38 protein-coding genes, 2 pseudogenes, 1 riboswitch and 1 other annotated feature (1 of these 42 cut by a window edge) are annotated in these 57,671 nt (G+C 39.0%); of the genes and pseudogenes, 20 read left to right on the top strand and 20 right to left on the bottom strand.

What is annotated here, in order from left to right:
* The first annotated feature begins 457 nt into the window (after positions 1-457).
* The 3 genes from BQ2683_RS06745 to BQ2683_RS06735 are packed head-to-tail and all read left to right on the top strand — an operon-like array spanning position 458 to position 3,376.
* Positions 458-1,078, top strand: coding sequence for a hypothetical protein (locus tag BQ2683_RS06745; RefSeq protein WP_069988255.1), 621 nt, complete (start codon positions 458-460; stop codon positions 1,076-1,078).
* Positions 1,079-2,491: a type IV secretory system conjugative DNA transfer family protein gene (locus BQ2683_RS06740; protein ID WP_069988254.1), complete on the top strand. Its 1,413-nt coding sequence runs from the start codon at positions 1,079-1,081 to the stop codon at positions 2,489-2,491. It begins immediately after the preceding gene.
* Positions 2,492-2,506: 15 nt separating this feature from the next.
* Positions 2,507-3,376, top strand: coding sequence for a M48 family metalloprotease (locus BQ2683_RS06735; RefSeq protein ID WP_069988253.1), 870 nt, complete (start codon positions 2,507-2,509; stop codon positions 3,374-3,376).
* 369 nt (positions 3,377-3,745) lie between these two features.
* Here BQ2683_RS06735 and BQ2683_RS06730 read toward each other — a convergent pair.
* The 12 genes and pseudogenes from BQ2683_RS06730 to BQ2683_RS06675 form a co-directional block, all read right to left on the bottom strand.
* A pseudogene (locus BQ2683_RS06730) lies at positions 3,746-4,153 on the bottom strand (manganese catalase family protein); the annotation flags it as partial.
* A gap of 3 nt (positions 4,154-4,156) precedes the next feature.
* Positions 4,157-4,417, bottom strand: a complete 261-nt coding sequence (locus tag BQ2683_RS06725; protein WP_069988252.1) for a spore coat protein CotJB — start codon at positions 4,415-4,417, stop codon at positions 4,157-4,159.
* The gene (locus tag BQ2683_RS06720; protein WP_235843896.1) at positions 4,418-4,654 is read right to left on the bottom strand and encodes a spore coat associated protein CotJA; all 237 of its coding nucleotides are present in this window, start codon (positions 4,652-4,654) and stop codon (positions 4,418-4,420) included.
* A 652-nt stretch (positions 4,655-5,306) separates the two neighbouring features.
* Complete coding sequence (locus BQ2683_RS06715) at positions 5,307-5,885, bottom strand: folate family ECF transporter S component (protein ID WP_069988251.1); 579 nt, start codon at positions 5,883-5,885, stop codon at positions 5,307-5,309.
* Positions 5,886-5,960: 75 nt separating this feature from the next.
* Positions 5,961-6,056, bottom strand: a riboswitch (THF riboswitch).
* 136 nt (positions 6,057-6,192) lie between these two features.
* Positions 6,193-12,978 carry a chitobiase/beta-hexosaminidase C-terminal domain-containing protein gene (locus BQ2683_RS06710; protein WP_069988250.1) on the bottom strand — a complete coding sequence of 2,262 codons (6,786 nt, stop codon included), beginning with the start codon at positions 12,976-12,978 and terminating at the stop codon, positions 6,193-6,195.
* A gap of 716 nt (positions 12,979-13,694) precedes the next feature.
* On the bottom strand, positions 13,695-15,725 hold the full coding sequence (locus BQ2683_RS06705) for a bifunctional 4-hydroxy-3-methylbut-2-enyl diphosphate reductase/30S ribosomal protein S1 (RefSeq protein ID WP_069988249.1): 2,031 nt from the start codon (positions 15,723-15,725) through the stop codon (positions 13,695-13,697).
* An 11-nt stretch (positions 15,726-15,736) separates the two neighbouring features.
* Positions 15,737-16,333 (bottom strand): lysophospholipid acyltransferase family protein, encoded by a 597-nt coding sequence (locus BQ2683_RS06700; protein ID WP_069988248.1) that lies wholly within the window; start codon positions 16,331-16,333, stop codon positions 15,737-15,739.
* A 15-nt stretch (positions 16,334-16,348) separates the two neighbouring features.
* A complete protein-coding gene (gene cmk / locus BQ2683_RS06695; RefSeq protein ID WP_069988247.1) occupies positions 16,349-17,014 on the bottom strand; it encodes a (d)CMP kinase in 666 nt (221 codons plus the stop codon).
* A 16-nt stretch (positions 17,015-17,030) separates the two neighbouring features.
* A complete protein-coding gene (locus BQ2683_RS06690; RefSeq protein ID WP_338061272.1) occupies positions 17,031-18,269 on the bottom strand; it encodes a BaiN/RdsA family NAD(P)/FAD-dependent oxidoreductase in 1,239 nt (412 codons plus the stop codon).
* An 8-nt stretch (positions 18,270-18,277) separates the two neighbouring features.
* Positions 18,278-19,162: a MurR/RpiR family transcriptional regulator gene (locus tag BQ2683_RS06685; protein WP_069988245.1), complete on the bottom strand. Its 885-nt coding sequence runs from the start codon at positions 19,160-19,162 to the stop codon at positions 18,278-18,280.
* A 682-nt stretch (positions 19,163-19,844) separates the two neighbouring features.
* Positions 19,845-20,375 (bottom strand): FumA C-terminus/TtdB family hydratase beta subunit, encoded by a 531-nt coding sequence (locus tag BQ2683_RS06680; RefSeq protein WP_069988244.1) that lies wholly within the window; start codon positions 20,373-20,375, stop codon positions 19,845-19,847.
* Positions 20,376-20,384: 9 nt separating this feature from the next.
* Positions 20,385-21,356: a hypothetical protein gene (locus BQ2683_RS06675; protein WP_069988243.1), complete on the bottom strand. Its 972-nt coding sequence runs from the start codon at positions 21,354-21,356 to the stop codon at positions 20,385-20,387.
* A 262-nt stretch (positions 21,357-21,618) separates the two neighbouring features.
* On the opposite strand from BQ2683_RS06675, the gene aroB reads away from it, so the two are divergent.
* From aroB to ilvD, 4 genes are all read left to right on the top strand, one after another.
* Positions 21,619-22,683, top strand: coding sequence for a 3-dehydroquinate synthase (aroB, locus tag BQ2683_RS06670; RefSeq protein WP_069988242.1), 1,065 nt, complete (start codon positions 21,619-21,621; stop codon positions 22,681-22,683).
* Complete coding sequence (aroA, locus tag BQ2683_RS06665; RefSeq protein WP_069988241.1) at positions 22,674-23,951, top strand: 3-phosphoshikimate 1-carboxyvinyltransferase; 1,278 nt, start codon at positions 22,674-22,676, stop codon at positions 23,949-23,951. The genes aroB and aroA overlap by 10 nt, the downstream gene beginning before the upstream one ends.
* Positions 23,923-25,029 carry a chorismate synthase gene (gene aroC, locus BQ2683_RS06660; RefSeq protein ID WP_069988240.1) on the top strand — a complete coding sequence of 369 codons (1,107 nt, stop codon included), beginning with the start codon at positions 23,923-23,925 and terminating at the stop codon, positions 25,027-25,029. Before aroA ends, aroC begins: the two co-directional genes overlap by 29 nt.
* Positions 25,030-25,127: 98 nt before the next feature.
* A complete protein-coding gene (gene ilvD, locus BQ2683_RS06655; RefSeq protein WP_069988239.1) occupies positions 25,128-26,792 on the top strand; it encodes a dihydroxy-acid dehydratase in 1,665 nt (554 codons plus the stop codon).
* A 556-nt stretch (positions 26,793-27,348) separates the two neighbouring features.
* Here ilvD and BQ2683_RS06650 read toward each other — a convergent pair.
* Positions 27,349-27,630 (bottom strand): helix-hairpin-helix domain-containing protein, encoded by a 282-nt coding sequence (locus BQ2683_RS06650; RefSeq protein WP_069988238.1) that lies wholly within the window; start codon positions 27,628-27,630, stop codon positions 27,349-27,351.
* Positions 27,631-27,844: 214 nt separating this feature from the next.
* Positions 27,845-29,515: a 2-isopropylmalate synthase gene (locus BQ2683_RS06645; RefSeq protein WP_069988237.1), complete on the bottom strand. Its 1,671-nt coding sequence runs from the start codon at positions 29,513-29,515 to the stop codon at positions 27,845-27,847.
* A 111-nt stretch (positions 29,516-29,626) separates the two neighbouring features.
* Positions 29,627-29,889 (bottom strand) — a binding site (T-box leader).
* Between the two features lie 166 nt (positions 29,890-30,055).
* On the opposite strand from BQ2683_RS06645, the gene BQ2683_RS06640 reads away from it, so the two are divergent.
* The 3 genes from BQ2683_RS06640 (at position 30,056) to BQ2683_RS06630 (ending at position 34,453) form a co-directional block, all read left to right on the top strand.
* A complete protein-coding gene (locus BQ2683_RS06640; RefSeq protein WP_069988236.1) occupies positions 30,056-30,253 on the top strand; it encodes a DUF1858 domain-containing protein in 198 nt (65 codons plus the stop codon).
* 601 nt (positions 30,254-30,854) lie between these two features.
* A complete protein-coding gene (locus tag BQ2683_RS06635; protein WP_069988235.1) occupies positions 30,855-32,690 on the top strand; it encodes an NAD(P)-binding protein in 1,836 nt (611 codons plus the stop codon).
* Positions 32,684-34,453, top strand: coding sequence for an NADH-dependent [FeFe] hydrogenase, group A6 (locus tag BQ2683_RS06630; RefSeq protein ID WP_069988234.1), 1,770 nt, complete (start codon positions 32,684-32,686; stop codon positions 34,451-34,453). Before BQ2683_RS06635 ends, BQ2683_RS06630 begins: the two co-directional genes overlap by 7 nt.
* A gap of 321 nt (positions 34,454-34,774) precedes the next feature.
* Here BQ2683_RS06630 and tnpA read toward each other — a convergent pair.
* The 5 genes and pseudogenes from tnpA to BQ2683_RS06605 form a co-directional block, all read right to left on the bottom strand.
* Positions 34,775-35,182, bottom strand: a pseudogene (gene tnpA / locus BQ2683_RS06625) (IS200/IS605 family transposase).
* A gap of 191 nt (positions 35,183-35,373) precedes the next feature.
* Positions 35,374-37,389 carry a ferrous iron transport protein B gene (gene feoB / locus BQ2683_RS06620; RefSeq protein ID WP_069988233.1) on the bottom strand — a complete coding sequence of 672 codons (2,016 nt, stop codon included), beginning with the start codon at positions 37,387-37,389 and terminating at the stop codon, positions 35,374-35,376.
* Complete coding sequence (locus tag BQ2683_RS06615; RefSeq protein ID WP_069988232.1) at positions 37,386-37,619, bottom strand: FeoA family protein; 234 nt, start codon at positions 37,617-37,619, stop codon at positions 37,386-37,388. Before BQ2683_RS06615 ends, feoB begins: the two co-directional genes overlap by 4 nt.
* A gap of 205 nt (positions 37,620-37,824) precedes the next feature.
* Complete coding sequence (locus tag BQ2683_RS06610; protein ID WP_069988231.1) at positions 37,825-38,247, bottom strand: potassium channel family protein; 423 nt, start codon at positions 38,245-38,247, stop codon at positions 37,825-37,827.
* 202 nt (positions 38,248-38,449) lie between these two features.
* The gene (locus BQ2683_RS06605) at positions 38,450-41,461 is read right to left on the bottom strand and encodes an ABC transporter ATP-binding protein/permease (protein ID WP_069988230.1); all 3,012 of its coding nucleotides are present in this window, start codon (positions 41,459-41,461) and stop codon (positions 38,450-38,452) included.
* Positions 41,462-42,200: 739 nt separating this feature from the next.
* Between BQ2683_RS06605 and speD the strand changes: the two genes are divergently transcribed.
* From speD to BQ2683_RS06555, 9 genes are all read left to right on the top strand, one after another.
* The gene (gene speD, locus BQ2683_RS06595) at positions 42,201-42,980 is read left to right on the top strand and encodes an adenosylmethionine decarboxylase (protein ID WP_069988228.1); all 780 of its coding nucleotides are present in this window, start codon (positions 42,201-42,203) and stop codon (positions 42,978-42,980) included.
* Positions 42,977-44,428, top strand: coding sequence for an aminotransferase class I/II-fold pyridoxal phosphate-dependent enzyme (locus BQ2683_RS06590; protein ID WP_069988227.1), 1,452 nt, complete (start codon positions 42,977-42,979; stop codon positions 44,426-44,428). Before speD ends, BQ2683_RS06590 begins: the two co-directional genes overlap by 4 nt.
* Positions 44,429-44,430: 2 nt before the next feature.
* On the top strand, positions 44,431-45,291 hold the full coding sequence (gene speE, locus BQ2683_RS06585) for a polyamine aminopropyltransferase (protein ID WP_069988226.1): 861 nt from the start codon (positions 44,431-44,433) through the stop codon (positions 45,289-45,291).
* On the top strand, positions 45,272-46,126 hold the full coding sequence (gene speB, locus BQ2683_RS06580; RefSeq protein ID WP_069988225.1) for an agmatinase: 855 nt from the start codon (positions 45,272-45,274) through the stop codon (positions 46,124-46,126). Before speE ends, speB begins: the two co-directional genes overlap by 20 nt.
* Positions 46,127-46,145: 19 nt before the next feature.
* On the top strand, positions 46,146-47,348 hold the full coding sequence (locus BQ2683_RS06575) for a saccharopine dehydrogenase family protein (protein ID WP_069988224.1): 1,203 nt from the start codon (positions 46,146-46,148) through the stop codon (positions 47,346-47,348).
* Positions 47,348-48,484 carry a carboxynorspermidine decarboxylase gene (nspC, locus tag BQ2683_RS06570; RefSeq protein WP_069988223.1) on the top strand — a complete coding sequence of 379 codons (1,137 nt, stop codon included), beginning with the start codon at positions 47,348-47,350 and terminating at the stop codon, positions 48,482-48,484. The genes BQ2683_RS06575 and nspC overlap by 1 nt, the downstream gene beginning before the upstream one ends.
* A 140-nt stretch (positions 48,485-48,624) precedes the next feature.
* Complete coding sequence (locus BQ2683_RS06565) at positions 48,625-50,391, top strand: bifunctional metallophosphatase/5'-nucleotidase (RefSeq protein ID WP_069988222.1); 1,767 nt, start codon at positions 48,625-48,627, stop codon at positions 50,389-50,391.
* Between the two features lie 322 nt (positions 50,392-50,713).
* A complete protein-coding gene (locus tag BQ2683_RS06560; protein WP_069988221.1) occupies positions 50,714-51,406 on the top strand; it encodes an ATP-binding protein in 693 nt (230 codons plus the stop codon).
* Positions 51,407-51,748: 342 nt separating this feature from the next.
* Entirely contained in the window at positions 51,749-52,738 is a 990-nt protein-coding gene (locus tag BQ2683_RS06555) for a diaminopimelate dehydrogenase (RefSeq protein WP_069988220.1), read from the top strand.
* Between the two features lie 605 nt (positions 52,739-53,343).
* Here BQ2683_RS06555 and BQ2683_RS06550 read toward each other — a convergent pair.
* Positions 53,344-56,616: a glycosyl hydrolase gene (locus tag BQ2683_RS06550; RefSeq protein ID WP_069988219.1), complete on the bottom strand. Its 3,273-nt coding sequence runs from the start codon at positions 56,614-56,616 to the stop codon at positions 53,344-53,346.
* Positions 56,617-56,818: 202 nt separating this feature from the next.
* Here BQ2683_RS06550 and BQ2683_RS06545 point away from each other — a divergent pair, with 202 nt between their 5' ends.
* A protein-coding gene (locus tag BQ2683_RS06545) for an AraC family transcriptional regulator (RefSeq protein WP_069988218.1) crosses the window boundary here: on the top strand, positions 56,819-57,671 show its 5' portion. It continues 179 nt past the right edge of the window; only the first 853 of its 1,032 coding nucleotides appear in the window; the start codon lies at positions 56,819-56,821; its stop codon lies off the right edge, out of view.

Below are 57,671 nucleotides of genomic sequence, written 5' to 3'. Positions count from 1 at the left end.
TATTTTTTTCTTTTTAAAAGCCCGTAACTGCCTTGTTCGCCTGGGTTTGCCGTACATGATATAAGCGAGGGGTCTCGGAAATTTCTCCGAGACCCCTCGCTTACATCATGTACTTAAAATTTATAGTACAAGCTCAGGCGAACGCAGTTACTAATCATATAATCAATATAATAATTTAATTATATAAATGAATAGATATTATATATAAATAAAATAAATGGGTTGGGTATGTACTAGGGGGATTAGAGCAAGTCAAGGAGCAAGCTGGGGTATTCCCAAGGAGACGAGTGCCGGAACGGCACTATAAGAACGGGGGGCTCCCCCCTTCTTATTATCTTCCCCCCTCTTCTGAAAAAACAAATTTTTTTGTTTTTTCACTTGAGCAGCTAAAAATTTGTCATTTTTAGCTGCCATTTTTCATATAATATCATACAAGCATTTGCTGTGCGGTGATGATATGAAAAATATAAGGTTAGTCCAAAGGGACTATATTATTTTTAATGAAATTTTCCGTTGGAAAATTATCACAGGAAAACATATCTGTAATTTAACCGGATTTACAGGTCAAAGAGCCTGTAACCAAAGGTTATACAAGCTCAAAAATGCTGGCTTTATCACCAGGCAGAAAGTTTTATACGGCTTCCCAGGTATCTATAAACTGACTTCTAAGGCGAAAAAATTGATTGCTGTCCCTAACTATAAAGAACAAATCCGATTGGAACAGGTATTCCACGACAGCAAAGTTTTAGATACCGCTATCTATTTCCACCATAAATATCATATCCCTTTTTCTGATATAGCTACAGAAAAACAGCTGCACAGCAAAGATGGTTTTTCTAACCGTAAACACAGACCGGATTTTATTTTTTCATTAGATAGAAAAACAAATTGTGTTGAAGTGGAATTGACACCAAAATCCAAACAACGTTTGGAAAAGAATGTTCTGGAGAATTTCCAAAACTATCATCTCCAATACTGGATTATCCCAGATTTTAAAACAAAAATTTACACCAATTTATCAGAATTACAAAGGGGGTATCCCAATATTGAAATAATTGAGTTAGGAGAAATAAACTAAATGGATGTACCTCAATTTTTACAGGAATTTGATAAATACAGGACTGTTATTTTTATTTCCGTTATCACATTACCTTTGATTTTTATTGTTTTAGAGGTGAGAAAAAGCGTTATGATAAGCAGGTTTTTCAATTTTTGGAAATCTTTAAAACAGGCTTCCTCTACCCCTAAAATACCGCCGGAAGTGACAAAAACACAAGACGGTACACTAATAGGGTTTAAAAATAATAAGCCTGTTTTTATTGCCGATAATTGCAGGCATGTATTTGTTTGTGGGACAACTGGTTCTGGTAAAACCGTCGCACTTTCCAATTTTATCAAACGTGGGATTGATAAAAATTATCCAATGTTAATTGTTGATGGAAAAGGAGATACCGGAAACGGTTCTATTCTGGAAATTACAAAACAGCTTTGTAAAAAACAGAACTTATATATTGTATCCCTTTCCAATCCTGATACTTCTACCAGATACAACCCATTTAAAAACGCAAGTCCTACCATGTGCAAGGACATGTTAATTAATATGACCGATTGGAGCGAGGAACACTATAAACTAAATACGGAACGATATTTGCAAAGGCTTATTATTTTATTACAACAAAATCAAATCCCCCTATCATTCCAAACTATCATTCAACATATGTCAATTGATAATTTCAAGGATTTAAGCAGTACCCTGCTAAAACAGGAAATTATCAGCAAACAGGAACATTTGCTAAATTTGGAAACAGCGAAAACAAGCGGAGATATTGCGCAAAGCGCAGCCGCCAGATTTAGCACAATACTGGAAAGCGATTTTGGTTCTATCTTTGACGAGAACGGGATTGACATCTACACAGCGATACAGGAAAACGCAGTGATACTATTTATCTTAAACCCTTTGTTATATCCTGAAATTTCCCCCTTGTTTGGTCGTTTATTATTAATAGACGCAAAACAAGCAATAAATAAATGTTTTAAAAACAGGATAGAGAGGGCTTTCTATCTCTTTGATGAGATTAACAGCTACGCAAGCCCTACTTTAATTGATTTAGTAAATAAATCAAGGAGCGCCAATATAACTTCTATCCTTGCCACACAAAGCCTTTCTGATTTAGATTTTGCCGTCAATCAGGCATTTAAAGAACAAATTATTGAAAACACCAACAACTATATTGTGTTACGCCAAAACAGCGCAGTCAACGCTGAAAACTGGGCGAATATATTGGGGACAAAATCAACGCTTGATGTTACATACCAGTTAAAACAGAATAGTTCTTTTTCCAGTTCTGAAACAGGTTTAGGAAGCGCAAGGAGAGTTAGAACGTATTACTACCACCCTGATGATATTAAGACATTACCAACAGGAAAAGCAGTATTTCTTTCCAAAGACAAAAATTTTCATACCCTTATCAATGTAAACAAACCGTTTTAAAGGAGTGATAAGACTATGAAACAAATATCAAAGCTATTAAAATATAACTGGGCTTATCTGTTATGGTTTGGAGTTTATCTATTTATTGGTACAATTGTAATCCATTTATTTGTTGAAAGTGCTGGGCTTAGTTTTCTCTATGCCATTATCATTTATGGGATATCTATCGCAATCGCCCTTTCCCCCATTGGTGAAATGATTTTAAGGGCAATAGAAGGAGCTACCCCAGTCTTAACACAGGAAGAAAAAGAATATTTACTACCATTATTCTATGAAGTATATGAACAGGCAAAAGAGAAAACCCCTGAAATATCACCCGAAATCAATTTATACATAGCGGAGAGTATGACTGTAAACGCTTTCGCAGCAGGGCGGAAAACAATAGCGGTAACACGTGGAGCGATTGAAGCATTAGACAGGGAACAGCTAAAAGGAATATTAGCCCATGAATTTGGACATATGGCTCATAATGATACGAAAGCCCTTTTAATCACTTTAGTTGGGAATGGTTTCTTTTCCCTAATAATCTTTGTTTTAAAATTCTTTATGGATTTATTACAAACGATATTTGTAGCAATCCAAGGGAGAAATATTATATTAGTATTCCTTTCTATTTTAACATGGCTTTCAAGATTATTGATTGATATAGCGACTATTGTATTTGTACTGTTTGGAAACATATTACTTTCCTTTAACAGTATACTAAACGAGTGTCGGGCGGACAGTTACGCATATACCATTGGATATGGCGAACAGTTAATCAGTTCACTATACTTATTAAGAAAAATTTCCTTACCCTCTAAAATGACTTTATTAGAAAGGCTTACAGCCACCCACCCACATATTGATATCAGGATAGAACGGCTGGAACAGATGGAAAAATAAACTGTTCTATGGTTATGTATGGATAACATAGATATGGAATATCTCCTTAATAAATGAATTGTAAAAAAATAGCGGTTGTGACATTACCTTGTCATGACCGCTAGTTTTTTACATATGCTAAAAATTGGAGATAAGAAAAATATTTTATTTTGTTTTTTAATTCTAAAGGGATTTTATGTATTATGTAAAGTGTATATAAATTCGTTTTCACTCACACTTGATACAATACATAAAATCCCTTTTTGAGCTATTTAGGAAATAAAAACCATCTATTTGTCAGATTGACTGACTTTCTTTTTAATTTTATAGTGGGATTGTTTCTTTTTCATATTTTTTATTCTTATTACGTTGGTCTTAACTAAAAGCTCCATCCGCAGACAAATCTTCAGTTAAGTCTGTAATAACGTCGCCGGTAGAGGAAAATGTTGCTGCTGTAAAAGGTGTACCAGAAGCAAACTGGGGATATACTCCTGTTGTATGGTCAGTATAATAAGCATCAAATCCGGATTTTTTGATTTCATCAATCGAAAGATTTCTTGTTAGTTGGTGAACAATAGCGGAAACCATCTCTAAATGTGCCAGTTCTTCTGTACCAATATCGGTCAATGTTGCTTTGGCTTCTTTATACGGCATACTATAACGTTGAGAGAGGTATCTCATAGATGCGCCTAATTCGCCGTGGGGACCGCCAAACTGACTAATTACTACTTTAGCAAGCGCTGGGTTTGGCTGAGAAATCTTTACAGGATATTGTAAACGTTTATCGTAACTCCACATGGGCTAATCCTCCATTTCCCAAGGCCATGGATCTTCTATCCAGTTCCATTTACGTTCCCCACTGGATTGTTCTACTCGAACAGGACCGTATTTGGCTGCATATTCTTCCATCGCCTTTTGTTTTGCTTGACGTTGCTGGTCAAAATATCTTAAAGCAGCTTGGTCAGTAGGATGAGTATCCAAATAAAGCTGAACATCATAAACAGCGAAAGCTGCTTCCTGCAACTTTTTCATTAACTGTTCCCGTTCATTTAATTTCATCATTTATGATTCCTCCTCCCCTACAAATGGCAAATCCAGTTCTGGAAAAATGGTTCCTCGTTCCAATGCTACATCGGTATCATAGGTACGTTTCCATTTTTGGATTGGAACATAGGCAATTGCTAAAGGAAGGCTATCAATATCTCTACACTCTGGCTGATTGGGTTTTATACAACGCAAACCAGAAGACATTGGCATAACTTCACTCATATATTCTTCAAATTTATAATTATTATCCAATGAACACAAACTCCTTTCTGTTTCAATTCAGTTTTATCCTATGAAAAAAAACATAAATAAGTTCACTTTCTCTCAATATTTCAAAAACACTTTCAATAAAACTAGACCATTTTCTAGTTTAAACTATATATAAAAAGTTGTTTTTATTCAAAAAAGCAATGTTTTTATTTTTTTTAAGCCACAGCCTCTAAGCCTAACCGAAGGCTCAATAAAGTACTACAAAACTATTTTAGCAATGTACTAATTCGTTAATTGGTGATACCTTGCCACCGTTTTTGATATCTAAAGTTTTTGCTGACAATTCACTTTTCTCGATTTTGAAAGTAAAAACTGATGTATTGACAACAGCATCAGTTTCTAAAACGACAAAAACGGGAGGTAGCAGAATTGCTATCCTCCCGTTTGAGGGGGTAAGATGAGATAAAAAGCATTATCAATATAAAACGAAAATTACAAAATTGCTTTTTATAGAAATATTATCCGCAATTAGAATATCACACTATTGATTTTCATACAAGTTCAAATAATGCTTTTTTACTATCAAATTTTGTTATATTTTATTTTATTTGTATATAACGCACAAATAAATAACTCTTTTCTTGTATAAATCGAAAATCATATTCTTATATAAAATGTAATGAGATTATTCTATTTACATCTGTTGTTTTGTAGGAACAGATACTAAATTTAACTTTCTACAAGCAATGCTAAGTGGGTTTGACAGTGCAAAGAATAGAATCGTATTTACTGGTATGGAGATCGCATTTTTCACAATTCGCTGTGGTAACAATGTCCAAAATGGAGTTCCATACATAATTGACAGCCAATAGGTATTGAGCAGTATATGTAGAAAAACTCCAATAAATAACATTGTTAATAAAACACGGATCAAACCAAGTTTTCTACGATAAAACGCTATTCCATAAACCATTCCAGCCAATACAGCTGTTATCGTCATTCCAATAAAAAAGGAACCATTATTAGTAGGAACCAAAACAATCCGCAATAGATCACTCACACAGGCACAAAGACCAGATACGACTGGGCCATACAAATATCCAATCATACCAATAGCGATAAAATCAAACCGGATATACAACATTTGACCAATTGGAATTTGAAAAAAGCCAATTACAATACTCAACGCTGTTAGCATCGCTGCTATAGTCAAACATTTTAAATGACGTAACTCATTGGCAGAATCTCGAAAATCTTTTATAAAATCAGACATAAAAAAACCTCCTTATTATTTTGCATTTCCACGCTCTATAACAAGGGGTTATCTAGAATCACTCTTTATTATAGCAGCAACGGGATGCAACATATGTACCGCGGATTTTCCTTCGTTCTGGTGACAACTCCCCGTTCACCAAACACTTAACGCACATATGTTTACTTTGCCTAATTTCGTTTACTATTATAGCACATAAAAACCCTGATTGCAATAGAAAAAACGCTCTGATTAAATCAGAGCGTTTTTCATCATTTTTAATTTAATTATACTTTCAGTATGCTATCATTTAAAAAGTACAAAATAATTATTTTTTCTTTTTCAGGACTATTACTGTTCCAGCTGCAATTATTAATGCTACAGCACCAGCAATTGGAGCAACATCGCCTGTTTTCGCTGCGTTTGCTTTTGTGGTTGTACTTTCTTGCCCTGTTTGTGTACCGTCCATATCGTTATCTACTGGGGTTTCAGTAGTTGGTGTTTCTACTGCTACCAATCCTTTCATTGCTTCTTGTACATTTGCTACTGCTGCTTCTACTTCTTCCTGGGTTGCGTTTTCATTTGCCATTACTGCGTTTGCTTCTGCTACTGCTGCTTCCAGTACTACGTAGCTTTCTACTGTGTATGCATTAGAATCAACTTCATTCGCTTCTGCAATCACTTTTTCCAGGATGGATTTATCCGCTTTGTATCTCAGGTTCAGCATCGCGTTCAACAGATTGCTTTCTGCTGTTTCGATTTCTGCTTGCATTGCATTGTCTTTATCTGCTAACAATTCTTGCGCTGCTTTCAATGCTTCCTGGAATTCTGCTTGGCCTGCTTCTACAAAGTCATTCATGTCGTAGGTTTCCGCCAATGCTACCAGGGATTCTAAGGAAGTAATATCTCCTTTGACAAAGCCTAGTTTATGAATTTCTGTCATTAATGCTTTCCATGCTGCATCTATTGCATCCTGAGTTGCTGCTGGATCTGCCGCAATTTCTTTTGCTGCATCCAATGTTGCGTTGAAGGATTCCTGTACATCTGCAATTACATTGTTAAAGCCTTCAGAAGCTTTCTGTTCTTCCGCATAGGTAATTACTTTGTTCAGGATATCTTTATTTACCTCGGTTGGTTCTACTGGTTTTCCTGGAACAAGTACTTTTCTTACAGCAATAGCTGTTTCTCCATCTTTGGATACAGTATAAGTGAGTTCTACTTCGGTATCCACAGTTGGATGAGTCACCTTTCCATCCAGGCTAATAATTTCTAGACGGCTACTGTTTGTCAATTCTACTGTAAATCCATCTGGAACTTCTGGTAAGGCAATTTGAGTAGTATCTTTTGTAATCACTGGTGTTGGGATTGCATCTGCTACTTCCTGTACCGTCCATTCTGGTTCCGATTGATTTTTTACAGTGATTTGAATAGAAGCTGTTAAACCGTCAAAGTTATTGACACCCTGTGTATCAGATAATGTACCAATTAAGGTATAATTTCCTGCTACAGTTGGGTTATAATTTGTACCATCCCACTGTACGGATAATTCTCTTGTTGTTTGATTATTTAATGTGACAGAAACTGTTTCAGGCAGGGAGAGTTCTTCAAATGGGATTCCATAGTCCACTGTAATTGTATCTAATGTTTCTACTGAAACAACAGTTGGCATTGGTTTGAACTGGAACCAGTTAACATTCATACCGCTTACCGTAAACGCAATTCTCAATGTATGGGTTCCTTCTGTCAATGGAACCGTTGCTGGATCACGTGTTACCCAGTTTTGCCATCCTCCTGTTGCGGATTGGTTGGAAAACTCAGCAACTTTATTCCCATCTACCAATACATCAAACCCAGCGCCTGCTGCGTTGACAGATACACGTGGAGTAAATTGATACCAGCCTGTTTTTGCTACGTCAAACTGATATTCCAGCCAGGTACCACCATCAGTATAAATTGGATTTTGTCCACCATCTTCATCTTGACAATTTTCTGCTCCAATTCCAGGGCTCGTTGCAGAATGGGAAGTAGCTTTGATTTTTGTAATATCTGTGGAAGAGATAATATGGGTTAATTGTGTTACTTTACTGTTTTCAAACTGATTGATTGCCTGTTGTAAATCTAAAATTGCATATTCAATATCAGTTGCGGTTAATTCTGGGTTTGCAGCTGCCTGTTTTGCCTGGTCGATAGCTGCCTGGAATTTGTTTAACACAGATGGAACATAATTTCCTACCGTTCCATCTGCTATCGCATTGTCTTTTAAGATTTGCGCTGTTTCAATCAAAGCATTCAAACGGTCCAAATCTGGGGTATCTGGGACCTGTTTGAATGTAACAGATACAGTTGTATTCTGGGTAATATTGTTCACAGATAATACATTATCCTTCAAATGATAGGATGTAGATGGGTCAATTACAATTTGTTCCGGAACAAAGCCATCGTTTGGCTGTAATTGGAATACCGCATTGGACCCTTTTTCTACCTGCATGGTAGATGGAGATACTATTCCATGATCATCTGTATGGATAGTAACTGTCCTCATAAGAGGTTCTAATGTAAAGTAATTTACGTTAATACCGTTGTTGGTAAATACAAATTTAATGGTATGGACTCCTGCTGTTAAATTTACTTTAACAGGGTCACTGGTAGCCCAATTCTGCCAACCGCCAGTTTTCTGTTCCTGCAACATACTGCCTTGCAGTACATCATCTACATAAACCTCATAGCCACAGTTGTCTTCATTGGTAGAAATTCTTCCGTACAAATGATAAACATTATCCTGATCTACATCTACAGTATATTCCAGATATGTACCTTTATAAGTTCCTGTTGTATTCTGACCGCCATCCGAATCGCTACAAGCTTCTGAACCTACCACTGGGCTTGCGTCAGAATAATCAATTGCCTTTATTTTAGAGGTAGCATCCGATGTTAATTCATGAGTTATTTGGGTTATCTGTTGGCTTTCAAATTTTGCAATAGCTTCTTTTAAAAGGCGAATTGCATCTTCTACTTCCATAACAGTAGCCTGGTTATTTTCTGCTACAACTTTTGCCACATCAATTTCAGCCTGGAACTCTTTTGCAGTTGTATGCAAATAGTTTCCTGGCTGCCCACCAATGGTTGCTTGATCCAGTTTATCTTGTGCAGATTGAATCAGCTGGTTTAATCCATCAAAATCAGCTGATTCAGGGATGGCTTTAAAGGTAACTTGAATGTCAGTTTGCCCTTTTACCTTTTGCACGGTTAACTGATTGTCATCTAATGTATAAGCAGTTACTGGAGTAATCATAACATCATCTACCATATAATTGGCATCCGGTGTTACTGTAAAGGTAGCATCTGTTGCAATTATAACTTCTTGTTGAGTTGGAGATACAGAACCATTTTCTCCTACTGTAACAGTTACGGTTGCTTGTTTCGCTTCTTTAGAAGTTGTAATCCAGGTTTCCTCTGGAACTTGATATTGGTAAGTTTGTGGTTGGCCAATTAATCTAGAAAATGCGTTTGTTTTGGACATTAAGTCAAAGATATTAACAACATTACGTTGCAACATTGCTTTTGTAGTTGGTTTTGTATAGTTTGGATCACTGGTGTTCACCTGATCTGGTTTTAAAACGGAATTTTTAATGACTTCCGCACTGCCAGAAGGCATTACCAAATCGTTACCAGCATACATCATCATACCATTGTCTGCGTAGCAACCCCAGTCGGTCATGATTACGTTTTCAAATCCCCATTCCCCACGTGGAATAGCAGTACAAAGTTCAAAATTAGTTGCGGTGGAAATACGGTTAACATCACAATAGGTTGTCATCAATCCCCAAGGCTGTGATGTTTTTACAATGATTTCAAATGCTTTCAAATAAATTTCCCGCAGAGCACGTTCGGATACAATAGCGTTAGCACATTGTTTTCTATGAGTTTCCTGGTCATTTCCCACAAAGTGTTTTACTACGCATCCAACACCATGTTTTTGTACATTCTGTATTACAGTAGAAGCTAACACACCGGTTAAAACAGGATCTTCTGCATAGTATTCTGAGTTTCTTCCCGAACGGGGGTCACGCAAAATATTTGCACCTGGTGCCAGCCAAAAATCGATTCCTTCTTCTACCATTTCTTTACCCACAGCGTCCCCTTGTTCTTGGAACAATTCTACATCCCAGGAACAAGCCAATAAGGATGGAGCTGCCCATTTGGTAAAGTTGTTGGTTTTCACTCCTAAAGGACCATCTGCATAGGCGACGCCTGGGCTTCTGAATCTAGAAGAATTTCCGGTATTGGAAACTACTTCTACTAATTCACTCAGATTCATTTGTGCCACTACCTGTTCCACAGTAGCATCGCCATTGTAAACATCTTCCAAAGTATAGAGTTTATCTGTGATTTGATAAACAAAGGTAGCTACCTCACTGGAGCCATTTTCATTAGCTGCAATTGCTTTCAAGATTACTTTCGATTTTGTATCTAATGAAATTTCTCCATTATACTGTTCGGAAGCATTGGTTGGATCTTCTGGCATAGAACCATCTGTTGACATAGTATAGTAAATTTTTGTTCCAGCGGCACTGGATAAACCTACTTTTTGTCCTGTTAAATAAGTGCCTCCTGTTTCTACATTAGAAGTTGGAGCTGCAACATCCGCAATGGAAACGGTTACTACTGGACTATAGTCACAATTTGGTCCAACGGCAACCAGTTTTACAGTAGTACCATTTTTTACACTGATAGGAGCAGAGTAATACTGGGAAGCAGTTGTTGGAGTAGAACCATCTGTAGTATAGAAAATGCTCATACCGGATTCTGCCCGCATGGAAAGGATTTGATTTCCATTATCATCTTTTCCCATAAAAGAATAGGTTGGTTTTACTGCTTTTGCAGAAATACTCCCATCAATTTTATAAGCAAAGGAGGATGTAACAGTATTTTTGCTATCATTTTTTACTGCCATTGCTTTGATCGTTGTGTCAGCAGATACTGTAATTGGCTGTTGGTAAACAGCGCTGGATGTAGTTGGTTCTGAGCCATCTACTGTATAATAAATAGTAGAATCTGGACAATCATCATTTTTTAGCGCAACTGTAACAGCATCTTTATAACTGCCAGATGGCAATGTTGCTGTTACAAGCCCTGCGTATTCCTGGGTCTGGATGGATAACCAGTTTAAGTTGATATTATCATTATGGGTAATCAAATTCATTTTGGTCACGCCAGTTAAATCAACATTTTCTACCGTTGTTTCCGCCCAGGAACCAGTAGTGTCCATTTGGAAGGTACATAGTGTTTTATCATTCTGGTCAGTTAATGTAACACTACTTGGAGAATCCACAAAATAACGGATGGTTAAGGTATGGGAACCATCATAAGCAGAGTTCACTTCAAACGGCATTTTGGTATTTGCCTTTTGGACAGTTACACTCTTATACCCATCTTCATCACCAGAAGGGTCATTTACTACAAATCCCGCAAAGTTAACCCCTAAATCCGCACAATGGATCAATCCTGGAATTTGCTGTACTGCATCATCCAAAACAGGGGCAACACCATAACCGCTGGAATCCAATTCCTGCTGTGCTGCTTGTACAAATTCAGCCTCTACACTATTTTCTAACAATTCTGGCTCATCAGAAATTGTGTTAGCGTTGTTTTCTGTTTTTATACTAGAAGCCGTTAAAGGAATCCTCTTTGCAGATGCAATCTCTTCCTTTTCGCCTTCGTAGGAATATGGGGTAACCCCTTCTTTTGTAAAGCGAGATAACGGAATCGCTTCTTCCATATGGTTCGAAAGCTGTTCTGTCACTGCTAAATCATCCAAAGTAATCACAGCACCAACATGGGTATTACGAGAAGAATTTCCTACACGGACAACATAGTCTCCTGGCTCCAACACATAACGTGCGGTTTCTTCGTCATAAGACGCCATGTTTTTCACCTGATAGGTCATGGTTAAAGTCTGTTTCTCATTTGGTTGTAATAGGTCAGTTTTCGCAAAAGCTGCTAATTCCTGGTAGGCTTTCTCCATTTTTCCATCTGGAGCGCTATAGTAAACCTGTACCACTTCTTTTCCAGCAACATCACCAGTATTGGTTACAGTTGCCTGCACCGTAACTGTTTCGCTATCAGCAGTAATACTATCTATTTCTGTATCAAATGTGGTGTAAGATAAACCATATCCAAATGGGAATTTGGGTGTTACATTAAAAGTATCATAATACCGGTAACCAGCGTAAATATCTTCTTCATATTCTACCTCTGGACCATGAAGCCCTTCTGGATAATTTGTCATTTCATAGTTCATATGAGTTGGAGTATCTTCATATTTTGCAGCCCATGTTTGGGTCAATTTACCAGAAGGATTTGCTTCCCCACTTAAGACAGCGGAAATTGCGTTTGCACCTTGGTCACCACAAATTCCTACCCATAACACGGAATCAATTTTATCATTATCCCAAGTCATATCAATTGGGGAGGCGGTGTTTAAAACAACAGTTACCTTATCAAAATATTTTGTGACAAGGTCAATCATATTTTGTTCTTCTGGACGTAATTGGTATTCGTTTTCCAGCTGCCAGTCGTATCCTTCCCCATTGGTACGTCCAATAAAAATGACAGCCTTGTTATTCCGTTGAGCAGCCTCGGATACGATAGAATCATTTAATGGCATTTCAGGAATAGAACGTTTTGACAAAATCTCGTTATCTACATTATCCATGCTAGTATCCGGTGGATTTGTACGAGCAAATTCTCGGTATTGCGCTGCAAGCTGGGAATCTACTTTGGTTTTGGTCTCCAATACACTCAAGGTATCCACAAATCCAATTCCAATTCCTTCCGTACTTCCAGAACCAAATACTGTTTTAAATGTATTCACTTGAGTAGAACCAAACACAGCGACTTGGTCCTCTGTTTGCAAAGGAAGTACATTTTCATGATTCCTAAGCAAAACCAAACTTTCTGTGGTAAAACGGCGAGAAATTTCCCGGTTGATATCAAATGTATCCCCTTGGGCTGCTAAAACAGGCGATACCGCAGTAACAGCAGTTGTAACCGCTATTGCGGCCGCCAACAAAGCAGAACAACACCGTTTCCAGATAGAATGTTTCTGTTTCAATCTCTTTTCCTCCTTAAGCAAATCTGCCTATAAAATTGTTATTCTATACCATAACAAAATTATTATAGCATCTCATTATACAATTTTCTATTGACAATTTTTCCAAAAACAAGTAAATTATTTTATATTTTCGATAAATATCATAAATATAATAGAAAATTTTTATGAATGGAAACCATACAACGATGAAAAAATGAAACATTTATATGACAACTTTCTTTTTTAAAAAATAGCAAACATTCAGGAAATTAATTCCAACATATGATATTACAACAAAGTGTTCCGACCAAATTTCTCCTATTTTCTAAGACTAAAAGTAAAAATTTTTATGGTTCACTTCTATCAACAAAAGTAAACTATTTTTCATCGTTATAACCGCTAAAGCTAGTGGCTTGAAGAAACCCTAAAAGGGTCTATTACCGGCTAGTACCTTACAGTACATTGAATATTTTGTCACTGGCATTAAATTCATAAACGAAAAATTCATCCACTTAACAACTTTTTCTGTTAGTTTTCCAGCCCGTTTATTCCTAACTTGTTTCATCTACTACTGGAATCTAAACTCTCTTTTACGGAAACTTCTACCGACAGAGCCGATGGTTTCCATAACAGCAAAAAGCGCATGCCTGCGTTTATGCAAACATGCGCTTTTTCTTTTTTATCACAAAAATAATTTTTACTTTATGAACTGTAAAATCTATAGTTTAAATAAACTATTATTGAATTTCTACACCTTCAATATTTGCTACAGCTTCTTTCAGTTCTTCTTTTTCGGAATCAACTTCATCTGTTTCTTCTGTTTCTGCTGGAGCTTCTTCTTCCAACAGGGCACGCATAGATAAGCTAATGCGTTTTTTGTCCAGATCAATTTCCGTAATTTTAGCGTCTACTTTTTGGCCAACAGACAGAACATCTGCAACTTTTGCAATATGCTGGTTAGCGATTTGAGAAATGTGAATCAAACCGTCAACACCTGGAATGATTTCCGCAAATGCACCAAATTGAGTTAAAGAAACGATAGTTACGTTTACAACCTGGTCAACCGCATAATTGTTTTTGAAGATTTCCCATGGATTATCTTCTGTTTTTCTGTAACCCAAAGAGATTTTTTTCTTTTCTTCATCAATATCTTTTACATATACTTCTACAGTATCGCCAACTTTAACAACATCGGAAGGATGTTTGATTTTAGTCCAAGACAATTCTGTGATGTGGATCATACCGTCAACGCCGCCCAGGTCAACAAATGCGCCGTAATCGGTCAGGGATTTTACAGTACCAGTATAAGTTTTGCCAACTTCTACTTCACTCCAGAATGCTTCCGCTTTTGCTTTTTTTGCTGCATTCAATACCGCTCTTACAGATGCAACAGCACGTCTGCGGTTTGGATTTACTTCAATTACTTTGAATTCCACTTCTTTTTTCAAGAATTCTTCTGCGTTTTCTACACGATGGTCAGACAGCTGGGAAATTGGAATAAAGATTTTAACGCCATTGGTCAATACCAAAGCACCGCCGCGAACAACATCGGTGATAACACCGGATAAAGTTTTATCTTCATCTTTTGCAGCAATGATTTCATCAAAACCTTTTTCAGCATCCAAACGTTTTTTAGACAGGGTAACAATACCATCCTGGTCATTTACTTTTAATACAACCAGATCAATCTCATCACCTTTTGCAACAATCTCTTCTGGTTTTGCGTTTGGATCATCGCTTAATTCAGAAGATGGAATAAAGCCAGACTGTTTGCCACCAATATCTACTTGCACTTCATTTTTGGCAATAGAGGTAACAATACCTTTAATTCTCTTTCCTGTATATAGTCTTTCTGCCTGTGCTTCTGATTGTTCCAGCAGCTCGGCAAAGCTCAGTTCCTCTGTAGGCTGATCTTTAATAATTTCACTCATGGTTTCTAGAACCTCCTTAATGATATAGGCAGGAGTAGAAGCTCCTGCTGTTATGCCAACCCTTTGGGCGGACATAATAAGACTAGGGTCAAGCTCGTCCTTGGTCTCAATCAGGACGGCATTGGTGTACTGCAAGCACACCTGCAACAGTTTCTTAGTATTCGAACTGTGGCGTCCGCCAATCACAACCATCAAATCAGATTGCTTGGCAAGCTCTATAGCTTCTGCCTGGCGCAAACTAGTCGCATTACATATTGTATCAAATATTTTGAGATTTGTACATAGGTTTTTCGCAATTTCTACGCATTTTTCCCATAAAGATACTTGAAACGTGGTTTGTGCTACCATAGCAGGAGCTTTTTTCACAAATTTTTCAGTATTTTTTAGTAAATCTTCCAATTCTTCTGGGGTTTGGAATACAAAACTCTCCCCTACACAATGCCCTTGTATTCCCTGTACTTCTGGATGCTCAGGATTTCCCGCAATCAAAATAGGATGGCCATTGGAAGATTCCTGAAAGACAATCTTATGAATTTTTGCCACAAACGGACAAGTTGCATCATTATAAGTAAGCTGATGTTTCTTTAAAGAATGATAAACAGATTGTCCAACGCCATGGGAACGGATAACGATAGTCTCATCTTGGAAAGCCTGCTCTGGTTGCTCAATAATGCGCACCCCTTTAGTAGACAAATCCGCAACCAATTGGGGATTATGGATAATAGGCCCCAAGGTGCAAACTTTTTTTCCTTGTTGGATTAAATCATAGACCAGGTTGACACCACGGTCTACCCCAAAACAGAAACCAGCTGTTTTTGCTAATTTTATCTGTGTCATAACCCTTTTCCTCACTGATAATGCAGTTCCGCAATATGGTCCATAATCATCCGGCTGGCAGCTTTAATCTCAGCAGGTGCTGGTTGTTCCCCCAAATGAAGATCTTCACTGGGGATAGGAGTTCCATAACGGATGGTAACTTTTGTTCCAGGACGGTGTTTTAAGGTACTATAAGTAATTGCCGCTGGTACTACAACAGCGCCGGTTTTACAAGCGATCATTGCCGCACCGGATTTTGGCTTTAACAGTTCCCCTGTTTTGGAACGGGTCCCTTCTGGAAATAAAGCCAGAATCTTTCCCTCTTTAATTGTTTCCAAAGCCTGGTCAAAAGCAGCAGTATCCCCTTTCCCTCTAGAAACAGGAAATGCTCCTAATTTACGGATAATAGGAGCCAAAATTGGCTTATGGAACAACTCCTCTTTCGCCATAAAAGTAAGCCTGCGTTTTTTTAGTTTCAATGCCAATAATGGAGGATCCAAATAAGACTGATGGTTACACACCATAATAAAGCCATGGTCTGGTACATTCTCTATCCCTTCTACTTTAATCCGGTAAAAGATAGGGAACAACACATTTAATACTTTCTGTCCAAATTCATAAAAGCCCATAATTGATTCCTTCTGTTAGTTCAATTTATTTTTTACCAAATCCAATAAAGCCTGGATGGATTGCTGTAAATCCAAATGGGATGTATCCAATAAGACAGCGTCTTCCGCCTGTTTTAATGGTGCTATTTCCCGATGCGAATCATTGTAGTCCCTTTGTTGAATATCCGTTAAAACCTCCTGGTAAGAAACAGCCTGTCCTTTTTCTTCCAACTCCTTACAGCGACGTTTAGCACGTTCCTCTGCGGAAGCAGTCAAAAAGATTTTAACATCGGCGTTTGGCAATACCACTGTACCAATATCACGGCCGTCCATCACCACATTGTTTTTCTTTGCCATATCTTTTTGTAAATCCAACAGGAACTGGCGTACTTTAGGGACGGCGGAAACAGCGGAAGCGGCCATAGAAACCTCCGGTGTGCGGATCAGGTCAGAAACATCTTCTTTTCCCAAAAAGACCCGTTGCTCCCCTTGAATAAACTTCAGCTCAATTTGAACATTTTCCACATTGAAAGCAATTGCTTCTGCATCCTGTAATGAAATTCCATGCCGAATCATGTATAATCCAATAGAACGATACAACGCACCGGTATCTACATAGATATATCCCAATTCTTTCGAAGCTGCTCGGGCAATCGTACTTTTTCCAGCACCGGCAGGTCCGTCAATCGCGATTGAAACCATTTTATTTCTTCCTTTCTTATTCCGCATTTAACCCAGCCAAATAGCCAGTAGACCATGCGATCTGTAAATTATACCCACCTGTATAAGCATCTACATCTAAAATTTCCCCAGCAAAATATAACCCTGACTGTATCTTAGATTCCATTGTTTTAGGGTTCACCTGGGAAACATCCACTCCACCAGAAGTAATAATCGCTTCTTCTACTGGGCGAAACCGTTCCGGTGTCAGCTCAAAATGTTTGAACAGATAGCATAGACGCTCTCTCATTTCACGGGTAATCTGATTTCCTTTTAAATCAAACGGAATTCCACTGCGTTTTGCCATAACAGGTACCATTTTTGCCGGAAGCAATCCACGCAACAAATTAATAAAATCCTTGTTGGATTTTTCAGAAAAATCTCGGATGAGCCTGGCATCTAACTGTTCTGGGGAAAGTGCTGGTTTTAGGTCGATTTCCATCTGATATTTTCCTGACTGCATCTCCCTCATATGAGAGCTTGCGGACAGCACTAATGGTCCAGAAATTCCGAAATGGGTAAACAGCATCTCTCCCATTTGAGAATAAACAACCTGTTTTGAACCTGTTTTTGTCACAGTTAAGATAACATTCCGCAGGGATAGTCCCATCATTTCCTTGCAGCCATCCTGCGGGTTGGTTTCAATTGGTACTAAAGAAGCAGTTACCGGTGTAATACAATGCCCCAATTTTTCGGCAATCAAATACCCATCCCCTGTGGAACCAGTCCTTGGATAGGATTTTCCTCCCGTTGCGACCACAACAGCATGACAGGGAATTACTTCCTCTGTCGTTGTTTTCACACCAACAATTTTATTTTTTTCAGTCAGTACTTTTTTTGCCCGTTTATGCAGTAGTTTAACTCCACAATCTTTGCAATACCGTTCCAAACAGGAAACAATATCGCCAGCACGGTCAGAAACCGGAAATACACGATTTCCACGTTCTGTTTTTAAGGGAACGCCAAGGCTTTCAAAAAAAGAAATAGCGTCTTCCGCACTAAATTGGGAAAAAGCGCTGTACAAAAACTTTCCGTTTTTCGGGACGTGGGCAATCAGATTTTGTAAATCACTGTTATTAGTAACATTGCATCGGCCTTTTCCTGTAATCAGTATTTTTTTACCAACACGGTCATTTCGCTCTAATAGGACTACCTGTTTGCCATACATTGCAGCTGTACTGGCAGCCATCAAACCTGCTGCCCCCCCACCAATTACTACAAGATCTGCCATCCGAATAACTCCTTTTAGATGTCTTTGTTTTCCATCTTCTCTCTATTCTTCGCATATACTTGGTATTCATCCCAAATATACTCTAATTTCTGATAGGTAGTGGAAATTTCTTCTCGCTTTTTCAATCCAACAGCAACCACTAAGGCATTAACCAAACTCAATGGTGCCACTAAGCTATCAATAAAAGAAACCATATCACTTCTCGCCAGCAATAAACTATCCGCTTTTTTCGCCAAAGGGGATTTAGGACTATCCGTAATTGCCACAACTGTACCGCCGCAATCTTTCGCATAGCGGAACGCTTTTACTGTATTGTTGGAATATCTAGGAAAACTGATTCCGATCAATACATCTTGTGGTTCAATCCGCATAATCTGCTCAAACATTTCACTAACGCTGGTAGTCTGCACCAAACGGACATGTTTAAACATCTGATTAAAATAAAACCACATAAAACTGGCTAACGGAGCTGCGCTCCTAGTACCTATAATATAAATAGTTTCTGCGTTTACAATACTGTCTACCGCCCGTTCAAAATCTTTCCGGGATGTTTCTTCCAATGTTTTACGGATCTTTTCAATATCCAGATTTAAGACTTTATCCAGTACATCATCCTGGCCAATTTGTTCATCAGTCACTTGGATCCTCTGTACAGAGGTAAGGCGGTTGCGAATCATTTCGTGCAATGCCTTTTGCAGTTTTGGATATCCATCAAAACCAATCTCTGTTGCAAAACGCACTACTGTGGATTCGCTGACGCCAACAGTGGCGCCTAATTTTGCAGCAGTCATGAACGCTGCTTTATCATAATGATTGAGGATATAGTTGGCAATTAATTTTTGCCCTTTGGAAAAACTGCCCATATTTAATTCTATTAGTTCCAGCAGATCCTTTTCCATCACATAACCTCCCAAGTTTAATCTTATTTTATTTTAGAGGTTTTAAGAGAAGATGTCAAGGAAAAACCTGCGAAATTTGCAATTTATACAAAGAGCTTCATTCATTTTTCATTTTATATTCCTGATATCAAAAGAAATATTTCCGTTTATTTCTATGTTTTTTTAATGATCCACTGTTTTTTTTCATAACGATATGCAATTGATTTTTCATAATCATTCAACGAAACCGCAAGAGATATCAATCAAACTACAAATGGAGTTGATAGCGAATAGAAGATCTATTATCAGCTAAGATAAGTCGCGATTCAAATCCAGTTTTCATGAATTATAATTATATACTATAAATAGTTGTTCTCCATAATATTTTGTAAAACAGCTACTATAAAAAATTGCTTTTGCCAAATACATCTTTTACTCTATGTTAACGTTAATCTCCCCATGATGAGCAGATTGGACAGAAAGTTTATATTTTTCTTTAAAAACATCAAATTTTAAATCCTATCTGATGTCAAACAGCTACAAAACGAGAAATGTCTGTAAAATATTCTTTTGCAAAAGCAGTTGCCGAATGTACTACATATTACCTGTGGTCAGTAAAAAATAGGCAGTAGTTCAAAATGTGACAGGAGAGTTACATAAAACAAAAAATACCCATCCTTTTCCAGGACGGGTGTTCTATATTTTAATGTTCAAAAATATTGCCTCCGTGGCAGTCAATCGTCACGGTTAGAGGGAATTCATCAAATATCAATTCTTTTACCGACTCACAGCCAAGGTCATCAAACGCAATTACTTTACAAGAAGTAATGTGTTTGCATGCCAACGCACCAGCTCCACCAATTGCACAAAGATAAACTGCCTGGTTCCGGATAATCGCATCAATTACTTCCTGGTTGCGCTCCCCTTTTCCAACCATAGCCGCTAGACCCATGTCCAATAATTTTGGAGCAAAACGATCCATCCTGCTCGAAGTAGTAGGACCACACGATCCAATTGCCATACCTGGTTTCGCAGGAGTTGGCCCTGCATAATAGATGACCGCGCCATCCATTCGGAATGGAAGTTCTTTTCCCTGCTCCATATATTCAAATATCCTTTTGTGCGCGGCATCACGGGAGGTATAAACCACCCCAGAGAGATAAACCCGATCCCTTACATTTAATGTTGGCGCAAATTCTTTTAATTGTTCTGTTGTAATATGATATTCTGCCATTGTACTTCCCTACTTTAAAAATTTTTTAATTGCTTTTTTGTATTTTTTGGTTGCCTCGGTAACCGATGGCGTACCTTTGGTGGTAATTGTCAAATTTTCCATTTTATCCTTTGCGGTTTGCACAGACTCAGTAGCGCTATCCAAATGGGAAACAGCTTCGCTCACTTCTTTTTCCAGGTTCCGCTGTAACGCCTCTAAGTCCTGGCGGAACTGTTCCTGTGTTTTAGGGTCTACTTTAATTTTGGGTGCATGGCGTTCCAGCTGTTTGCCAGCAGCATCCGCTATAATCTGTTTTGCCGTCTCGTTAGCGTGTTTAATAATCTCGTTGGCTTTTTGTTCTGATTGCACCATGGTATTATCTAACTCCTGTTTAGAGCGCTCTACAATCTGTTGTACAGAAACAGCTGCCTTTTTCATGACTTCAGCAGCGTTTTCTTCCCCTTGTTTGACAATTTTAGCTGCATCTTCTTCCGCTTGCTGGATTCTGGTGCTGTACTCCTGTTCCACTAACTGTTTGGCTTCCTGCACCATCTGGTTGGTTTTTTCTCTAGAAAGTTGTTTTGCTTGTTCTACCATTTCCTGCTTTTTCTGTTCTAATCCACGTTTTTCCAATTCCAAGGACTGGTACTGGGATAAACGGTCTTCATAAACCTGGATTTTATATAAAAGCTGACGGTTTTTTAACTCTACATCGTCAATTTTATCCTCTTTTTGGCGCAGCTCAAATTGACTTTGCTCTTCCATTTTCTGAACTTTATTCCGATATTTTTGAATTTGCACAATGGATTCCCGGCATTTCGTTTTCGTGGACTCCAATTCCTGCTTCGTTTGTTCCAATACCGCTTTTGTCTGGTTCAATTCCTGTTCCAGCTGCTTGTTCCTCTGTTCATATTCCCCAACCATTTGGTCAATAAACGCCAAAACATCCTGTTTTTTAAATCCACCAAATAGCGTTGTTTTAAATCTATCCAAATAATCCACTGTTGTTCCCCGCCTTTAATATTCCATCCCAATGTGATATTCTTTTTCTTCCTATATTAAAAAGAAACCCAATCTAATTATTTATTATATCATCAATCCAATACAGTTGGCAACACTTTTTCTGTCGAACGCTGCTTCAAAAATAATAGAAAAAACCGGTTGATTCCCTGCGAAACAAGTTGACGAATCTTGGATTTTTTAGTAACATGTAAATATATAATCTTTGTTACATATTTTAACTTAGAAGAAAGGCTGCGATCCTATGAAAACAATCTCGGTAAAAACAGGAGTTCCTTATGAGATTTATATCCAAAGGGGAATCCTCCAACAAACAGGCAGTTATACCCGAACTATTACGGATTCTGACCATACTGTTATTGTAACAGATGATATTGTAGACAAATTATATACCCAACAGGTAAAGGCATCTTTAGAACAGGAGGGTTTTTTGGTGGATGTATTTGTATTCCCTCATGGGGAATCCTCCAAATCCATGCAAACCCTTTCCAATCTTTTTAACTTTTTAACCGAAAAACAGATCACCCGCAAAGATTTCATTGTTGCACTGGGCGGTGGTGTAGTTGGGGATCTAGCTGGATTTGCTGCGGCCAGCTATTTACGGGGAATTGATTTTATACAAATCCCTACCACCTTCTTAGCACAGATTGATTCCTCGGTTGGCGGGAAAACCGCAGTGGATATTGAGGCCGGCAAAAATCTAGTAGGCGCATTCCATCAACCCCGCTTAGTCCTCTGCGACCCGGACAGCTTAAAAACATTATCTGATGAGATTTTTGCGGACGGTGTAGCAGAAGCCATCAAATACGGCTGTATTCAATCGGAAAGTCTATTTGATACCCTGTTGAATGGAGATATTCAAGCCCATTTGGAAGAGATTATTTTTGAATGTATTTCCATCAAACGGGATGTAGTAGAACAGGATGAGTTTGACCGTGGGCAGCGGATGTTATTGAACTTTGGACATACCCTGGGCCATGCCATTGAAAAAATCTATCACTATGAAACCTATACTCATGGCCAAGCTGTTGCTGTTGGGATGTGCCTTATCACCAATCTAGCGGAACAATATGGGTTGACCGAAGCAGGATGTTCCCAAAAAATCAGACAAGCCTGTGAACGGTATCACCTTCCAGTAGAACTGAATCTCTCTCCAGAAAAATTGGTACAAAACAGCTTAAATGATAAAAAGAGAGAAAAAAGCAACTTAAATCTGATTTTGATCCACACCATCGGCAAAGGCTATATCTATCGGGTGACGGTAGAGGAATACAAAAAATTTGTTTCAGGAGAATATCAATGCAAGTAGTATTTTCACCATCCCAACTTGACGGGAAAATTACCATCCCCCCTTCTAAAAGCCTTTCCCATCGCGCTATCTTATCCGCCGCTTTGGCAAATGGAACCAGTAAAATAGAAAATATCATCCTTTCAAAAGACATTGTCGCTACATTAGATGCAGTAAAAGCGTTGGGGGCAACATATACCATCTCTGGAAACACAGTAACTGTCACGGGAATCCAGTCTCTTGCGGAACAGGCAACCATTGATTGCTGTGAATCCGGTTCTACCCTCCGGTTTTTCATCCCAATTGTTTCATCCCTTGGGGTATCCGGTACCTTTTTGGGAAAAGGTAAGCTTCCGACCCGACCTATTACCCCTTACCTCACCGAAATGTCTAAAAATGGCGTGGTATTTGACTACCATAACACAATGCCTTTTTCGGTTTCAGGACAATTGCAGCCGGGTGACTACCAAATTGATGGGGATATCAGCTCCCAGTTTGTTACTGGCTTGCTGTTTGCCCTTCCTCTATTAAACGGAGAAAGCCAAATTCATATCAATGGAAAACTGGAATCCAAACCATATGCGGATATGACGATTGATGTGCTACAGCAGTTTGGTATTCAGGTAATGGAAACAGAGTACGGTTACCGGATACCTGGAAACCAAAGCTATCATCCTCATGATTACCGTGTTGAGGGGGATTTCTCCCAAGCTGCGTTTTTCGCAGTAGCTGCCGCCGGAAAAGGTAGTGTATTACTACAGGATTTAAACCTGGATTCCTCCCAAGGGGATAAAGAAATCCTGACAATTATTAAATCCTGCGGCGCAAAAGTAGAGCAAAAAGAAGATGGAATCCTTATTTCCGCCACTCAGGCATTAAAACCATTTGAAGTAGACGCTTCTGATATTCCAGATTTAGTCCCTATTTTAGGGGTATTAGGGAGCATCTGCCAAGGAAAATCCTGGATTACGGGGGCAAAACGGCTCAAAATCAAAGAAAGCGACCGGCTAAAAGCAATTTCTGACTGTTTAAATACATTAGGTGGAAAGTTAACCCCTTATGAAGATAAATTAGAAATCGATGGGGTTGACAGTTTTCATAGTGGAAATGTCGATAGTTTTAACGACCATAGAATCGCCATGTCTACCGCCATTGCAGCACTGTTCTCGGATGGACAAGTTCAGCTAAACACAGCGGAAAGTATCCAAAAAAGTTATCCTGAATTTTATCAAGACTACCAATCATTAGGAGGGATTGTCAATGTCATCCATATGGAATCGAACCATTAAACTATCTATTTTTGGGGAATCTCACGGTGTAGGCATAGGTGCGGTACTGGATAACCTGCCACCAGGGGAACCAATTGATATGAACCGCGTGCTACAATTTATGGCACGACGTGCCCCCAACAGCAAAAAATCCGGTTCTACCCCCCGCACCGAAGCAGACCAACCGGAAATCCTTTCTGGCATGCTAGACGGGCATACCACAGGTGTTCCCCTTTGTGCTGTTATACGGAATACCAATACCCGCTCTGTAGATTATGGAAACATCACCACATTAGCACGTCCAGGACATGCGGATTTTACCGGAGATATCCGGTATCAGGGGGCAAACGATATCCGGGGTGGAGGACATTTTTCCGGTCGTTTAACCGCACCATTGGTATTTGCAGGGGCAATCTGCCAACAGATTTTAGAGCGCAGGGGTATTTACTGTGCTGCCCATATCCTTTCTATCCATGGGGTCAAAGACCAGGCTTTTGACACAGTTTCCCCTGATTTAGAGCAGATGTTGACTATCCGCACCAAAGATTTTCCAGTGATTGATGAAAAAGCTGGGAATTCCATGCGAGTAGAAATCGAAAAAGCCCGTTTAAATTTGGATTCTGTTGGTGGAATTATTGAGTGCATGGTTACGGGAGTACCTGCCGGAGTGGGCTCCCCTATGTTTGATGGAATGGAAAACGATATCGCTTCGATGATATTTGGCATTCCGGCTGTTCGTGGAATTGAGTTCGGTACAGGTTTTGGAGCAGCGGAACTGCTTGGCTCCCAGCACAATGACCCCTTCTATATGGATGGCGATACTGTCAAAACAAAAACCAACCACCATGGCGGTATTCTAGGCGGCATTACCTCAGGAATGCCAATCCATTTTAAAGTGGCGATCAAACCAACTGCTTCAATCTCCCAGGAACAGGACACTGTGGATTACAAACAGCACAAAGATGAAAAACTAGTAATCCATGGTAGGCATGATTCCTGTATTGTGGTCCGTGCTGTTCCTGTAGTAGAAGCCGCTGCGAATATTGCTGTACTTTCCCAACTCATGCAACATAATGCCCTAGAACCATTGGAAAAATAAAAATTTTTGTAGAATTCCCTTGACATCATTTGTTAGACAACTTATAATAGTTGTTATACAACACGTTATAAAATTCTTCTGGAAAGGAAGTTATACTTATGAAAAGTGAATCTATCATCAATGGCGTACAAAATGCCCCTCATCGTGCTTTGTTTAATGCACTGGGCTTTACAAAAGAAGAAATGGAACGTCCTTTAATCGGGATTGTTAGTTCTTATAACGAAATCGTTCCGGGACATATGAATATTGACAAAATCGTAGACGCAGTAAAATTGGGTGTTGCAATGGCTGGCGGTACTCCTGCTGTGTTCCCTGCAATCGCTGTCTGTGATGGGATTGCTATGGGACATCAGGGCATGAAATATTCTTTGGTAACCCGTGATCTCATTGCTGATTCCATTGAAGCAATGGCAATGGCCCATGGTTTTGACGCTTTGGTTATGGTACCAAACTGTGATAAAAACGTACCAGGTATGCTGATGGCTGCCGCACGTTTGAATATCCCTTGTATCTTTGTCAGTGGCGGTCCAATGTTAGCTGGTACTGTAAACGGATGTAAAGTAAGCTTCTCCGCTGCATCCGAAGCAGTAGGGGCATACAACGCTGGCAAAATTTCCGCAGACCAGCTGGAAGAATTTGAAAATAAAACATGTCCAACCTGTGGTTCCTGTTCCGGTATGTACACCGCAAACTCGATGAACTGCTTAACTGAAGTATTAGGGATGGGATTGCCAGGAAATGGAACCATTCCAGCTGTTTATTCCGAACGTATCCGTCTGGCAAAACATGCTGGTATGCAGATCATGAAACTGGTAAAAGACAATATCTGTCCTAGAGATATCATGACAGAAGGCGCATTTCACAACGCTTTGACTATGGATATGGCAATTGGATGCAGCACTAACAGCATGTTGCACCTGCCTGCTATTGCTCATGAAGCTGGCATTGAATTAAATCTGGATATGGCAAATGATATCAGTGATAAAACGCCAAATATCTGCCACCTTGCACCTGCTGGTCCTCATCACATGGAAGACCTATATGAAGCAGGCGGTGTATATGCGGTAATGCACGAAATCAATAAATTGGGATTATTAAAAACAGAGCTTATCACCTGTACTGGTAAAACTGTAGCGGAAAACATCAAAAATAGCTTTAATAAGAATCCAGAAGTAATCCGTCCTGTTGAAAACCCATATAGTACAACTGGTGGTATTGCTGTATTAAGAGGAAACTTAGCACCAGATTCCTGCGTTGTAAAACGTTCTGCTGTTGCTCCAGAGATGCTCAAACACAGTGGCCCTGCAAAAGTATTTGACTGTGAAGAAGACGCAATGGCGGCAATCAATGGCGGTAAAATTGTGGATGGCGACGTTGTTGTGATCCGTTATGAAGGTCCAAAGGGCGGTCCAGGTATGAGGGAAATGCTTAACCCAACTTCCGCAATTATGGGCAGGGGCTTGGGCAGCACAGTTGCCTTAATTACAGATGGCCGTTTCTCCGGCGCAACCCGTGGCGCAGCAATCGGCCATGTTTCCCCAGAAGCTGCTGTGGGTGGTAATATCGCATTGGTACAAGATGGCGATATCATTGAAATTGACATCATGGCAAACACCATCAATTTCAAAGTAAGTGAAGAAGAATTGGAAAAACGCCGTGCCGCATGGGTTCCAAAAGAACCACGTATCAAAACCGGATATTTGGCACGTTATGCTTCCTTAGTAACCTCTGGCAACCGTGGCGCTATCTTGGAAACAAAATAAAATTTGCCTTAGTTTATCTAAAGGGATTTAATATTTATATAACTCATTTCTAACAAAATAATCTCCATTAATTTTCAATAAAAACAATAAGCACTATAGGTATTACCTATAGTGCTTATTGTTTTTTATATCTGTTTTTAAATAATTTTTATCCACATTGCTTATTTTTATCTGGTTAATTTTGGTAGGTTTTGCTCTTGTAATGCAAATATAAAAGTACAATAATAAAGATTGAAATATATGAAATAATAAACGGCAAACGATATCATAATAAATGCCGCCATTTTTTCAAAATTCGCATAGTCCCCAATTAAGTTTACAAAAAACTTTAATGATACTCCTTAATATAACACTCCCTGCTTGACTAGAAATCGGAATAAACGAGTTATATAATACCTAAAGTATAAAAATATATAGTTTATTCTATCTTTTCATCTATTTATAAGCCTAAATTCAAAAAGTAGAAATAATTTTAATATCAATTAAACTTATGTTTTAAAGTTTTATCAGTCATTCTGTTTACGATAGTTTTGATTAACTCTATAGTAATACAAAACTATAACAGGGATTCATTTTCTGGATATTTCTTATCTTTCCAGTACCACCACTTTAGCTTTTCTGGATCATGTGTTTCATTTTCCGCATAATATACTGCTAAACGAAATACATACAATGCGCACCGATCTTCTTGGAAGCCTTTAAACGCACAATCCTGTAAATATAGTTCTTCTGGATTTTTTCCAACTAAATCAGCAATACACATAATGCCAATATTATGGAGATGTTGTTCTATTCTCTTCCCTATTCCAGGTATTTTTGTTAAATCGCTTGATTTCATACTACTGTTTTCCCCTATTCACGATTACTTATTATCGGATTTTTACAAGCCTGTTTCGTTTTTGATGATAGCTATTTTCAACTCACCACATAACAAACCTAATTCTATTTTTCTTCTAAAAAAGAACCCATCAATATATTACATCCAATAACAAAACAAATCAATTAGCTTATACAAAAAATCCCTCTATCCACAATGGATAGAGGGAAAATTTCTATTGTTTTTCTACATTATTTACTGCACTAATTAACGCCATAATAGAAGCATTGATAATATCGGTATGAATTCCAACACCCCAGAAAATGTGTTCATGGTCATCGGTAATTCCCACATAAGCAACAGCCTGAGATTTTGAACCAAGTTCTAAAGCATGTTCATTATAGGTCAAATTGGTAAAGGAAATATGTAGGCGTTCCTGCAATGCATTGCTTACCGCATCTAAACGGCCGTTTCCGCGCCCTACCAGAGTTTCCTGTTTTCCATCGATCTCCAGAGTAATAAATGCTTGCATTTCTTCTTTTACGGTGCCATTTGCAAAATGGCATTCCACCATTTTAATAGGAGATTCCAAATTGACATATTCTTTTTTGAAAATATCGTATACTTCGTTTGGTAATAACTCTTTATGCTGATGGTCGGATACATCTTTTACCTTATAGCCAAACTGTTCCCGCATTTTTTTCGGTAGGTTATATCCATAATTGTGTTCCAACAGATACCCAATGCCGCCTTTACCAGATTGGCTGTTAATTCGGATAACATCAGTTTCATATTCACGTCCAACATCCTTTGGATCAATTGGCAGATATGGAACTGTCCAATATTCGGTATGGCCTTCTTCCCTCCATTTCATGCCTTTGGCAATTGCGTCCTGATGGGAACCGGAGAATGCTGCAAATACCAGCTTACCACTGTATGGCTGACGGTCATATACTTTCATCCGAGTCCAACGTTCATAGTTTTCTACAATATCAGGCATATTGGTAAAGTCCAAACCTGGGTCTACCCCTTGGGAATACATATTCATTGCCATGGTGACAATATCCACATTACCAGTGCGTTCCCCATTGCCGAACAGAGTGCCCTCAATACGGTCAGCCCCAGCAAGCAAGCCCATTTCAGCATCCGCAACACCACAGCCACGGTCATTATGAGGATGCAAGGAGACGATTACATTTTCACGGTATTTTAAATGGTTGCTCATGTATTCCACCTGGCTTGCGTATACGTGTGGCATAGACATGGACACAGTAGCAGGCAGGTTGATGATCACTTTATTATCCGGTGTTGGCTGCCAGATATCCAGTACCGCATTACAAATTTCCAGCGCAAATTCCATTTCTGTTCCGGTAAAACTTTCTGGGGAATATTCAAATCTAAAATTGCCTGGTGTTTCAGCCGCATATTTATTTAACAATTCTGCGCCATCTGTGGCAATTTTAATAATTTCCTCTTTGGATTTACGGAATACCTGTTCCCTCTGTGCCAAGGATGTGGAATTGTACAGGTGTACTACTGCCTGTTTCGCACCTTTTAACGCTTCAAATGTTTTTTTAATGATATGTTCACGGGATTGTGTCAGCACCTGGACTGTCACATCATCTGGGATCAGATTCTGTTCAATTAGAGTACGCAAAAAAACAAATTCTGTTTCGGAAGCGGCTGGAAATCCGACTTCAATTTCTTTAAACCCTAATTTTACAAGATAATTAAAAAATTCTATTTTTTCATCCAGGCTCATTGGAATAATCAGTGATTGGTTTCCATCACGCAGGTCAACGCTACACCAAATAGGAGCATAGTCAATACTATCTTTTTTTGCCCAATCCATTGGCATTTCAGGTGGGAGAAAATACCCTTTTTTATATTTTTGATAATTTTTCATGTAAAATCATTCCTTTCTTTATTGGATGTATCATCTTCTTTATCATTTAAACTACAGCAATCATCAACAAGGTAACACATATAATAAAAAAACCTTTCGTTTCTAAATTTACTTAGAAACGAAAGGTATAATTCCCTTACGCGGTACCATTCTAATTCATGCCCTTACAAGCATGCCCCTTTTTACAGATACATGTCCTATCATAACAGATATCCTCCTGTGATAACGGTCAGGTTCCGTCTCCACTTACTAGATTCATCTCGTTCAGCGAGCTACTTCAAGGCCAGTTCAGATAAAACGCCCAACTGTTTTCCACCATCCAACAGCTCTCTGTATGTTTGCAATATCCTACTATTCCTCTGCACTGTATTTTAAATATTGAGTTCAGTATAACTTATTTTTTTCAGATTGTCAAGAGAAAATTTTTGTCTTAATTTTGTACATAATTTATAATGCAACTTGATTTTTCTTCCTAAAATGGATATAATAAAGAAAAACCATTATAGTAAATAGATGTTTCGGTTAGAAAGGAAGTTTTTTATGACAATAACAAAAGATTCTGTAATCGGCGATATCTTGGATTTTGATAACTCTACTGCAGAATATTTTTTTGAGATGGGGATGCATTGTTTGGGATGCCCTTCCGCTAGAGGGGAAAGCCTGGAAGAAGCATGTATGGTTCATGGCGTAAGCGTAGATGAATTGGTTGCAAAATTAAATGCCCATATCAATCAATAATCAGCAGTTAAATACAGGCTGTATCCATACAGATACAGCCTTTTTGTTCTCGTTTTAATATTAAAAATAATTTCTTTTAATATTAAAAAATTAATCACAATTTTATCACAAATTTTCGTTACAATATAAGTGTTCTTTTACAGAACTTTTTTCTTCTTTTTATAATCTTCTTTTTTCTACCGTCCTGTTTTTCAGGGCGGTATTTTTTTGCGCTATTTTTCATAAGAATTCCATTAGGATTCTTTTATAGTCAAAAAATAAAAACTTTTCCAATGAAAAATAATTATATCAGTTCTTTCTCCTGGTGTAATCCATTGACCAATATACAGAAAACAACCTATTTTTCCATGAAATAGTATAACACAATAAAAATTTAGAACAATATAGAGTTGTTTTTATTTTAAAAACACAAAAAACTATTGATTTTTTTGAAAAAAAGGTATAATATGAAGTAGTTATCACTTGTCGTTTTAAAGGGGAAATCAGTACCTAACGAGGGGATAAAAGGGCTATCTTTTCGACTGGTTACAACGCCATAAGAAAATAAGCACTACAAAACAAAATTATTTTTTGCACGCCAATGTGCGGAAAGGAGCTTTCAGTGAGTCGTTTAAATATTGTAACGCAAAGCACCGCCCAGACAGTTGTAGAAGGGCTCTACCGTGATCTGGAGCGGCGTATTGTTGCCAGCCCCCCTGGCCTATGTCCAGTGGATATGGCTGCTTCCTTTTTGAAACTATGCCATGCACAAACCTGTGGTAAATGTGTACCATGTCGTGTGGGCTTAGGACAATTGGGCAATTTATTGGAAGATGTATTGAACGGGGACGCAACGCTGGAAACAATTGATTTAATCGAAAAAACAGCAAGGGCAATTACCAATTCTGCCGACTGTGCTATTGGGTACGAAGCTGCTGACATGGTGCTAAGGGGAGTAATCGGATTCCGTGACGATTACGAGGAGCACATTTTACATGGACGTTGTACCTGTAGTTTGAACCAGCCGGTTCCATGTGTCGCACTATGTCCAGCAGGGGTAGATATTCCTGGATACATTGCTTTGGTATCCGAAGGACGTTATGCAGATGCCGTCCGTCTAATCCGGAAGGACAATCCATTCCCCACTGCTTGTGGTTTAATTTGTGAGCATCCATGTGAAGCAAGATGCCGTAGAAATATGATTGATGATTCTATCAATATTCGTGGATTAAAACGGTTTGCTGTCGATCACGCAGGGGATGTTCCTGTACCAAAATGTTTCCCACCTACCGGGAAAACCGTAGCAGTAATTGGTGGGGGACCTGGTGGATTAAGTGCGGCATATTACCTCGCATTAATGGGGCATAAAGTTACTGTATATGAAAAACGAAGCAAATTGGGCGGCATGTTGCGGTATGGTATTCCAAGTTACCGCTTGCCAAGAGAACAGCTAGAAAAGGATATTAACGCTATCCTTTCTACTGGTGTTCAAGTAAAAACTAAAGTATCCATTGGGGATGACCTCACCATTATGGATCTGCGTAATCAATATGATGCGGTTTATATTGCAATTGGTGCCCATACAGATAAAAAAATCGGTATTGAAGGAGAAGATGCCAGAGGGGTTATTTCCGCAGTGGAAATGTTGCGTGAAATCGGTTCTGACCGTCTACCTGATTTTACTGGAAAAAATGTAGTTGTTATTGGTGGGGGAAATGTAGCAATGGACGTTACCCGCTCCGCTGTCCGTTTAGGAGCAAAAAAAGTTAGCGTGGCATACCGCCGCCGTAAAGTGGACATGACTGCCCTGCCTGATGAAGTAGAAGGTGCGATTGCAGAAGGCTGTGAAATCCTTGACCTACAATCCCCTCGTAGGATTGAAGTAGATGAAGATGGGAACGCTGTAGCACTATGGGTAAAACCTCAAATTATTGGGAAGATTGACAGCGCTGGACGTCCAAAACCAACGGATTCTCAAGAAGAAGAAAAAAGGATTCCTGCTGACCTTGTTATTGTAGCAATTGGCCAAGGAATTGAATCCCGCCACTTCCAGGAAGCCGGTGTTCCTGTAAAACGCGGTGTAATCGAAGCATTAAGCTGGAGTGGTATTGAAAACACTCCTGGTGTATTTGCCGGAGGGGACTGTGTAACAGGACCTGCTACAGTAATCCGTGCAATTGCTGCTGGGAAAGTAGCTGCCGCCAATATCGATACTTATTTGGGCTATAACCATGTTATCAAATCAGATGTAGAAATTCCAGCCGCAAGATTGGATGATCGCCCTGCATGTGGACGAATCAACATGACGGAACGGGATGCCAACGAACGCAAAAACGATTTTGAACTGATTGAATGTGGTATGACATGTGAGGAAGCCAACCAGGAATCCCGTCGATGCCTGCGTTGTGACCATTTCGGATACGGTGTATTTAAAGGAGGCAGAACTACAAAATGGTAACCTTAACAATTGATCATAAACCAGTTACGGTAGCGCAGGGAACCACCATTTTGGAGGCTGCTAAACTGGCTGGTATTCCAATTCCAAGCCTTTGTTATTTAAAGGATATCAACGAGATTGGCGCCTGCCGTGTCTGTGTAGTAGAACTGGAAGGAAAAGAAAAACTAATCCCTGCTTGCAACAATTTAGTGGAAGAAGGCATGGTAATCTATACCAATAGTCCAAAAGTAAGGGAAACAAGAAGAATTAATGTGGAGTTGCTGTTGTCCCAACATGATTGTCACTGCGCAACTTGTGTACGAAGCGGTAACTGCAATTTACAGACCATTGCTAACGATTTAGGGATTATCTCAATTCCTTATAAAAAAGAAGTACCAGATTTCCGTTGGAATGTAGGATTCCCATTAATCCGTGATATCGGAAAATGTATTAAATGTATGCGTTGTGTGCAAATCTGCGATAAAGTACAGGGGATGAATATCTGGGATGTAGCCAATACTGGTTCCCGTACCACAGTAGATATTTCCTTTAACCGTCGTATTAAGGATTCGGATTGTACCCTCTGTGGACAATGTATTACACATTGCCCTGTTGGCGCACTTCGGGAACGCAACGACACCGCAAAAGCTTTTGAAGCATTGGCTGATCCAGAAAAAATCACCATTGTACAAATTGCCCCAGCAGTCCGTGCTGCATGGGGAGAAAGTCTAGGAATTTCCAGGGAATTTGCTACTGTAAAACGGCTGGTTTCCGCACTGCGCAGGATTGGATTTGACTATATTTTTGATACCGATTTTAGTGCTGATTTAACTATCATGGAAGAAGCCAACGAATTCCTTCAAAAACTGCAAAACAAAGACCAAAACACATGGCCAATGTTTACCTCTTGCTGTCCTGGCTGGGTACGGTTCTTAAAATCCCAGTATCCAGATATGGTTCCGCAGCTTTCTACCGCAAAATCGCCTCAACAAATGTTTGGAGCAATTGCAAAAAGCTATTATGCACAGTTATTAAATGTTGATCCAAGTAAAATTTATTGTGTTTCCATTATGCCATGCCTGGCGAAAAAACAGGAATGTGACCTGCCTACTATGAACAGCGCTGGTGCGGGACAAGATGTTGACTTGGTATTGACTACTAGAGAAATTGACCGAATGATCCGTGCGGAACATATTATTCCATCGGAGCTACAGGAAGAAGAATTTGACACACCATTGGGAATTGGTACCGGCGCTGGGGTCATCTTTGGAGCTACTGGTGGCGTAATGGAAGCTGCTTTACGTACTGCTTACTATTTGGTAACTGGACAAAATCCGTCTCCAGACGCTTTCCAACAAGTCCGTGGTATGGATGGTTGGAAAGAAGCAACCTTTGATATTTCAGGTACTTTAGTACGGGTTGCTGTTGTCAGCGGATTAGGCAATACCCGTAAATTAATCCGTGCGATCCGCCGGAATAAAGTACAATATGATTTTGTGGAAGTTATGGCCTGTCCAGGTGGATGTTCTGGTGGTGGAGGTCAACCTATCCACGATGGTTTGGAATTTGCTGGGGAACGTGCCAACAAACTATATGGCTTGGACCGAATTTCTACCCTGCGGTTCTCCCATGAAAATCCCTCCATTATCAAAGTATATGATGAATATTTGGAACATCCTCTCTCCCATCGGGCACATGAGCTGCTACATACAGATCATACTGCTTGGGATATGCCTATGGCGCCAATTATGGACCAGGAAGAAGAGGAAGACAATTATAGTTAATGGTATCTTTCTAAGTCAAAATCTCCAACTTAGCCAGAGGCTTAAACATTCCTAAAATAGGATGGGTCGGTAAATGCTTAAAACGACACACTAAAAATTTTCTTCGTTTACATTTACTGTCCTATCACCTTGAAAAAGGTTCATTTGATACTTGAAGCGAAAGCTTTTTTACAAGATATCTTTCTCAGGAAAACCAGGTATTTCCTTATACAAATAAATATCCCCCGGCATAGCCGGGGGTTTTACAGATGCGCCTGTAAGGCTCTGTTACTAGAAGCGCCCCCAGGCGCTTTTTACGTCCTCACACCTGCGAATGGATTGTTACTTGCTACCCGTAAACGGGTCCATGTATTCTTTCAATGTTAGTTGGTCATGTAATTGGTCTTCTTTCAGCTGATTTTGTATATACTCTGCTATCTTTTTCTTATTCTTCCCTACTGTATCTACATAGTATCCCCTGCACCAAAAGCTTCGGTTTTTTCCTTTCAAATATCCCATGAATCCTGATACACTTTCTTTTGGTGATATTTCTACCAGCATGTGTATGTGATTTGGGCACACTTCCGCCTCTATTATCGTTATCCCTTTCCATTCGCACAATTCCCTTAATATTTTCCCCACTTCTACTCTGTGCTCTCCATAGAAAATTTGCCTTCTGTATTTTGGCGCAAAGACTATGTGATATTTGCAGTTCTATGTTGTGTGTGCTAAACTTTTATTGTCATTCATCTTGAATGTCCTCCTTTTGGTTTTTTGTGCAGTTGTCAGGCCGCACTTATATTTTACCAAAAGGAGTTTTTTTTGCATACTCACCGCTAAAGCTTTTGGGAACCCCCGACACAGTCGGGGGTTTTCTTATACAAACAAAAAACTCAGCTTATTCTCTATATTAGAAGAATAAGCTGAGTTTTTAACTTTTTTTATCCAATAAACAAATGTGCCACCTGATAAATCATCATTGCTACAATGTAAGCCATTCCAGTTTGGAAAGCCGCAGTAGCCAATGCGCTTTTTGTGGACCCCAATTCTCTTCTGGATGCTGCAAATGCCGCAACACATGGCATATATAATACGGTAAATACCAAAAAGGAGAATGCGCTTAATGGTGTAAAAATACTTTGCAATGCTGTAGATAATTCTGCCGAGTTTGTCGAACCTGTTAGCACAGTCAATGTACTTACGACGGATTCTTTTGCCGTAATTCCCGTCAGCAGAGCAGTAGAAGCGCGCCAATCATAGAAACCAAGAGGAATAAAGATTGGAGCAATAAAGGAACCAATCGCCGCTAATAAACTCTGACTGGAATCGGATACCATATTTAAAGAAGCGTCAAAACTTTGCAGGAACCAGATTACCATAGAAGCTAGGAATATAATAGTAAACGCTTTTTTGATAAATCCTTTGGCTTTTTCCCACATATGTAATCCCACGCTCTTTGCGGACGGGATTCGGTAAGCAGGAAGTTCCATAACAAATGGAACAGGTTCTCCCCGAAATACTGTTTTCTTTAACAACAATCCGGATAAAATCGCCACAATAATACCAATAATATAAATTGAAATCATGACAATCGCTCCGTTTTGTGGGAAAAACGCAGAAGTAATCATTGCATAAATAGGAAGCTTAGCACTACAGGACATAAATGGCGTCAATACAATCGTCATTTTACGGTCACGATCGCTAGAAAGTGTCCTGGTTGCCATAATTGCTGGTACACTACACCCAAATCCAATAAGCATGGGGACAAACGAACGTCCGGATAAACCAATCTTACGCAACATTTTATCCATGACAAACGCTACACGTGCCATGTACCCGCTATCCTCTAATAGGGATAAAAAGAAAAACAAAAATACGATAATCGGCAAAAAGGATAGTACACTTCCGACACCGGCACAAACACCATCAATTAATAGAGATTGCAGCCATTCCGCTACTCCAACACGTTCCAACAACCCAGCGAGTTGTGCTGTACACCAGTCAATTCCAGTTCCCAATAAATCTTGTAAAGGGGCTCCGATCACACTAAAAGTAAGCCAAAAAATAAGAAACATAATCAAGAAAAAGATGGGAATTCCCAAATATTTATGGGTTAACAACCGGTCAATCCGTTCGGAACGTACCTGTTCATGAGTTTCTTGGCGTTTGACCACACTGTCACGGCAAATCGATTCGATATAGTTATACCGCATATCCGCCAAAGCTGCTTCCCGGTCGGTTCCCAGCTCCTCTTCCATTTCCTCCACAATGTGGTCGATAATATGCTGTTCCTTATCTGTAATCTGAATCGCCTTCATGGTAGGTCCATCCCCTTCTACCATTTTGGTAGCAGCAAAACGAACAGGATATCCAGCATCTTTTGCCTGGTCTTCAATGATATGGGCAATGGAATGAATTGCCTTGTGAACAGGTCCAGTACAAAAATCCTGACGAGGATTCGAAACTTTACCTTCCGCCATTTTGGAAATAACCCGGGTCAATTCAGATATCCCCTGGTTTTTCCCAGCTGAAATCGGGACAACTGGAATCCCTAAATGTTCGGATAATTTCCGGACATCAATGTTGTTCCCACTAGCTTTCACCTCGTCCATCATGTTCAAGGCAATCACCATAGGAATTCCAAGTTCCATCAACTGTAAACTCAAATATAAATTTCGTTCAATATTAGTAGCATCCACAATATTGATAATTCCATCTGGATGGTCTTTCAACAGCATATCTCTGGTTACAACTTCTTCTGAAGTGTAGGGGGATAATGAATAAATTCCAGGTAAATCCACCAATACAGCATTTTTCATCTGCTTAATGTTACCTTCTTTTTTCTCCACTGTCACACCCGGAAAATTTCCAACATGCTGGTTACTGCCGGTTAACCGGTTAAACAACGTAGTTTTACCACTATTTTGGTTCCCCGCAAGGGCAAATAAAAAACTCATGCTCTGGTTACCTCTTTTATCTCAATTTTTGCTGCGTCATCCTTTCGGATTGTCAATACATAGCTGCGCAAAAAAAGTTCAATTGGGTCCCCCATGGGGGCAACCTTTCGCACTGTTACCTGGGTATTTGGCGTCAGGCCCATATCCAATAAGCGCCGCCTTAACTCCCCTTCACCACCAATTTTCGTGATGATACCTCCTTGTCCTGGAGATACTTGGTCTAATGTCATGCTTATCCCTCCATTATATGCAAATTTAAATCTAAAAAATAACTTGAAACAATCATTTCCGCTCTATTCTTATCCATATGTCCTTTCAACATTTTATCTCCTATCTTTTTGTTTGTCAACGAAAATACAACATAGAGCCTTATTTTTTGCATCGTAAAGTACTTGTGTCTATCAAGGAAAGGATGGCATTTGAAGTAGAAGCCTATTACAAACGATATCGGCGTTGCTTTACTTTTTGAGAAAGTTCCCGCAATTCCTCTTTAGAGAGGGTTTCCAGATGTTCTAATTGGTCTAAAAATACAACAACACTTTCCTTGCTTTTTATCTTATTAAATTCAATAAAATAACTCACTACAACCCCTGGAATTAGCGCTATTATTAAAACAGCATAAATACACAATATTACTGTTAGTACCCTTCCCAATAAAGTAACAGCTACAATATCTCCAAAACCAATGGTTGTACTTGCTGCAAAACAATACCACAAACTATCTCCAACTGTTTGAATATTCGGCTCTACCAAATATATCATAATAGAAGTTAATATAAAATAAACCAGAAAACCAAACAATAATTTATCTGCATGGGTAATTTTCAAAATTCTCCACAATAAACGAATCCTGCGCAAACAAATTCCACCTTTCTTTACATTATAGTTTTAGTATAGCATACTTTTAAACTATTTTGGAATATAGCAGATAAATCTACAATAACTGACATATACTAAAGTGGTCATGCGATAAGTAAATCCAGACAAGTTTATTTTATAAAACCAATATCTATCAAAAAAGGATGGTGGAAATATTCCACCATCCAAAACATAATAACTTTTATTCACTTCGCAAAGATTCTACTGGATTTTTCTTAGCTGCAATTCTGGAAGGAATTAATCCGGCAATAAAAGTTAATCCCATACTGATTGCCACCAAAATAATACAAGCAACTGGAGATAAATAAGCATTAATCGTTGGGATATTGGTAAGTGCATGGATAATCCAGTTAATTGGCAAACAAAGGAGTAATGAGATGATTACCCCAAGGGCACCAGCACAGAAGCCAATAATCATTGCTTCCGCGTTAAACACATGGGAAACATCTTTTTTGGAAGCTCCAATGGAGCGTAAAATACCAATTTCTTTTGTCCGTTCCAATACGGAAATATAGGTGATAATTCCAATCATAATAGAAGAAACTACCAAGGAAATTGCAACAAATGCGATTAACCCATAAGAAATAGCATTGATAATCGTAGTAATACCGGACATCAATAGGGCAACATAGTCGGTATAAGAAATAGCATCTTCTTCTGCAACAGAATTGTTATAATCGGTAATGATATCTGAGATGGCATCTTTATTTTCAAATGAATTTGCATATATATTGATGGCAGATGGAGAACCCAAATCAACAACACCCAATGTTTTCATATTTTCTTCCAAAGTAGACTCCGAAACGCCGGAAGGCATATATTTGTCATAATATCCTGCCAAAGTAGCTTCATCCTGAACACTTCCAATTTGAGCATCGAAAATAGCCGCTACTTTTGCATATCCAGCAGATTGGTCAATTTCTCCATCCGTTCCCATCATCTCTTTTACCGCTGCTTCTGCCTGTGCCGCATAGTTTTGCTGAATCATTGCCGTAATCTGCTGCTGTATCATTGTTTGCAATTCTTCATCTGAATACGAAGATAAATAGGACTGAACTGTAGCATTATCCATCTGATATTGGGAGGCGATTGCACTTTCCATTTCTTCCCTAGTGGAATATTTCGCCATGCTACTTTGCAATACCTGCTGTACATATTCTTCTGGTGGTTCTGAGAGAATTCTGGTATATAAGTCTGTTTTTTCTTGATTATTTAGTCCAGAAAAATATGATTTGATTTCCTCCGCTTTTTCTGCATTGGTAAGCTCCCGTTCCTCCTTGGTAAAAGGAAGCCCAGAAAAAACGTCGTAATTCTCATTTTCTACAGCAGTTTGCTGTGCCACAATATCACTAGTTTGAATTTTATCTACCATATATTCTGTTAAAGCAGAAGTATATCCAAAAGTACCGGATAACGTAGTTGCGGAAGCATCTTCGTTTGGTTGAATGATACCCACAATATTTAAGTCATAGCCATTTTTAATCGTCATATCCATCCTGGTTTGATCATCACCAATATATTCCCAGGTGCCATTTTTTCCTGTGTTTGCATAATAATCAGGATTTAACAGCAATTTAAAGGATTTCTCACAAATTTCCTGATAATTTAAAGATAAATCCCATTTATCTACTTCTGTACCGTCCGTACTAGAATCCAATAGCTCCTGGACCTGCTCCGGAGCCAACAATCCCAAAGAATAAAAAGCGATATCAGAGATTTCACTATTTCCGTTTAACACCAATACTACTTCGTTTGCGGCAGATGGCCATTGTCCATACACCAAATCATATTGACTAGAAACCATATCGGAAATCAAACTTCCATCTGTTCCAGAAGGGATTTCCTGCCACAACTCATAAGAAGAAAGCTGGGTTTTCATCATCTCATACATCGCCTGTTTTTCTTTTGGAAGATCAGGATTTTCCGATTCCGAAAAAACATCCGCAATATCAGTTGTCCTATAATTTCCATCCGCATCCGTAATATAGGTGTTCATATCCACATCGTACTGATATTGAATAGCAGAAGTATATTGGTATAAATCTGTTGTACTGGTTTCCTCATTCATCTGTTTATCCAGAAATGCTTTAAAATCAGTTAGGTTGTTCTCAGTAGCATTGCTAGAGTTCATAGAATGGAATAATTCATACATAATTGAGGTAGAATAGACGGTATTATCTTGTTTTGGTTGCTTGTTTTCTTCTACCATAGAATCCTGCATAGAAGACATAGCAGAAATCATATCGTTATCTTCTTTATTGATGGTAACAGGATAGGAAGATAAAGTATCTTTCTGGACAGTATCAATATATGCCTGAACTCCAGTGGAAAGCGCCAAAATTAAAGCAATTCCAATAATACCAATACTTCCAGCAAAAGAGGTCATTAATGTCCTAGCTTTTTTCGTCAGCAGGTTATGGAATGAAAGGGAAATTGCTGTGCCAAAAGACATATTCTTTTTCCGCTTAGTTGATATATCTTTTTCTTTGGACAAATCGGCGTGGATTTCTTCCTCCGTATAAGGATTAGTGTCCCCTACTACATCACCATCCAATAACCGCACAATTCTGCTGGAATACTGTTGCGCAAGATCGGGATTATGGGTTACCATAATAATCAATTTATCCTGAGAAATTTCTTTTAATATCTCCATGATTTGGACGCTGGTTTTGGTATCCAGTGCCCCTGTGGGTTCATCTGCCAGCAGGATATCCGGGTCATTTACCAATGCACGGGCAATTGCCACACGCTGCATTTGTCCTCCGGAAAGCTGGTTTGGATTTTTATGGATATGTTCCCCTAATCCAACCTGTTCCAGGGCGTGGATCGCCCGTTCACGTCGTTCTGCTTTAGACACACCCGAAAGGGTCAAAGCCAGTTCCACATTTGCCAATACTGTTTGGTGGGGAATTAAATTATAACTTTGGAACACAAACCCAATCGAATGGTTCCGGTAGTTATCCCAGTCTTTATCTTTATATTCCTTTGTGGAACGTCCGTTGATGATTAAGTCCCCCGATGTATACCGGTCTAATCCCCCAATGATATTTAACATAGTGGTTTTTCCACATCCAGAAGGCCCTAAAATGGATACAAATTCATGGTCACGAAACGCAAGATCAATTCCATTTAACGCTGTAACCTTCGTATCCCCAACAGGATAATCTTTGGTAATCGATTTTAATGCAAGCATAGATTGCCCCCAATCGTAAAAACTAACTTTATTATACTCATTCAAAAAGAAATGGATTATATTATACTACCATTTCTTGAATATTTATTGAACAAGACTATAAAGGAACAATGTATAAACAACTTTTTTACTATTATTCATAGCAGATAAGATTTCGTCTACCTTTTATGGTGATCTAGTTTACTTGATTTAAGAACAGATTTATTTGAACATAGCCATATTTTTTTCTTTTTATCGTACTTTATTACAATATTTACAAGGAAAGTTACAAAAAAAATGGAAATCCTATTGACAGCCTTTTTTAAATCATGTATAGTAATCATAGACATGGAATTTTGACAATACAGAGTTTCCATGCAAATACTTTCTGACCACCCATGTTGGGTTAAAGGCCATACGGACAGCCGGGTCAACTGCCGAATGGCAACATTGCTGTTGCCTTATTGATTGAGTTAGAAGCTCAAATTTTATAAGTTGGTAACTTTATAACCAGTGCTTGGATATGCACATCAACTTGTGAAACGGTCAATAAAGAGTGGTAAAATAAGCTATTTGCTATATAAACTCTGAATTCTCTTTCTTCCATAAGTAATTTTTGATTTTATTTGTATATCATAAAAAGATAAAAATGTTATGGCAGAAAAATCGTAGCACAAGTAATGGGTATTGCATTGCTTGTGCTTTTTTATTTTGTTGATAAAAATAGATCCATCTTAACGAAATTCGAGGTGTTTGGAATATGGCGGAAGAAAAATTAAAACTTTATGGGTTTAATAACCTAACAAAGGCGCTGAGTTTCAATATTTACGATGTTTGTTACGCAAAAACAGCCCGTGAGCAGCGTGACTATATTGCCTATATTGACGAACAATATAATTCAGAGCGCCTTACCAATATTTTAACCACCTTAACGGATATGATTGGCGCACAGGTTTTGAATATTGCCCGCCAGGATTATGACCCCCAAGGGGCTTCCGTTACCATTTTAATAGCGGAAGGTTCTATGGTTCCTATGGGGGAAACACAGCTGGCACACCTGGATAAAAGCCATGTTACAGTGCATACTTATCCAGAATATCATCCAGAAACTTGTCTGGCAACCTTCCGGGTGGATATTGATGTTGCTACTTGTGGGGAAATTACCCCGCTTTCCACTTTGGATTATCTGATCAGCTCGTTTGATTCTGATATTATCACCATGGATTACCGCGTCAGAGGTTTTACCCGGGATGTAAATGGGCAAAAACTGTTTTTAGACCACAAGGTGACTTCCATCCAGGACTATATCAATCCGGACACATTGTTCCGTTATGACACAGTTGATATCAATATTTATGAGGCAAACCTGTTCCACACCAAAATGATGGTGAAAGATATTGATTTACAAAACTATTTGTTTAATACCGATGTTTATGAACTTCCCCCTAAAACACGGCTGGAAATTATGCACAATTTGCGGCAAGAAATGATTGAAATCTTCAGTGGTCGCAATATTTATGGAAAGGACGGCACACCATGAGTTTAGACCAATCCCGTGCCCCAATCTATGAGGCGTTAGAAGAATTTAAAAAAATGAGGGTTGTCCCCTTTGACGTACCAGGGCATAAAAGAGGACGTGGAAACCCAGAATTAGCTGCCCTGTTAGGAGAAAAATGCGTCAACATGGATGTCAACTCCATGAAACCACTGGATAACCTTTGCCATCCTGTTTCGGTAATCCGGGAAGCGGAATGCCTGGCAGCAGAGGCGTTTGGCGCAGCACATGCCTTCCTTATGGTAGGAGGGACAACCTCCGCTGTACAAAGCATGATTTTATCTGTAGCGAAACGGGGAGAAAAAATTATCCTTCCCCGCAACGTACACCGCAGTGTAATGGGAGCCATGATTTTATGCGGCGCTGTTCCTGTTTATGTAAACCCAGATTGTGACCATCGTTTGGGAATCCCATTGGGGATGAGTGTATCCGCTGTAAAAAAGGCGATCCAACAACATCCTGATGCAAAAGCAATTTTAGTCAATAACCCTACTTATTATGGAATTTGTTCTGATTTGCGTTCCATTGTAAAATTAGCACATGAACACAATATGCTCTGCCTGGTGGACGAAGCCCATGGAACCCATTTTTACTTTGGAGAGGACATGCCAGTTTCTGCTATGGCTGCTGGCGCTGATATGGCAGCAGTTTCAATGCACAAATCTGGTGGAAGCTTAACCCAAAGCTCCCTTTTGCTGGCAGGCCCAGCAATGCAGGAAGGGCATGTACGGCAGATTATTAACTTAACCCAAACAACCAGCGGTTCTTATTTACTACTTTCCAGCTTAGATATCTCCCGCCGAAATCTAGCACTACGGGGAAAAGAATCCTTTGGTAAAGTAATGGAGCTGGCGGACTATGCCCGTTCAGAAATCAACCATATTGGAGGGTATTATGCTTACTCCAAAGAGTTGATCAATGGGGACAGCATTTTTGATTTTGACCGAACCAAACTCTCCATCCACACATTGGATATTGGACTTGCTGGGATTGAGGTTTACGACCTATTGCGGGATGAATACGATATTCAAATTGAATTTGGAGATTTAGGCAATATTTTAGCCTATCTTTCTATTGGTGACCGAAAACAGGATATTGAACGGTTGGTAAGTGCTCTTGCGGAGGTTCGTCGCCGTTACCAAAAAGATAAAACAAATTTAATGACTCAGGAATACATTGAACCTCAAGTGGTTGTTTCTCCACAAGAAGCTTTCTATGCTCAGACAGAACATCTTCCTCTTTTGGAGACTTCCGGTAGGGTATGCAGCGAGTTTGTGATGTGTTATCCTCCAGGAATTCCAATCCTAACTCCAGGGGAGCGGATTACAGATGAAATCCTGGATTATATTGTGTACGCAAAACAAAAGGGGTGCTCTATGACTGGTCCAGAGGATGCGGATATTGAGTTCCTAAATGTGCTAAAGGAGGGTTAATAATGGAATTTTGGTTTTCGGAATCACAAACACCAAATGTAAAATTATCCATACGAGTTGATAAGCAGTTATATAGTGGAAAAAGCGAATTCCAACGGATTGATGTATTTGAATCCCCTGAATTCGGCCGCTTTTTAACTTTGGATGGATATATGATGTTAACCGAAAAGGATGAGTTTATTTATCATGAGATGATTACTCATGTCCCAATGGCAGTCCATCCAAACGTAAAACATGTTCTGGTAATTGGTGCTGGCGATGGTGGCGTCATCCGCGAGCTGGTCCGCTACCCAGAAATCGAACAGATTGACTTGGTAGAAATTGATGAACTAGTAGTGGAAGTTTGTAAAAAATACCTTCCACAAACAGCATGCCGGTTTGATGATCCCCGCGTTTCCATTTATTATGAAGATGGCTTAAAATTTATCCGTTCCTGTGAGGATCAATACGATTTAATTATTGTGGATTCCACCGACCCATTCGGTCCAGGTGAAGGACTGTTTACCAAAGAATTTTATGGAAACTGTTTTAAAGCATTAAAAGAGGATGGCATTATGGTGAACCAGCACGAAAGCCCTTTTTATGATAACGATGCTGTTGCCTGCCAAAGGGCCCATAAACGAATCGTAGAAACGTTTCCAATCAGCAAAGTATATCAAGCCCACATCCCTACCTATCCATCTGGCCACTGGTTGTTTGGATTTGCATCCAAAAAATATCATCCATTGCGTGACTTGCGGGAAGCAGAATGGAATTTACGCGCGCTTACCTGTAAATACTACACTACTACATTGCATAAAGGCGCTTTTTATATCCCCGCCTATGTTGAGGAGCTATTGAAAAATGTTGAACAAGAATATTGAAACTTTTATGGCGTGTGACGCAGATTTTTCCGAAGCAACTACTATTTTGTTTGGTGCCCCATTTGATTCCACTACATCTTATCGCCCAGGAACCCGCTTTGGCAGCAGTGCTATTCGTGGAGAGTCCTTTGGGATTGAAACCTACAGCCCTTATCAAGACAAAGATTTGCTGGACTGTTCCATTATGGACAGCGGCGATCTAGAACTCTGTTTTGGCAGTACTGAACAGGCGTTATCTCAGATTGAACAACACACCGCTGAAATTTTAGCGGCTAGCAAACGTCCATTTATGCTGGGAGGGGAACATCTGGTTACTTTAGGCGCGTTCCGTGCTGTGGCAAAACAGTACCCTGATATCCATATCATCCATTTTGACGCCCATGCAGACCTTCGGGACGATTATTTGGGGGTACAACTCTCCCACGCATGTGTACTTCATCGTTGCTGGGACCTGATTGGGGACAACCGTATTTTCCAGTTTGGTATCCGTTCTGGGGACCGGGAAGAATTCCAATGGGGAAATTCTCATGTAACTACCCATAAATTTGATTTTGAAAGCTTAGGGCATGTAATAAAACAACTGGAAGGAAAGCCGGTTTACTTCACTTTGGATTTAGATGTACTAGATCCTTCTATTTTTCCTGGAACTGGCACACCGGAACCAGGTGGAGTCAGTTTTGAGGAATTGCGAAAAGCCGCTACTTTGGTTTGTAGCCAGGCGAATGTAGTTGCCTGCGATGTAAACGAATTAAGCCCACATTATGACCAAAGCGGTGTATCCACTATGGTCGCTTGTAAAATTATCCGTGAAATGCTGTTGGCATTTCAACAATAATCATTAGGAGGAGATATTCATGGGAAAAGCTTTAATTATTGGTTGTGGCGGGGTTGCTTCTGTTGCAATCCATAAATGCTGCCAAAACAGTGAGGTATTTGAAGAAATCTGCATTGCCAGCCGGACAAAATCCAAATGCGATGCATTAAAAGAAAAATTACAAGATACTACAAAAACAAAAATCACTACAGCACAGGTAGACGCAGATAACGTGGACCAACTGATTGCGTTAATCAATCAGGAAAAACCGGATGTTGTGTTAAACTTGGCGTTACCTTACCAGGATTTAACCATTATGGATGCTTGCCTGGCAACCAAAACCCATTATGTTGACACTGCTAACTACGAACCAGAGGATACTGCGAAATTTGAATACAGTTGGCAGTGGGCTTACCGGGAACGGTTTGAACAGGCTGGTATTACTGCTCTGCTGGGTAGTGGATTTGACCCAGGGGTTACAGGAGTATTCTCTGCATACGCCCTAAAGCATGAATTTGATGAAATCAATTATATTGATATTCTGGACTGCAATGGCGGAGACCATGGTTATCCATTCGCTACCAACTTTAACCCAGAAATCAACATCCGTGAAGTTTCCGCAAACGGCTCCTACTGGGAAGACGGCCATTGGGTAGAAACAAAACCAATGGAAATTAAACGGGTTTACAACTTTGAAGGAGTTGGAGAAAAGGATATGTACCTGCTCCACCATGAAGAAATCGAAAGCCTGGCTCTGAATATTCCAGGAATCAAACGCATCCGTTTCTTTATGACCTTTGGCCAGAGCTATCTTACCCATTTAAAATGTCTGGAAAATGTAGGCATGACTTCTATTGAACCCATTCTGTATGAAGGAAAAGAAATTATTCCACTGCAATTCTTAAAAGCTGTATTACCAGACCCTTCTACTTTAGGACCACGTACTGTTGGTAAAACCAATATTGGATGTATTTTCCAAGGGAAAAAAGATGGCAAAGAAAAAACATATTATTTGTACAATATCTGTGACCATCAGGAATGCTACAAAGAAGTTGGCTCCCAAGCAGTTGCTTACACCACAGGGGTACCCGCTATGATCGGCGCTATGATGATTATGACTGGGACATGGAACAAACCAGGGGTTCATAATATTGAGGAATTTGACCCAGATCCATTTATGGAAGCATTAAACAAATGGGGATTGCCTTGGAAGGAATCTCACAATCCAGTGTTGGTGGACTAATGGAATATAAAATCAATCCTTCTATCCGTACCCCTTACTTTTTAGTGGACGAAAATTTGCTACTGCATAACCTGGAGATTTTAAAGCAGGTGTCCCAACAGACAGGGTGTAAAATTTTATTAGCCCAAAAAGCGTTCTCCATGTTCTCGGTGTATCCGCTGATACGCCAATACCTGGCGGGCACAACAGCCAGTGGATTATACGAAGCCAAATTGGGAAAAGAAGAGTTTGGTGGAGAGACCCATATTTTCTCTCCGGCTTATCGGGAAGATGAATTCCAGGAGATTTTACAATACGTGGATGATATTGTATTCAACTCCCCTCCCCAGCTTAAAAAATACGCTGCTATTGCCAAACAAGCAGGTAAATCTGTAGGCTTACGCTTAAATCCGGAATGTTCCACCCAAGAAGGACACGCAATCTACGACCCTTGTTCCCCTGGTTCTCGTCTGGGTACCACATTGGAACAATTTGATGAAACTCTCCTTCCTCTATTGGATGGACTTCATTTCCATACTTTGTGCGAGCAGAACTCAGATGACTTAGAAATCACCGTAAATGCACTGGAACAAAAATTTGGCAAGTATCTTTCCCAAATGAAATGGCTTAACCTGGGTGGTGGACATCATATTACCCGCTCGGATTATGATATCCAGCGGTTAATCAAAATTATACAGCATTTGCAGAAAACTTACGGTGTTCAGATTTATTTGGAACCCGGCGAAGCAGTGGTATTAAACGCAGGATTCTTGGTATCCAGTGTTTTAGAAATCGTACAAAATCAGATTTCAATCGCAATTTTAGATACTTCCGCCGCATGCCATATGCCGGATGTTTTAGAAATGCCTTACCGTCCTCCTGTACAGCAAAGTGGACAACCAGACGAAAAATCTTATACCTATCGCCTAGCGGGTCCCACTTGTTTGGCTGGGGATGTGATTGGTGATTATTCTTTTGATACTCCATTAAATATAGGGGATAAAATCGTATTTGAAGATATGGCGCTTTATACCATGGTAAAGACCAATACTTTCAATGGAATGCCATTGCCTTCTATTGTATATCGAGATAAATCCGGAAATGAACATCTCATAAAAACATTTGGTTACCAGGATTTCAAAAACCGTTTATCTTAATCTCCGAAAGGTTGCCTTAATAAGGCAACCTTTTTTCTTGATTTTTCATATTTCATATAGTATGATAAACTAAGATGAAGTATAACTCTGCTGATATGAGAATTATGGTTTTTCACAATATTTAAATAGGAGTTGAGTTTATGAAAAAACGCATTATTGCAATGATAACCGTTGTTTCTTTTCTCGTTGGCATGTTCACTATGGAATTCCAAGTATCCGCTGAATCCGCCAATTCCAGCGAAGCCACCATCCGCATAGTACATACCAATGACATTCACGGTTATTACACCAAAACAGATAGAGGACAAATTGGATTTTCCGCGTTAAAAGCGGCTATCGACCAACAAGAGGCTGACCTTATTTTAGATGCTGGAGATACCTTTCATGGGCAGGCTTTCGCTACTATTGAAAAAGGAGAAAGCATCGCCGAATTGATGGACGCTGTAGGTTACGATGCCATGACACCAGGAAACCACGATTGGAGTTATGGGAAAGACCAATTAAAACAGTTAGACGAACAACATGATTTTGCTATCCTCGCTGGCAATGTTGTAAATCAAGATGGCAATACCCCGTTTTTTAATACCCCTTACTTCGTAAAAGAAGTACAGGCTGACAATGGTACCATGTTAAAAGTGGGCGTATTTGGAGTCATTGATGACCAGTTCTATTCTTCTACCGTATCTTCCAACGTAGAAGGGATCACCTTTACAGAGGAAGCGGCAAAAGCAACGGAAATTGCGGCAACCCTGCGCAAAACCGAAAACTGCGATATTGTTATCGCCATGACCCATCAGGCGGATTGCGAGGGCTTTGTTTCCAACATTCAAGGGGTTGACGCAGTCATTGCTGGGCATGAACATATTTTAATCAACAAAACCTATCCTGACCAGCAAGGAAAGGATGTTCCGGTAGTAGAGGCTGGATACTATTTTCAGAATATTGGTGTATTGTCCCTTACCTATGATACTGAAACAAAAATAGTGGATCAAACCAAAACAACAGAAACATTTCTTTCCGCCGAAGATACCACATCCCTCTCCGACCCCACTGTTGATGCCGAGATCCAGGCGATTGAGCAACGGGAAGATGTTACTCTATCACAGGTAATTGGTGTTAGCCAAAAAGAATACCTTTATTCCTGGGAGGAAATCCGTGTACAGGAACAGGAAATTGGCAGGATTGTCACCGCAGCATATTTGGATTTAACCGGGGCGGATGTTGCGTTTGAAAACGCAGGCGGCATCCGTGGCGGTATTCCAAATGGGGAAATTACCTACCAGGATATCATCAGCATTTCCCCTTATGGAAATTTACTGGTAGTACACGAATTGACTGGGGAACAGATTTTATCCATGGTGGAACATTCTATTGATTTAAGTATCCAGTGTAATCAGGTATACGACAAACAAAAAGAAGCGGTTGCCAATGGAGAGGATCCATACCAATATCAATGGCCGGATAACAGCGGAAGCGTCTTGCAATTTGGGGGAATTCAGGTAGAGTACGATACCACAAAACCAGCAGGTAGCCGTATTGTGCAAGCAAAAATTGGAGGAGAAAACATAGATCTCTCCAAAACTTACCGTGTTGCTACCAATAACTATGTCATTTCCGATGAGGACTATCCAGAAATTGTTGGTACCCCTACCCTATATGAATATGGTACTTGCGAAGAAGCACTCATTGCATTTATCAAAACAGGACAATTTGAAGCTGCTGCACAGCAGGCAAACCTAATAGATATTACTGGAAAACAGACCAATTCTGATACAGATAAACAAGAATCCAACCCTTCTACTCCTCCATCTACTTCCTCTCCTGCTACTGGCGATACTTTCCCAATCGCTATTAGCTTATTTATCGTTTCTGCATTGGGCATTTTAGCAGTACAAAAGAAAAAATAATTTTTTCTAAAGTATTTATTTTAGTATAGAAGAAATCAAAAAATAGGCAGTTTCCTATGAGCTGCCTGTTTTTTTATATAGGAGTAGGAAATAAATCATATTTTTATTGCCTTTATTGTTTTTTTCCAACCATCCATATTTTTAATAAAAAAAGATAAAATTTCATTTTTGTTGTTTTAACAACGGAAATTAATCAAACAATCGTTTATAATAAAACCACAGTAAAAACAGCATTTTATAAAAAATGATAAGCACAACAAAAACCGTGTATATAAAAACTCAACTGATCTTATCAACGAAAAATTAGAAAGGGATATAAAATATGGTTCGAAAAATTATTAAAATTGATAAAGAAAAATGCAATGGATGTGGTGCCTGTGTCACCGCTTGCCATGAAAACGCTATTGGCTTAGTGAATGGTAAAGCTGTTTTACTCCGAGATGATTATTGTGACGGATTGGGAGATTGCCTTCCGACCTGCCCAACCAACGCAATCTCCTTTGAAGAACGAGAAGCTGCTGCCTATGACGAACAAGCTGTAAAAGCAAACCAGAAAAAACGAGCCAATCATTCCGGATGTCCAGGCTCCCAATCCAAACAATTGCAAAACGAAACTATAGTTTTCCCTCCAATGGAAGGAAGCTGTTTGTCCCAATGGCCGGTTCAAATTAAACTTGCTCCTGTCAATGCTCCTTATTTCCATCAATCTCACCTTTTAATTGCAGCCGATTGTACTGCTTATTCCTACGCCAATTTTCACCAACAATTTATGAAAGGAGCTATTACTTTAATTGGATGTCCAAAACTAGATATGGTAGATTATTCTGAAAAATTAGTGGAAATCTTTCAACATAACGAGATTCAAGAAATCACCGTAACCCGTATGGAAGTACCTTGTTGTGGTGGAATGGAGTACGCAGTAAAAACAGCACTGCAAAAAGCTAGAAAACAAATTTTAGGAAAGGTAGTTACCCTTTCTACAGAAGGAAATATTTTGTCCATACAGCCCCTTTAAAGTACTTTTTAAAATGCTATTTTTCTTGTCCTCTTTTTGATAAAAACAAAAATTCTGCAAGTTTAAAAATCTTTTTTTGCAAAACATGATTAAAAATAGAATGCATTGGCAAAATATTAAGAAAATGAAAAATCCTATTTTTGTTTTATAAAAATTTTGCTTTTCCCCCTTGCGTTCCTGATTAATGTGCGTTATAATAAACTAAAAAGTAAATTGATTTACTTAAAATATCCTTTTTAAACGGAAAACAAATACAATCCTTTAGAATGAATTTTGAATGTTTCCAATTGATTTCCGGCAAATTGCAAAGGTAGATTTTGAAAAGAATGGAGCTGTTTTTCTATGACAAAGATTAGAGTTGGCATCGCTGGTTACGGTAACTTGGGAAAAGGCGTCGAAATGGCAATTGCTCAAAACCCAGATATGGAACTAGTTGGTGTATTTACCCGTCGTCAACCTCAAGATGTAAAAACAATTCGCCCAGAAACAAAAGCTTATCATATTGACGATGCTGCTAAAATGACAAATGATATCGATGTTATGATTCTCTGTGGTGGCAGCGCTACTGACCTTCCTAAACAAGGTCCTGAATTTGTAAAATTGTTTCATACAATTGATAGTTTTGATACCCACGCAAAAATTCCTGAATATTTTGAACGTATGGATCAAACTGCAAAAGCCGCTGGAAAAGTTGGCATTATCTCTGTAGGTTGGGATCCAGGTTTGTTCTCATTAAACCGTATGTATGCTGGTGCTGTATTGCCAAACGGAAAAGACTATACTTTTTGGGGAAAAGGAATTAGCCAAGGACATTCTGATGCAATCCGTAGAATTGAAGGTGTCCAAGACGCAAAGCAGTACACCATTCCAATTGAGAAAGCAGTAGAAGAAGTTCGTTCTGGTAGCAATCCAGAGTTGACTACTAGGGAAAAACATCTGCGTGAATGTTTTGTAGTTGCAAAACCAGGAGCAGATACTGCTAAAATTGAGCAAGAAATTAAAACAATGCCAAACTATTTTTCCGATTATGATACTGTGGTTCATTTTATTTCCCAAGAAGAATTAAACGAAAAACACAGTGGTATGCCACATGGCGGCTTTGTCATCCGCAGTGGAAAAACCGGAGCAAACCAGGAAACAAAACAGATTATTGAATATAACTTAAAACTGGAATCCAATCCAGAATTTACTGGAAGTGTTTTAGTTGCTTATGCGCGTGCGGCTTATCGTATGTCCCAAGAAGGAGTGACTGGCGCGAAAACCGTTTTAGATGTACCACCTGCTTATTTATCCGCAAAATCCGGAGCAGAATTAAGAAAAGAACTGCTGTAATTTTTCAGCATTTAGGTAAAAAGACACCTACATTTTTGTAGGTGTCTTTTTTATCATATTAATTTTAAGTCAAAAAGAATATCATAAAAATGCTTAAAATTATTGGAACGTTTATTGAAATCTCCTTGAAAAATCTTTTCTTTTGATGTGTATAGTCTACTATTATAAATAATAATTACTAATTTTATTACTATTTTAACTACATCATTGAATCTATAAAATTTATTTTGGAAACTATAATATTACTAAATGAAAAATCTAAACCACTAGTAAACTAGCAGTTTGCTCAGATCCCAAAGGGATAGGGATATCGAAAAACTACCATCGTATCGCTTGCTCTATTACTGGTAAACCCGTTTTGATTTTCATTCTATACACCTTGTCTAGAATGAATATTGTATGAAAAAATCCCCGAATTTTTTTTCTAAAATCTTTTATTTAATTCTAAAGCAGAATGCACTCTTCATCTGTAAAATTTTCTCATTTTTCCAAGACTTTTTTATTTACTCCTGGTTTTACCAGGAGTTTTGTTTCGCCTAAAGACATTAAACAAATAACAGAAGAACCAAAATTGGTTCTTCTGTTATTAATAGCTAACCATTCATCTATTTCTTCTTACGGAAGATCAACATTGTTGCACTTGCCATTGTCAATACAGTGATCCCTATTATTGGAGCAGCATCTCCTGTCTGAGGTGAATTTGTAGGTTCATTAGTAGAAGGAGATTCCGGATTATCAGAAGAAGGTTGGTCAGTAGATTGTCCTACTACTTTTGTGTATACCTTTAGAGTAGTATCTCCCACCATTCCATAAGAATCAATTTCTGGGGTTTGATGCCACATCGTCCAGTTTACATCATAACCTAAATCATACATTCTGTTCCTTAAACTGCTGGTTACCCGAACTTCAATTGTATTTTCGCCAGGTTGGGCAAATTCAGAAAGGTCGGCTGTGCAATTATCCATATTTCCGTTAACCTGTTTTCCATTTATGAAAATTGCGGCTGTACCACCACTAAAGGAATCCGCTTGGAACCGCAATGAATAAAGAGAATTATCCCAATTTTCTGGTAAGGTGAAAGTAGTAGTATAACTTCCAACGCCAGATACGGTTCCACCTACTTGTGGGATATCTTTCCATGGAATCAGATCTGTTTGTCCTACGTTGATATCAACCTTGTTGGTATCATAAGTTACTTCAGTTGTTGTATATCCAAAACCTCTGTCTTCAGTACGGGTTATTTTATCACCAGGCTGCCAATCCTGTACCAACAAATTCCAGTTATCTAATTGGATATCTTCTGGAACAGATACTTCTTCTGTATAGCTGGTTCCATCACTGTAATTCAATACAGCTTTGCCAGAATTTGCGACATACATGGTGGTGTTTCCATTTTCTACGGTTACTTTGTCCACGTTTTCAGAAGAAACAACTGTTTTTTCTCCTTGATCGTTTGGATCTAACACGAACACCATGATGTCACCTGGTGCTAGGTCTACATTTAAAATTGTCCTGCTGCCTTGATAGGAATATTCCGCTAATTCTGTAATTTCTCCTGTCCAAGTATTCAGAGCATATGGTTTATAAATACCATCCAAAGAAATCTGACCGATATCGTTTTGTTCCTCTTCATACATATAGTTGTAAACGTATAAATAGCTAGCATCCTCTGCTTGATGCAGTACACTAAGTAGAGAATCATTGGATTCTACATATTCAGCACGTGGACGGATGCCCAGTTGCATTAGAGCTTCATAGGTATCTTCGGCCTGATTGACAACAGCCACATTCTCCAATTGCTTGATTTGATCCATTAACTGGATTAGCTGCTCATCTTTTCCATCGTTGAATGGTGTTTGAATTGCCGCACTGGTATTAACTTTTATCATATTATTGCGGATTTCTTCCTGTGTTTCACCATCGACAATGACAACTGGTAGGCCATCTTTTGCCCATTGGTATAATACCTGAGCCGATTCATAAGGAAGCTCTTCCTGATAAACAATCAATCCTTGATAGCCTACACCATCTGCCTGGATTTGTCCGTTTGTACAGGTGATTTCGTTGTCTTGCAATAGCATTGGTGAAAAATAGTCATAAGTGTATCCCGCATCTTGCAACGTCATATCCTGCCAATAAAATGCCTTGTGATTGTGTAAATAATTTTCCTCAAATGGGCGCTGAAATTCGGAAGCGTTGTTAATATAGTAGTCATTCCTTAAAATTCCCAAATCCATTTTTACTGTACCTTGGCGCAACGCTGTTTGGATACGTGCTAAATGCTGATTGATTTCAGGATAATCCAGAGAGGCTGGTTGGCGTTTACTAAACCGCTCTGAGAAAAATGGCATCATACCTTCATACCCTGGCCAGGAACAATTTTGTTCTGGCCCGTAAGCGGAAGAATAGCCATGTAATACGGTCCTTTGGATACCAGCCGCAAATTGGGTATAGAAAATTTGGCGGTAGTATTCATGATTGCGGTAGTAGTTTTCTCCACCCAACGCACCAGTTTCGCTGGAATAAGTTTTTCCATATAAGTGGGCAGCCCCGCCTTGGGAGCGGTACATGTCTGGCTCTGTATTAAACTCCAAAGATTCTGTTTCCACATAGTCCAATGATTTTACTGGTTGAGAAATTTCGAAGAAATAGCCATAGGAATTTTCCGCACGTAAGGTCATCCCAAAACGATGCAGCCATTCTGTCAGTACATCCAAACATTCTTCCATATACAATTCAGTATTGGTTTGATACAAATCATTCCTCAATTTATTACATAAGTCTTCTTCCCCTTCTAATGTATAAGAGTATAAAGGTTCAGACATAAAAGTAACATTGGATTGTAGTGTGAAGATAGGTAGATATTTTCCAACATCATAACCCCTTCTAGAAGAAAATTCTTTTTCATAATCATCACACCACAGGTTTCCGGTAGAATTTGTACCGCGGGTACTCAATTCCAAAGAATCCATATAAAGGGATATATCCCCGTTTTCCTGGATCATCTGTTGTAAATCTGGAGTGAGGACGTTTTCATTCCAATATTCAATTAAAGCATCGGCGCCTTCTCTAGAAAAATAGTTAATGGTGTATGCTTCTCCAGTGGAAGCTGGCTTATAGGTTTCACTGGTGCCATACTGCCAAAAGGAAAATAAAATATAATCTCCATCTATGGGGGCTGTATAATCTATTGTCCATGTTCCATCTAGCTGTTGTACAGCAGTATCTGTGATATCAGTTAGAGAATCCGGATCCAGGCGGATGGTTTTCCCATCTTCTGATACAGAAGTTTTCTTTGCTGTTACTACTTCGACTAAACGCATCTTGGTAGCGTTTACGGTTAATTCCGGTGTGGGAAGGACGCCACTAAATTGCTGACCAGCAGTTAAATTAACAGTACGGTAACCTAATTCCTGGGATGCTGCTGGATCATCCGGTGTAATCGTAGTTAAATTGGCTGTTGACCAATGGGTTCCGCTGGTAAAGCTAACTCCCATACCCAGTTTGGTACATTCCTCTACAATTAAGTGGGAGTCATGTACCCATTCTTCCGAACCCCAGGCATATGTGGCATTATCCAAATACGCGGATTCATCTAAGGTAACAAACTCAATGGCTCCATACCCATCCTGATATAATTCCTGGATGGATTCTTTTAGTGTTTCATCCGTGTGGGAACCTTCTGCTAACCACCAGCGTATTTCTGGGCGGTATTCCATCACTGGATTTTGAAAAAGCCCATTCATTTTTTCTACGAAAGAATTTGGATGTGGCTCTGTGGACATAGCACCTACTGAAGTAATACAGGTAGCAGCTGCCAAAGAAAGACACATCAAAAGTGACAACACTTTTTTTGCTCGAAACTTTCTTCCTTTCATGTGATTTTCCTCCTAAAAATAACTTAAAATAATTGTATGTATAACTTTCGTCATCATTATATCATGCTAAAAAATTCAAAAACAGATAATAATCCTCTCTAAAACTGGTGTTTTAACAGGATATTTAACATAAAAATTGAGATATATAGATATTTTATGATATTTATGTTATTCTAAAATAAGAAAAAGGAGGAGAAAAAATATGGACGAAATTAATCAAGCACTTACTTCTTGCGATTTATTAACAGGATATCTTGATCCAATTATCCAAAAATTAATCCATAATTTACCAAATATACTTTCCTCTATGTCGACACAACATTCTGAGAAAAAGGAGACATCTTCTTATGTTCAGCTCTTAGGGGAATATGTAATGAAGCCTAATGAAAATATCTCTGTATTTCTTCATTGGCCGGATACAAAATATGCACCTATATCGCAACGAAAGGTACAGCATTTCCATTATCATGATTTTTATGAGATCAACTATCTTTACCGAGGTGGTGTAAAAAATATTTTGCAGGATACTACGATACAACAAGGCTGTAACCAAATCCTTCTGATGAATCCTTATGCCTATCATGATCCCAAAATTTCTGACCCCGATACACTGCTGTTTAATATTTTAATCCGAAAAGAGTTTTCCGCGGAAATTTTAAGTGGGTATTCTCCTGGAAATTCAAATCTTATCAATTTATTTTTGGATAATAGCCTTGGTATGGGGCCATTAAACCCCTACTTACTGTTTGACAATACACCACAAATTAATTTTATTTTACAACAAATGATATTAGAGTATTACCAAGGACAGCAGTATTCCCAACAGGTTTTATATGCAAAATTAATTGAGCTATGGTCATTATTCGCACGGCAGCAAACAGAAAAATTCGCACAGAATGAACATAACATACCAGAAGATGTCACAAAAATTTTGTCCTATCTATGTACTCATTATGCTACTACTAACTTATCAGAAACCGCAAAACAGTTTGGCTATTCCTCCAACTATTTATCCCAATATCTCCAACGGTATACAGGTTATTGCTATAGCGATT

Origin of the sequence: Massilioclostridium coli (genome assembly GCF_900095865.1) — a bacterium.
Lineage (GTDB): Bacteria > Bacillota > Clostridia > Oscillospirales > Ruminococcaceae > Massilioclostridium > Massilioclostridium facile.
Note: the sequence above shows the minus strand (reverse complement) of the source record. Positions and strands in the feature narration are given on the sequence as shown.

Coding starts and splice junctions, on each gene's coding strand:
- BQ2683_RS06745 (WP_069988255.1), top strand. CDS start 458: ATGAAAAATATAAGGTTAGTCCAAAGGGACTATATTATTTTTAATGAA.
- BQ2683_RS06740 (WP_069988254.1), top strand. CDS start 1,079: ATGGATGTACCTCAATTTTTACAGGAATTTGATAAATACAGGACTGTT.
- BQ2683_RS06735 (WP_069988253.1), top strand. CDS start 2,507: ATGAAACAAATATCAAAGCTATTAAAATATAACTGGGCTTATCTGTTA.
- BQ2683_RS06725 (WP_069988252.1), bottom strand. CDS start 4,417: ATGATGAAATTAAATGAACGGGAACAGTTAATGAAAAAGTTGCAGGAA.
- BQ2683_RS06715 (WP_069988251.1), bottom strand. CDS start 5,885: ATGTCTGATTTTATAAAAGATTTTCGAGATTCTGCCAATGAGTTACGT.
- BQ2683_RS06705 (WP_069988249.1), bottom strand. CDS start 15,725: ATGACACAGATAAAATTAGCAAAAACAGCTGGTTTCTGTTTTGGGGTA.
- BQ2683_RS06700 (WP_069988248.1), bottom strand. CDS start 16,333: ATGGGCTTTTATGAATTTGGACAGAAAGTATTAAATGTGTTGTTCCCT.
- cmk (WP_069988247.1), bottom strand. CDS start 17,014: ATGGTTTCAATCGCGATTGACGGACCTGCCGGTGCTGGAAAAAGTACG.
- BQ2683_RS06685 (WP_069988245.1), bottom strand. CDS start 19,162: ATGGAAAAGGATCTGCTGGAACTAATAGAATTAAATATGGGCAGTTTT.
- BQ2683_RS06680 (WP_069988244.1), bottom strand. CDS start 20,375: ATGGCAGAATATCATATTACAACAGAACAATTAAAAGAATTTGCGCCA.
- aroB (WP_069988242.1), top strand. CDS start 21,619: ATGAAAACAATCTCGGTAAAAACAGGAGTTCCTTATGAGATTTATATC.
- aroA (WP_069988241.1), top strand. CDS start 22,674: ATGCAAGTAGTATTTTCACCATCCCAACTTGACGGGAAAATTACCATC.
- aroC (WP_069988240.1), top strand. CDS start 23,923: ATGTCATCCATATGGAATCGAACCATTAAACTATCTATTTTTGGGGAA.
- ilvD (WP_069988239.1), top strand. CDS start 25,128: ATGAAAAGTGAATCTATCATCAATGGCGTACAAAATGCCCCTCATCGT.
- BQ2683_RS06650 (WP_069988238.1), bottom strand. CDS start 27,630: ATGAAATCAAGCGATTTAACAAAAATACCTGGAATAGGGAAGAGAATA.
- BQ2683_RS06645 (WP_069988237.1), bottom strand. CDS start 29,515: ATGAAAAATTATCAAAAATATAAAAAAGGGTATTTTCTCCCACCTGAA.
- BQ2683_RS06640 (WP_069988236.1), top strand. CDS start 30,056: ATGACAATAACAAAAGATTCTGTAATCGGCGATATCTTGGATTTTGAT.
- BQ2683_RS06630 (WP_069988234.1), top strand. CDS start 32,684: ATGGTAACCTTAACAATTGATCATAAACCAGTTACGGTAGCGCAGGGA.
- feoB (WP_069988233.1), bottom strand. CDS start 37,389: ATGAGTTTTTTATTTGCCCTTGCGGGGAACCAAAATAGTGGTAAAACT.
- BQ2683_RS06615 (WP_069988232.1), bottom strand. CDS start 37,619: ATGACATTAGACCAAGTATCTCCAGGACAAGGAGGTATCATCACGAAA.
- BQ2683_RS06605 (WP_069988230.1), bottom strand. CDS start 41,461: ATGCTTGCATTAAAATCGATTACCAAAGATTATCCTGTTGGGGATACG.
- speD (WP_069988228.1), top strand. CDS start 42,201: ATGGCGGAAGAAAAATTAAAACTTTATGGGTTTAATAACCTAACAAAG.
- BQ2683_RS06590 (WP_069988227.1), top strand. CDS start 42,977: ATGAGTTTAGACCAATCCCGTGCCCCAATCTATGAGGCGTTAGAAGAA.
- speE (WP_069988226.1), top strand. CDS start 44,431: ATGGAATTTTGGTTTTCGGAATCACAAACACCAAATGTAAAATTATCC.
- speB (WP_069988225.1), top strand. CDS start 45,272: ATGTTGAACAAGAATATTGAAACTTTTATGGCGTGTGACGCAGATTTT.
- BQ2683_RS06575 (WP_069988224.1), top strand. CDS start 46,146: ATGGGAAAAGCTTTAATTATTGGTTGTGGCGGGGTTGCTTCTGTTGCA.
- nspC (WP_069988223.1), top strand. CDS start 47,348: ATGGAATATAAAATCAATCCTTCTATCCGTACCCCTTACTTTTTAGTG.
- BQ2683_RS06565 (WP_069988222.1), top strand. CDS start 48,625: ATGAAAAAACGCATTATTGCAATGATAACCGTTGTTTCTTTTCTCGTT.
- BQ2683_RS06560 (WP_069988221.1), top strand. CDS start 50,714: ATGGTTCGAAAAATTATTAAAATTGATAAAGAAAAATGCAATGGATGT.
- BQ2683_RS06555 (WP_069988220.1), top strand. CDS start 51,749: ATGACAAAGATTAGAGTTGGCATCGCTGGTTACGGTAACTTGGGAAAA.
- BQ2683_RS06550 (WP_069988219.1), bottom strand. CDS start 56,616: ATGAAAGGAAGAAAGTTTCGAGCAAAAAAAGTGTTGTCACTTTTGATG.